The 57,671-nt window shown below is 41.1% G+C and carries 54 protein-coding genes and 1 pseudogene (2 of these 55 cut by a window edge); 19 read left to right on the top strand and 36 right to left on the bottom strand.

Features of this window, described 5'->3' with window-relative positions; genetic code table 11:
- Positions 1–712 carry the 5' portion of an electron transfer flavoprotein subunit beta/FixA family protein gene (locus HGO26_RS07760; protein WP_028761124.1) on the bottom strand. The gene continues 38 nt to the left of window position 1, outside the view, so only the first 712 of its 750 coding nucleotides appear in the window; the start codon lies at positions 710–712; its stop codon lies beyond the left edge, outside the window.
- Between the two features lie 310 nt (positions 713–1,022).
- Here HGO26_RS07760 and HGO26_RS07765 point away from each other — a divergent pair, with 310 nt between their 5' ends.
- The 8 genes from HGO26_RS07765 to HGO26_RS07800 all read left to right on the top strand — a co-directional run bounded on the left by HGO26_RS07765 (position 1,023) and on the right by HGO26_RS07800 (position 10,081).
- The gene (locus tag HGO26_RS07765; RefSeq protein ID WP_028761125.1) at positions 1,023–1,415 is read left to right on the top strand and encodes an H-NS histone family protein; all 393 of its coding nucleotides are present in this window, start codon (positions 1,023–1,025) and stop codon (positions 1,413–1,415) included.
- Between the two features lie 215 nt (positions 1,416–1,630).
- Positions 1,631–4,720 (top strand): amidohydrolase family protein, encoded by a 3,090-nt coding sequence (locus HGO26_RS07770; RefSeq protein ID WP_168824363.1) that lies wholly within the window; start codon positions 1,631–1,633, stop codon positions 4,718–4,720.
- Positions 4,720–6,066 carry an amidohydrolase family protein gene (locus HGO26_RS07775; protein ID WP_168824365.1) on the top strand — a complete coding sequence of 449 codons (1,347 nt, stop codon included), beginning with the start codon at positions 4,720–4,722 and terminating at the stop codon, positions 6,064–6,066. The genes HGO26_RS07770 and HGO26_RS07775 overlap by 1 nt, the downstream gene beginning before the upstream one ends.
- Before the next feature lie 78 nt (positions 6,067–6,144).
- Entirely contained in the window at positions 6,145–6,525 is a 381-nt protein-coding gene (gene rcsF / locus HGO26_RS07780) for an Rcs stress response system protein RcsF (protein ID WP_105252035.1), read from the top strand.
- Positions 6,526–6,717: 192 nt separating this feature from the next.
- Positions 6,718–7,452 carry a tRNA (N6-threonylcarbamoyladenosine(37)-N6)-methyltransferase TrmO gene (gene tsaA / locus HGO26_RS07785; protein WP_168824367.1) on the top strand — a complete coding sequence of 245 codons (735 nt, stop codon included), beginning with the start codon at positions 6,718–6,720 and terminating at the stop codon, positions 7,450–7,452.
- Positions 7,453–8,082, top strand: coding sequence for an acyltransferase (locus HGO26_RS07790; protein ID WP_105252033.1), 630 nt, complete (start codon positions 7,453–7,455; stop codon positions 8,080–8,082).
- Positions 8,083–8,109: 27 nt separating this feature from the next.
- On the top strand, positions 8,110–8,304 hold the full coding sequence (locus tag HGO26_RS07795) for a hypothetical protein (protein WP_168824369.1): 195 nt from the start codon (positions 8,110–8,112) through the stop codon (positions 8,302–8,304).
- Between the two features lie 61 nt (positions 8,305–8,365).
- The gene (locus HGO26_RS07800) at positions 8,366–10,081 is read left to right on the top strand and encodes a proline--tRNA ligase (protein ID WP_168824371.1); all 1,716 of its coding nucleotides are present in this window, start codon (positions 8,366–8,368) and stop codon (positions 10,079–10,081) included.
- 140 nt (positions 10,082–10,221) lie between these two features.
- On the opposite strand, the gene HGO26_RS07805 is transcribed toward HGO26_RS07800, so the two are convergent.
- Positions 10,222–11,103 carry a helix-turn-helix domain-containing protein gene (locus tag HGO26_RS07805; protein WP_168824373.1) on the bottom strand — a complete coding sequence of 294 codons (882 nt, stop codon included), beginning with the start codon at positions 11,101–11,103 and terminating at the stop codon, positions 10,222–10,224.
- A 188-nt stretch (positions 11,104–11,291) separates the two neighbouring features.
- Here HGO26_RS07805 and panB point away from each other — a divergent pair, with 188 nt between their 5' ends.
- From panB to HGO26_RS07835, 6 genes are all read left to right on the top strand, one after another.
- Positions 11,292–12,134, top strand: coding sequence for a 3-methyl-2-oxobutanoate hydroxymethyltransferase (gene panB, locus HGO26_RS07810; RefSeq protein WP_168824376.1), 843 nt, complete (start codon positions 11,292–11,294; stop codon positions 12,132–12,134).
- A gap of 136 nt (positions 12,135–12,270) precedes the next feature.
- The gene (locus HGO26_RS07815) at positions 12,271–13,395 is read left to right on the top strand and encodes a patatin-like phospholipase family protein (protein WP_028761134.1); all 1,125 of its coding nucleotides are present in this window, start codon (positions 12,271–12,273) and stop codon (positions 13,393–13,395) included.
- A gap of 194 nt (positions 13,396–13,589) precedes the next feature.
- Positions 13,590–13,829, top strand: coding sequence for a hypothetical protein (locus HGO26_RS07820; RefSeq protein ID WP_131523124.1), 240 nt, complete (start codon positions 13,590–13,592; stop codon positions 13,827–13,829).
- A 145-nt stretch (positions 13,830–13,974) separates the two neighbouring features.
- Positions 13,975–14,685, top strand: coding sequence for a YjbF family lipoprotein (locus tag HGO26_RS07825; protein WP_168824378.1), 711 nt, complete (start codon positions 13,975–13,977; stop codon positions 14,683–14,685).
- A gap of 10 nt (positions 14,686–14,695) precedes the next feature.
- Positions 14,696–15,481, top strand: coding sequence for a capsule biosynthesis GfcC family protein (locus HGO26_RS07830; protein WP_168824380.1), 786 nt, complete (start codon positions 14,696–14,698; stop codon positions 15,479–15,481).
- Positions 15,481–17,826, top strand: coding sequence for a YjbH domain-containing protein (locus tag HGO26_RS07835; RefSeq protein ID WP_168824382.1), 2,346 nt, complete (start codon positions 15,481–15,483; stop codon positions 17,824–17,826). Before HGO26_RS07830 ends, HGO26_RS07835 begins: the two co-directional genes overlap by 1 nt.
- Before the next feature lie 108 nt (positions 17,827–17,934).
- On the opposite strand, the gene HGO26_RS07840 is transcribed toward HGO26_RS07835, so the two are convergent.
- The 5 genes and pseudogenes from HGO26_RS07840 to HGO26_RS07860 form a co-directional block, all read right to left on the bottom strand.
- Positions 17,935–19,029 carry an NADH:flavin oxidoreductase/NADH oxidase gene (locus tag HGO26_RS07840; protein ID WP_168824384.1) on the bottom strand — a complete coding sequence of 365 codons (1,095 nt, stop codon included), beginning with the start codon at positions 19,027–19,029 and terminating at the stop codon, positions 17,935–17,937.
- Positions 19,030–19,062: 33 nt separating this feature from the next.
- Positions 19,063–19,602: a dTDP-4-dehydrorhamnose 3,5-epimerase gene (gene rfbC, locus HGO26_RS07845; protein ID WP_168824387.1), complete on the bottom strand. Its 540-nt coding sequence runs from the start codon at positions 19,600–19,602 to the stop codon at positions 19,063–19,065.
- Positions 19,603–19,646: 44 nt separating this feature from the next.
- Positions 19,647–19,814 (bottom strand): annotated as a pseudogene (locus HGO26_RS07850) (sugar phosphate nucleotidyltransferase); the annotation flags it as partial.
- Between the two features lie 216 nt (positions 19,815–20,030).
- On the bottom strand, positions 20,031–21,401 hold the full coding sequence (locus HGO26_RS07855; RefSeq protein WP_168824389.1) for a GAF domain-containing sensor histidine kinase: 1,371 nt from the start codon (positions 21,399–21,401) through the stop codon (positions 20,031–20,033).
- Positions 21,398–22,939, bottom strand: a complete 1,542-nt coding sequence (locus HGO26_RS07860; RefSeq protein WP_168824391.1) for a DUF3369 domain-containing protein — start codon at positions 22,937–22,939, stop codon at positions 21,398–21,400. The genes HGO26_RS07855 and HGO26_RS07860 overlap by 4 nt, the downstream gene beginning before the upstream one ends.
- A gap of 259 nt (positions 22,940–23,198) precedes the next feature.
- Here HGO26_RS07860 and HGO26_RS07865 point away from each other — a divergent pair, with 259 nt between their 5' ends.
- On the top strand, positions 23,199–23,651 hold the full coding sequence (locus HGO26_RS07865) for a copper resistance protein NlpE (RefSeq protein WP_113940966.1): 453 nt from the start codon (positions 23,199–23,201) through the stop codon (positions 23,649–23,651).
- Positions 23,652–23,860: 209 nt separating this feature from the next.
- Complete coding sequence (locus tag HGO26_RS07870) at positions 23,861–24,556, top strand: HutD/Ves family protein (RefSeq protein WP_168824614.1); 696 nt, start codon at positions 23,861–23,863, stop codon at positions 24,554–24,556.
- Between the two features lie 352 nt (positions 24,557–24,908).
- Here HGO26_RS07870 and HGO26_RS07880 read toward each other — a convergent pair whose 3' ends face one another.
- The 21 genes from HGO26_RS07880 to rfaH form a co-directional block, all read right to left on the bottom strand.
- Positions 24,909–25,919: an NAD-dependent epimerase gene (locus HGO26_RS07880; protein ID WP_168824393.1), complete on the bottom strand. Its 1,011-nt coding sequence runs from the start codon at positions 25,917–25,919 to the stop codon at positions 24,909–24,911.
- 36 nt (positions 25,920–25,955) lie between these two features.
- The gene (locus HGO26_RS07885; protein ID WP_168824395.1) at positions 25,956–27,122 is read right to left on the bottom strand and encodes a nucleotide sugar dehydrogenase; all 1,167 of its coding nucleotides are present in this window, start codon (positions 27,120–27,122) and stop codon (positions 25,956–25,958) included.
- Positions 27,123–27,141: 19 nt separating this feature from the next.
- Positions 27,142–27,897 carry a glycosyltransferase family 2 protein gene (locus HGO26_RS07890; RefSeq protein WP_168824397.1) on the bottom strand — a complete coding sequence of 252 codons (756 nt, stop codon included), beginning with the start codon at positions 27,895–27,897 and terminating at the stop codon, positions 27,142–27,144.
- Between the two features lie 15 nt (positions 27,898–27,912).
- The gene (locus tag HGO26_RS07895) at positions 27,913–28,695 is read right to left on the bottom strand and encodes a glycosyltransferase family 2 protein (protein ID WP_168824400.1); all 783 of its coding nucleotides are present in this window, start codon (positions 28,693–28,695) and stop codon (positions 27,913–27,915) included.
- Between the two features lies 1 nt (position 28,696).
- Positions 28,697–29,806 carry a glycosyltransferase family 4 protein gene (locus HGO26_RS07900; RefSeq protein WP_168824402.1) on the bottom strand — a complete coding sequence of 370 codons (1,110 nt, stop codon included), beginning with the start codon at positions 29,804–29,806 and terminating at the stop codon, positions 28,697–28,699.
- A 22-nt stretch (positions 29,807–29,828) separates the two neighbouring features.
- A complete protein-coding gene (locus HGO26_RS07905) occupies positions 29,829–31,118 on the bottom strand; it encodes a hypothetical protein (protein WP_168824404.1) in 1,290 nt (429 codons plus the stop codon).
- A complete protein-coding gene (locus HGO26_RS22355) occupies positions 31,119–31,676 on the bottom strand; it encodes an acyltransferase (protein WP_168824406.1) in 558 nt (185 codons plus the stop codon).
- Between the two features lie 208 nt (positions 31,677–31,884).
- Positions 31,885–33,315 carry a lipopolysaccharide biosynthesis protein gene (locus HGO26_RS07915; RefSeq protein WP_168824408.1) on the bottom strand — a complete coding sequence of 477 codons (1,431 nt, stop codon included), beginning with the start codon at positions 33,313–33,315 and terminating at the stop codon, positions 31,885–31,887.
- Between the two features lie 42 nt (positions 33,316–33,357).
- Complete coding sequence (locus HGO26_RS07920; protein WP_168824410.1) at positions 33,358–34,422, bottom strand: TDP-N-acetylfucosamine:lipid II N-acetylfucosaminyltransferase family protein; 1,065 nt, start codon at positions 34,420–34,422, stop codon at positions 33,358–33,360.
- Positions 34,415–35,548, bottom strand: a complete 1,134-nt coding sequence (gene rffA / locus HGO26_RS07925) for a dTDP-4-amino-4,6-dideoxygalactose transaminase (protein WP_168824412.1) — start codon at positions 35,546–35,548, stop codon at positions 34,415–34,417. Before rffA ends, HGO26_RS07920 begins: the two co-directional genes overlap by 8 nt.
- A gap of 9 nt (positions 35,549–35,557) precedes the next feature.
- The gene (locus HGO26_RS07930; protein ID WP_168824414.1) at positions 35,558–36,073 is read right to left on the bottom strand and encodes a GNAT family N-acetyltransferase; all 516 of its coding nucleotides are present in this window, start codon (positions 36,071–36,073) and stop codon (positions 35,558–35,560) included.
- A 12-nt stretch (positions 36,074–36,085) separates the two neighbouring features.
- Positions 36,086–37,102, bottom strand: a complete 1,017-nt coding sequence (locus tag HGO26_RS07935) for a 3-oxoacyl-ACP synthase III family protein (RefSeq protein WP_168824416.1) — start codon at positions 37,100–37,102, stop codon at positions 36,086–36,088.
- Between the two features lie 10 nt (positions 37,103–37,112).
- Positions 37,113–37,871, bottom strand: coding sequence for an SDR family NAD(P)-dependent oxidoreductase (locus HGO26_RS07940; protein WP_168824418.1), 759 nt, complete (start codon positions 37,869–37,871; stop codon positions 37,113–37,115).
- Positions 37,861–38,868: a ketoacyl-ACP synthase III gene (locus tag HGO26_RS07945; protein WP_168824420.1), complete on the bottom strand. Its 1,008-nt coding sequence runs from the start codon at positions 38,866–38,868 to the stop codon at positions 37,861–37,863. Before HGO26_RS07945 ends, HGO26_RS07940 begins: the two co-directional genes overlap by 11 nt.
- 20 nt (positions 38,869–38,888) lie before the next feature.
- A complete protein-coding gene (locus HGO26_RS07950) occupies positions 38,889–39,107 on the bottom strand; it encodes an acyl carrier protein (protein WP_168824422.1) in 219 nt (72 codons plus the stop codon).
- 31 nt (positions 39,108–39,138) lie between these two features.
- Positions 39,139–40,014 (bottom strand): glucose-1-phosphate thymidylyltransferase RfbA, encoded by an 876-nt coding sequence (gene rfbA / locus HGO26_RS07955; RefSeq protein WP_168824424.1) that lies wholly within the window; start codon positions 40,012–40,014, stop codon positions 39,139–39,141.
- 76 nt (positions 40,015–40,090) lie between these two features.
- Positions 40,091–41,185, bottom strand: coding sequence for a dTDP-glucose 4,6-dehydratase (gene rfbB / locus HGO26_RS07960; protein WP_168824426.1), 1,095 nt, complete (start codon positions 41,183–41,185; stop codon positions 40,091–40,093).
- A 37-nt stretch (positions 41,186–41,222) separates the two neighbouring features.
- Positions 41,223–42,212 (bottom strand): exopolysaccharide biosynthesis polyprenyl glycosylphosphotransferase, encoded by a 990-nt coding sequence (locus tag HGO26_RS07965; RefSeq protein ID WP_168824435.1) that lies wholly within the window; start codon positions 42,210–42,212, stop codon positions 41,223–41,225.
- Between the two features lie 83 nt (positions 42,213–42,295).
- Complete coding sequence (locus HGO26_RS07970; protein ID WP_168824437.1) at positions 42,296–43,261, bottom strand: Wzz/FepE/Etk N-terminal domain-containing protein; 966 nt, start codon at positions 43,259–43,261, stop codon at positions 42,296–42,298.
- A gap of 227 nt (positions 43,262–43,488) precedes the next feature.
- Entirely contained in the window at positions 43,489–46,227 is a 2,739-nt protein-coding gene (locus HGO26_RS07975; protein WP_168824439.1) for an SLBB domain-containing protein, read from the bottom strand.
- Positions 46,228–46,913: 686 nt separating this feature from the next.
- The gene (rfaH, locus tag HGO26_RS07980; protein WP_168824441.1) at positions 46,914–47,420 is read right to left on the bottom strand and encodes a transcription/translation regulatory transformer protein RfaH; all 507 of its coding nucleotides are present in this window, start codon (positions 47,418–47,420) and stop codon (positions 46,914–46,916) included.
- A 472-nt stretch (positions 47,421–47,892) separates the two neighbouring features.
- Here rfaH and HGO26_RS07985 point away from each other — a divergent pair, with 472 nt between their 5' ends.
- Positions 47,893–49,398: a peptide MFS transporter gene (locus HGO26_RS07985; RefSeq protein ID WP_168824443.1), complete on the top strand. Its 1,506-nt coding sequence runs from the start codon at positions 47,893–47,895 to the stop codon at positions 49,396–49,398.
- A 117-nt stretch (positions 49,399–49,515) separates the two neighbouring features.
- Here the strand turns inward: HGO26_RS07985 and HGO26_RS07990 are convergent, their stop codons facing one another.
- A complete protein-coding gene (locus HGO26_RS07990) occupies positions 49,516–50,619 on the bottom strand; it encodes a response regulator (protein ID WP_131523097.1) in 1,104 nt (367 codons plus the stop codon).
- A 121-nt stretch (positions 50,620–50,740) separates the two neighbouring features.
- On the bottom strand, positions 50,741–51,526 hold the full coding sequence (locus HGO26_RS07995) for an MlaA family lipoprotein (RefSeq protein ID WP_028761165.1): 786 nt from the start codon (positions 51,524–51,526) through the stop codon (positions 50,741–50,743).
- Between the two features lie 219 nt (positions 51,527–51,745).
- Here HGO26_RS07995 and HGO26_RS08000 point away from each other — a divergent pair, with 219 nt between their 5' ends.
- Together HGO26_RS08000 and HGO26_RS08005 are read left to right on the top strand one after the other, a co-directional pair.
- Positions 51,746–53,653 carry a hypothetical protein gene (locus HGO26_RS08000; RefSeq protein ID WP_168824445.1) on the top strand — a complete coding sequence of 636 codons (1,908 nt, stop codon included), beginning with the start codon at positions 51,746–51,748 and terminating at the stop codon, positions 53,651–53,653.
- Positions 53,654–53,714: 61 nt separating this feature from the next.
- A complete protein-coding gene (locus HGO26_RS08005) occupies positions 53,715–54,023 on the top strand; it encodes an EscU/YscU/HrcU family type III secretion system export apparatus switch protein (RefSeq protein ID WP_168824446.1) in 309 nt (102 codons plus the stop codon).
- Positions 54,024–54,076: 53 nt separating this feature from the next.
- Here the strand turns inward: HGO26_RS08005 and HGO26_RS08010 are convergent, their stop codons facing one another.
- The 6 genes from HGO26_RS08010 to HGO26_RS08035 form a co-directional block, all read right to left on the bottom strand.
- Positions 54,077–54,475, bottom strand: a complete 399-nt coding sequence (locus HGO26_RS08010; RefSeq protein ID WP_028761168.1) for a DUF2802 domain-containing protein — start codon at positions 54,473–54,475, stop codon at positions 54,077–54,079.
- A gap of 230 nt (positions 54,476–54,705) precedes the next feature.
- Positions 54,706–55,200 carry a chemotaxis protein CheW gene (locus tag HGO26_RS08015; RefSeq protein ID WP_006082380.1) on the bottom strand — a complete coding sequence of 165 codons (495 nt, stop codon included), beginning with the start codon at positions 55,198–55,200 and terminating at the stop codon, positions 54,706–54,708.
- A 7-nt stretch (positions 55,201–55,207) separates the two neighbouring features.
- On the bottom strand, positions 55,208–56,203 hold the full coding sequence (locus HGO26_RS08020) for a chemotaxis protein CheW (protein WP_168824448.1): 996 nt from the start codon (positions 56,201–56,203) through the stop codon (positions 55,208–55,210).
- Positions 56,187–56,978 carry a ParA family protein gene (locus HGO26_RS08025; RefSeq protein WP_028761170.1) on the bottom strand — a complete coding sequence of 264 codons (792 nt, stop codon included), beginning with the start codon at positions 56,976–56,978 and terminating at the stop codon, positions 56,187–56,189. Before HGO26_RS08025 ends, HGO26_RS08020 begins: the two co-directional genes overlap by 17 nt.
- A 70-nt stretch (positions 56,979–57,048) precedes the next feature.
- Positions 57,049–57,570, bottom strand: a complete 522-nt coding sequence (locus HGO26_RS08030; protein WP_105253086.1) for a membrane anchored protein in chemotaxis locus — start codon at positions 57,568–57,570, stop codon at positions 57,049–57,051.
- A gap of 13 nt (positions 57,571–57,583) precedes the next feature.
- Positions 57,584–57,671: the 3' end of a protein-glutamate methylesterase/protein-glutamine glutaminase gene (locus HGO26_RS08035; protein WP_168824450.1), read on the bottom strand. 1,040 nt of this gene lie beyond the right edge of the window; only the last 88 of its 1,128 coding nucleotides appear in the window; its start codon lies beyond the right edge, outside the window — the gene reads right to left on this strand; it ends in the stop codon at positions 57,584–57,586.

Consider the following 57,671-nt stretch of genomic DNA (forward strand, 5'->3'; position numbering starts at 1 on the left):
GCTCAGCTACCGACGCTACCATGATGCCCGCTTTACGTTCAGCTGGCGGAGTGACCTTCACAATCGTTTGGTGACTCTTTAACGTCACGCCTAAGTCTGCCACAGTAAATACTTCTAATGGCTTACGCTTGGCTTTCATTATGTTAGGCAATGAAGCGTAACGGGGTTCGTTCAAACGTAAATCGGCGGTCACAACAGCAGGTAAAGGCAGTTTAAGAGTTTGCATGCCGCCGTCAATTTCACGGGTGACTTGTAATGTATTCGCTTCTAATTTGATTTCTGAAGCAAAGGTCGCCTGTGGCATATCCATTAACGCGGCAAACATTTGGCCAGTTTGGTTATTATCACCATCGATGGATTGCTTACCAAAAATCACCAGCTCTGCTTGTTCTTTGTCTTGTACCGCTTTGAGCAATTTGGCGATAGACACTGGCACGAGCTCTTCTTCAGTATCGATATGAATTGCACGATCTGCGCCTAATGCAAGCGCGGTACGCAGTTGTTCTTGCACGGCTTTATTACCAATACTGACAACAACCACTTCAGTAGCGCTACCCGCTTCTTTTAAACGAACCGCTTCTTCTACTGCGATTTCACAAAAAGGGTTCAACGCCATTTTTAGGTTTGCAGTGTCAACACTTGTATTGTCAGCTTTGACCCTGACCTTCACATTGGCATCAACAACGCGCTTAACGGGCACCAATACTTTCATAGGGTTTCCTTCCTACACTTTCATGTACATGGACAAAACATTGGTTAATACCAATGCAGGATAGAGCAACTTTACGTCCTGTTAACGTTAACGTCAACCAAAGTCAAACGCCTGTTTGTATTTTTTAATCCGCTGCAACGGCCACTTTTTTGGACACTTATTTGAGGGAATAAGAAAAGTTCAAAAAATAAATAATATTTAATTTCCTTAAAACGCATAATTTTATTTGATTCGAGCTATATTAGTTTCTATCATTTAGGTGTTGTTCACCATTATCCTGTATTAAAAATAGAGTGGGACGAAAATAGATATGAGCGAATTTTTAGAGATATTAACTCACGGCCGTCGTTTTAAAGCTGCAGTAAAAGAACTTAGCGTTGAAGAGTTACGTGATTTAGCCGACAAATTAGATAAAATTTTAGTAGAACGCGAGTCTATGGCTGAGGAAGAAGAACAAGCCATGGCAGCTCGTAATGCTAAGATTGAAGAAATCCGTCAGCAAATGGAAGCCGTTGGTTTATCAATTGATGACTTAGGTGGCGTAGCTGTTAAAGCTGCTGCAAAGAAACGCGCTCCTCGTCCAGCCAAATACCAAATTGAAGTTGACGGTGAAATGGTTCAATGGACTGGCCAAGGCCGTATGCCTACCGTATTTAAGAACGAGATCAACAAAGGTCGTTCTATGGAAGATTTCTTAATCTAATCCAACCAAGTGTGATGGCACTAATTGCCAACACAAGTTTGCATAAAAGCTCGCATTAGTTGCGAGCTTTTTTATATCCATCAATCGTTTCAAACTTAAACAACAGCCGTTAATTCTGTACCTCACTCCCGCTCAAATTACGTTACAATTCAGCCTTAGTATTTACATCTGCTTTCAGTTACTCTTTGTTCACCCTCACTCGATTGAATAAAATAATGCAGATAAACAATAAGATAATGATAAGCTGCAGCATAATCGCTAGCTTAGTATCACAAACAACATTTGCCCAACTCAATACTGGAACAACATCCAGTAAACTCACTGCATTTACCCATGCTGAATTAATTATTGCACCGGGAAAGCGTTTAAGCGATGCCACTTTATTAATTGAAAATAATCGAATTAAAGCCATTATTGAGCACAACGACATTCCCGCTGGCGCATTTAGAATCGATTTGAGTGGTTATACAATTTATCCCGGATTTATCGATCCTTTTACTGATTATGGGATTGAGTTCGAATATCCCAAACTAAAGCTCACTCGCCCCGTCTATGATATAAAACGTATCGGTGGTAATGCGGAAAATGGTGCAATTCATTCTGAAAAAGAATGGTTTAATTACGTTTACCCCAATAAAGAACGCGCAAAAGAGTGGATTAATAATGGTTTCACCAGTGTGCAAAGTAGCAAACTCGACGGTATCTTCCGTGGGACGGGTGTCAGCCTTTCATTAGCAGACAAAACGGCTAATGAAGTGATTTATCGCGCCCGCAGTCAACCTTTTATGGCATTTGATAAAGGTTCGTCTGAACAAGATTATCCCTCATCATTAATGGGCAGCATTGCACTTATTAGGCAAACCTTTGCCGATGCAAATTGGTATAACCAAAATAAAAACAAACCTGCCAATGGCGCAATAAACAATCAAGTCGAATTTAATATTGCCTTTGAGCGTTTAGATAATTTAGCCGATAAGCAAATTATCTTTGAAACCAAAAATCTCAACGACCAATTACGTGCAGCCCATTTACTCAAAGAACATAAACTGCCAGCCAACCTACTTGGTAATGGTCAAGAATACTCACGCATCAATGAGTTAAAGGCGCTGAACTATCCGTTGATCTTGCCTTTAAACTATCCGCAGGCACCCGATGTCGGCACAGATGACGCTGATCGTGAAGTATCACTGGCGGATTTAAGACAGTGGGAACGTGCACCAACCAACCCTGCGGCGGTAGCTAACGCAGGTATCCCCTTTGCGTTAACGCAATTTGGGATTAAGACTGATGCCTTCTGGCCACGCCTACGCCAGGCTATTGCCCAAGGTTTAAGTGAAGAAAACGCTCTCGCGGCACTCACCACCCAAGCCGCAGAGATGACAGGTACCGCCGACTTTACCGGTAAACTCGCGCCCGGTTATATGGCTGACTTTGTTATCACTAAAGGCAATATTTTTAAAGATGGCCAGATCTACAGTGTTTGGTTGCAAGGTCAGGAGCAAAGTCTGCGCTCACTTCCCCAAGCACGATTACTGGGAGATTACCAATTAAGCCTCAATAACCTCACGCTAGATTTATCGCTACATGATGAAAGTAAAAGTGATAAACCCAACATCCAAGGCAATTTAAGCAGTGGCGAACAAAGTATCTCACTCACTCAACTTAAATTAGATGATAACGGAAGATTGAGCTTTACTGCCAATTTGAGCGCCGCAGGCATTAACGGCCTTAGCCGCTTTACGCTGTGGATAGCCGATGACGGCATTCAAGGTCGTATGGTCGATGCAAAAAGTCGCACTACAAATGTTGCTGGTGTCGCTTTAACTCAAACTGCAAAGCTCAAAAAAGCAGACCAAACAAGCAATCATGCTCCCAAGAATGAAGCCAACACGAGCCTACTGAGTCACCTCACCTTCCCTAACGTCGCTTACGGACTGAGCAAAGCCCCTAATGTTGAGAAGCTACACATCAAAAATGCCACCCTGTGGACATCGGATAAACAAGGCATTCTCGAACATGCTGATCTCTTGATGGCCAATGGCCGCATCGAAAAAATTGGCCAACAATTAAGTACGCCATCAGGTTATCAAGTCCTCGATGCAACGGGTAAACACCTCACCGCCGGCATAGTCGATGAACACTCGCATATCGCCATTAATGGCGGTACTAACGAAGGAACAGACGCAGTAACCTCTGAAGTACGCATTGGCGATATTATTAATCCCGACGATATTTCAATCTATCGTGCCTTAGCGGGCGGCGTCACCAGCGCGCAATTACTCCACGGTAGCGCCAACCCTATCGGTGGCCAATCACAACTGATCAAAATGAAATGGGGGGAGCCAGCTGAACAACTCAAATTTGTTAACGCGCCCGCCAGTATCAAATTTGCTTTAGGTGAAAACGTCAAACAGAGTAACTGGGGTGAGAAATTTGTTCAGCGCTTCCCCCAGACTCGCATGGGAGTCAAAGCCTTATTTGAAGAAACCTTCAACGCTGCTATCACCTATGAAAAGGCGTTAAAAACCTATGATAATCTGCGCTCCAGCGATAAAAAGAAAACCGTCGCCCCGCGTCCAAGTTATCGTCTGCAGGCGGTCGCCGAAGTATTAAACCAGCAACGCGACGTACATATTCATTCCTATGTGCAGTCAGAAATCCTGATGTTTATCCGCTTAGCCGAGGCCTATCACTTTAAAGTTCAAACCTTTACCCATGTGCTCGAAGGTTACAAAGTGGCGAGTGAACTAGCTACCCATGGTGCTGGCGCATCGACCTTTGCCGATTGGTGGGCCTATAAGTTTGAGGTGTATGATGCGATTCCGCAAAACGCGTGCCTGATGCGAAACAAGGGGGTGACCACCAGCATTAACTCAGACGATTATGAAATGCAGCGCAGACTCAACCAAGAAGCGGCTAAGTCTATGATGTATTGCAATATGTCGAAGGAAGACGCTTGGAACATGGTTACTATCAATCCAGCCAAACAATTAAGAGTCGATGAATTTGTGGGTTCACTCACCCCAGGCAAAATGGCCGATATCGTACTCTGGAACGCAGAGCCTCTGTCTATTTACGCCAAAGTGACGCAGGCATGGGTTGAAGGAAAACGCTATTTTGACCGCGACCAAGACCAAGTTGCCCAGCAAGCTGTGGTGAACGAGCGAGCCGCACTTATCCAAAAAATTCTCAGCAGTGATGACCAAACTAAAGCGGGTGAAAAAGTCACGCCACTCAACGAGCCACAGTGGCACTGCGATACCCACTATCAGGCATGGGGCCACGCTCATGAGGGAGCCAAATAATGCAACATTTATCTAAAACCGTTTTGTTTGTGGCGCTACTCGGCGCAATTTGCATCACGCAGGCCCCAGTTATGGCAAATGATATCGTACCTACGCCTAAACAAAGCCGCAGCGTACTGATTAAAAACGCCACTGTGCACACAGTCACTCAAGGCGTGCTCAGCAACACAGACGTCTTAATTGAAAATGGCAAGATCACGGCCGTTGGGCCTCAACTGACCAGCCAAATCAACAATGCAACCACAGAAAGCAGTGACACTCAAATCGTCGATGCCAGCGGTAAACATTTATATCCGGGCTTAATCGCCCTAGACACCAGTTTAGGCTTAGTCGAAATTGAAATGAGCCGCCCAACGGTTGATAACGCCGAGGTAGGTTATATCAATCCGCAGATCAGCACGGCCACAGCTTACAATGCGGATTCGGAGCTCATCCCTACCATACGTTACAACGGCATTACCCACGCACAAATCGTCCCGAGCGGTGATGGATTAGCTGGACAATCGGTACTGGTGGATCTCGATGCATGGACGATTGAAGATGCGCTGACGCCAAGTGCTGGACAGTTCCATGTCTATTGGCCGCAAATCAAACGCATGCCAGAAGATGAAAAAGAGAAAGCCAAGGCCATCGAGAAAAATCAGCAGGCGATCGACAAGCTCAATATCGCCTTTGAAGATGGCTATCGCTATTTCTTAAGTGATAAGGCCAACGGCAAAGACAAAAACCAGGATGAAGATCCACAGTCCGCGACCAACGACCTGCGCTGGCAGGCTATGCTGCCGCTATACCAAGGCAAAGCGACACTGTTTGCCCATGCCGACAGTGTTGGCCAAATTGAGCAAGTGATCGCCTTGACGAAAAAATACCAATTCAAACTGGTAATTGTCGGCGGATACGATGCATGGCGTTTGGACTCAAGCCTAAGGGAAGTTAAGGCTGGAGTCATTTACCCTCATACCTTGAGTCTGCCTAAACGTAAAGATGAGCCAGTCGATTTACCCTTTAAGATCCCATCTTTACTCGCCAATGCAGGTATTCCCTTCGCCCTTGGGTTCTCATCGGACTGGAATAGCCGTAACCTCCCCTACGCCGCAGGTTACAGCGCCGCCTATGGTTTAACGCCTGAACAAGCACTTAAGTCCATCACCTTAGATGCCGCAAAACTGTTAGGTGTGGAGGATTTAGGTGCGATAGCGGTGGGATACCAAGGCAGTGTCGTGCTGTCAGAGGGGGACATTCTCGACCCTATGACCAATAAAATTGAGGCAATCTGGATTGAAGGACGGCAGATAGATCTGAATAATCGCCATCAGCAGCTTTATCAAAAGTACCTTAAGCGGTAGAATTTACTCAGATAATAATATCGCATCGGCGCAGCCTACCAAGGCTGCGCAGTTTTCTCCTCAACCTCAGGTCAAACCATGAAAATTATCCTCTCAAGTGCATTAGTGCTCCTGCTCAGTGCCTGTGCAAGCGACTACAGTTTTAACAGTAATTTGGACAGTGAGGCGATTAATGACTATTTCAAGGCATCCGATGTCATCCTTTATGAAGGTGATACCTTGCCGAAAGGTCATTATGAATTAAAAGGATTGGTCGAAGGTGAGTCCTGTCAGGCCGATACCAACGGTGCGCCCGCATCACTTGCCGATGCCAGAACCGAAGCCCGTCGCAATGCCGCAGATAAAGGAGCTAACGGCATTATCATCAAGCAATGTGTCATATTTGAAGAAGCTGCCCAAGGTTGTATCAGCCGTGCATTATGCGTTGGTCAAGCAGTAAAAACGGCTACAACAGAGTAAGCCTCACGCATATTAAGCATACTGCTCGCGGCGTGATCCTATAGTTTTCTAAGATTGCCCCTATCAACCGCTTAATGGCTAACGCTTCATGACCAATGCTGCATTATTAGCACACAAAGATGGGCCTTAATGATTAGCTTAGAATAATGAGCTTAGGCGGTTGTTATACTTACCCTTTAGGTAATTTTTTGCATGACATTTACCAACCAAATTATCGCAGTGGCAACATGCCGCACGCCCTATAAACAAAAATTTGGCATTCCAAGACAACCCGGACTTGTTGAAGCGCGTGGTTATGTCGAACTCGAGCCCCATGTAAATCATATCGATGCGGTGCGTGGCATAGAGCAGTATTCCCATCTCTGGTTGCTATTTTGCTTCCATGAGAATCTTGCCCAAGGTTGGAAAACCACAGTGCGCCCGCCGCGTTTAGGCGGCAATGAAAAACTCGGCGTGTTCGCCACTCGCTCCACTTTTCGCCCCAATGGCATAGGCCAATCTGTAGTGAAATTGCACGGCGTAGTACAGCGCAAGGGCAAAGTGTGCCTCGAAATTTCCGGTATGGATCTGCTCGATGGCACACCGATAATTGATATTAAGCCATACATTCCTTTCTCAGATTCGATTACCGATGCTGTAGGCGGCATTGCCCAAGACGCGCCTAAACTGATTTCAGTGGTGTATTCTGACCATGCCAAGACGCAGATTGAGCGTTACACCCTGCAGGAAACCTACACAGATTTAGCTCTGCTTATCCGCGGTGTGCTGGGGCAAGATCCGCGCCCCGCCTACAAAAAAGCCAAGGACGATCCTAAGTTATATCAAGTCGCCCTCTATGATTTAGATGTGTTCTGGCAAATGGCGGTCGATGACAATGACCAAGAATACATCTTAGTATTGGAACTCAAACCGGGGAAATGTGGCTAAATGTCCGCGCCAACGCCTACATCAAAACCTGATTATCAAAGCCAGCATAAAAAGCGGCTCTCTTGGATGCCGTGGCTGTATTTTTCTTTAAAAGAGAAACATTTAATCTGGGCCAAACCTTGGCAAGACGATATTCAAGCAAAACTTTGTGCCCTCGAAACGGTAACTATCGGCGAGCACTGTTTTATCGCCCCCGAAGCTCAGTTATTTGCCGAACCCAATCGTGATATCCGCATAGGTAATCGCTGCATGATCGCCGCCGAGTGTTTTTTGCATGGGCCTATCACGCTAGGGGACGAAGTGGCGATTAATCATGGTTGCTCCTTCGATGGCGGCAGAGTCGGGATTCAGATAGGCAATCAAACCCGCATCGCCAATAATGTCACCCTTTACGCCTTTAACCATGGCATGGCGCCAGATACCCCCATATATCAACAAGCTGCCAACTCCAAAGGCATTGTTATTGGCAAAGATGTGTGGATTGGCGCTCAGGCAGGCATAGTCGATGGTGTGACCATTGGTGATCACGCTGTGGTGGGTATGGGCAGCATAGTAACGAAAGATGTGCCCGACTGGGCGATAGTGGCAGGCAACCCCGCCAAAGTGATTGGTGATAGACGGGATAAGTAAGCAGTAAGGATTATCTTGATACTAGCAGTGACGAAGTCACGCGCTAACAGCACAGCGCTCTTCCTTGTGTTATCCGTTATCCGTTATCTGTTATCCGTTATCCGTTATCCGTTATCCGTTATCCGTTATCCGTTATCCGTTATCCGTTATCCGTTATCCGTTATCCAGCATCAAAAAATGCTATTTATCTCCCAGCTAGTTGAATTTAACCTAAATCCCTAGGTGACATCACCAAAGCAGGTGATAAAATGGCGACCATTCAACTCAAATTTGGACATCGGTAATGCGCGTCAGCAAGTACCTGCTATCAACACAGAAAGAAACTCCTGCCAACGCAGAAGTCATTAGTCATCAATTAATGTTACGTGCGGGCATGATCCGTCGTAATGCGTCGGGCCTTTATAGCTACCTTCCCACGGGCTTACGTGTACTGCGTAAAGTCGAAGCCATTGTTCGTGAAGAAATGAACAAAGCCGGTGCAATTGAAATTCTAATGCCTATGGTGCAACCGGCAGACTTGTGGGTAGAAACGGGTCGTTGGGAAAAGTTTGGTCCCGAGCTGTTACGCTTTAAAGATCGTCACAATCGCGACTTCGTACTGGGGCCAACCCATGAAGAAGTGATCACCGATCTCATTCGTAAAGAAGTCAGCTCATACAAGCAATTACCGCTGAATCTTTACCAAATCCAAACCAAATTCCGTGACGAAGTTCGTCCACGTTTTGGCATGATGCGCTCACGCGAATTCTTGATGAAAGACGCTTACTCTTTCCACCTTGACGTCGATACCATGAATGAAACCTATGAGGCTATGTACACAGCCTATAGCAACATTCTATCGCGCATGGGCTTAGCTTTCCGCCCAGTTTTAGCTGATACGGGTTCAATCGGCGGCAGCATGTCACACGAGTTCCATGTTCTAGCACAAAGTGGTGAAGATTTAATTGCTTACTCAACAGGCAGCGATTATGCGGCTAACATTGAGAAAGCCGAATCACCTATGCCAACTGAGCCACGCGGCGCAGCCACTGAAGCATTGCGTTTAGTCGATACCCCAAATGCGAAGACCATTGCGGAATTAGTTGAGCAGTTTGGTTTGGATATCACTAAAACGGTCAAAACCTTGATCGTTAAAGGTGCGACCGAAGCCGCTCCGCTAGTGGCGTTAATCGTTCGTGGCGACCATGAACTAAACGAAGTCAAAGCTGACAAGTTAGACTTAGTCGCATCACCATTGGAAATGGCGCCAGAAGCGCTGATCCGTGACGCCATTGGCGCAGGTCCTGGCTCACTTGGCCCTATCGGTCTTAAAATCCCTATCGTTATCGATCACAGCGTTAGCGTCATGAGCGATTTTGCCGCCGGTGCTAACGTTGATGACCAACACTATTTTGGTATCAACTGGGAACGCGATCTGCCGACAGCGCAAGTTGCCGACATCCGTAACGTAGTCGAAGGCGAGCCAACACCTGATGGTTCAGGCACTTATGCTATGGCACGCGGTATCGAAGTGGGCCATATTTTCCAACTGGGCACTAACTATTCTAAATCGATGAACGCGACTGTACTTGACGAAAATGGCAAGTCACAGGTGCTACTGATGGGTTGTTACGGTGTCGGCGTGAGCCGTATTGTGGCAGCAGCCATCGAACAAAACTTCGATGACCGTGGCATCATTTGGCCAGAAGCGATTGCACCATTTAGCGTGGGTATTCTGCCAATGAACATGCACAAGTCGCACCGCGTAACCGATATCGCCGAGCAGTTATACAAAGACTTAAACGAAGCGGGTATCGAAGTGTTATTGGATGATCGTAAAGAGCGTCCAGGCGTGATGTTCGCCGATATGGAACTGATTGGTATCCCACACACTGTGGTGATTGGCGATCGCAATATCGATGCCGGCGTATTTGAATACAAAAACCGCCGCACCGGTGAAAAACAAGATATTCCATTCGATCAACTGCTCGACTTCCTGAAAAACGCAGTTAAAGGCTAAGCCTTAACGCGAAATGTAGACAAGCTGAAGATCAAAAACGAAACGCACTTGAGCCCAGCTTAAGTGCGTTTTTTATTGGACTTTTTATTGACCTTCATCGTTCACATTGGCTCGCAACATGACTTTTTATATGCGGCTGTTTACCGCTGTATTTTGGGCAAGGTATTTTGCGCTAACAGGTACTGACTCGGAGCGACACCCATCAACTGCCTAAACATATAACCAAAGGCTGAACCCGAGGCATAACCTAAGGATAACGCTGTAGTGAGCACAGATTCACCTCGGCTGAGCATTTGAATCGCCACCTGCAATCTAAGCCTTTGCAACCATTGGCTATAACTCAGCCCTGTTTGCAGTTTAAATAATCTCGCTAACGTGCGGGCAGAGGCACCGACCTCCCGCTGCCAATCAACCAAAGTACGTTGCTCACTTGGATCGGCAAGCAAAGCCTCGGTAATGCGCAGTAATTTTTTATCCCTAGGATAAGGTAAATCCAAGGCGACCTTAGGGGCGAGTACCATAAAGTCACGGATCACCAGCAAGAGCCGCATGACGCTATCCTTAAAATCGGGATCAATTAGCCCAGCCTCACTCTTCACTAAGGCATTAGCCTCTTGCAGTAATAACTGCAAAACAGGCTTCACACTCAAACAAGTACAGTCGGGTGGAAACCCGCCTATCCGGGTTTCATCCAAATACAGACTACTCAATTGCACCTGACCTAGCGCGATAACCTCATGATCGACAAAGGGAGGCACCCACACCGCTTGCTCAGGCGGCACAATGTAACGCCCCGCAGGCGTGATCACACTCAACACGCCTTGACTGGCATAAATGACCTGTCCCCAGGAATGACTATGGCGCTGCACATGTTCAAACGGCTTGAGTGTTCGCTTAAGCAACATGATGGAGGCACTTAGCCCTGCGGCGGCTAAACGTGAAGGTGCGACCTGCGTGTGCTGAGTAATATGCTGCTGGGATAAATGCGTGTCAGTGACTTGATTCAAAGTGTTATCGCCCAAAGTGATTTTTATATCGAAGCTTCTTTTCGTATTATCGAGCCTCTTCCGTATAGAAGCGCCTCTTCATATAAAAGTACTTTATATTTGTAGAAGTGTCTTTATATCTAGATATTAAGTCAATCTATCGAGCCCAAGCCAAAGCAGCAAACGCTAACATGTCATATCAGGCTGAATTAATTGGAGATGACATGAGTATCCACATGGATAAAAACCGCGTAACGCCCGTTACATTACAAAAAATGAAAGGTAAAACCCCCATAGTTGCTCTCACCGCCTATGAAAAACCGATGGCAGAAATTATCGATCCCCATGTGGATATGATTATCGTCGGCGACTCCGTCGGCATGGTGGTTTATGGGCAAGACTCTACACTCGGGGTCACCTTAGAAATGATGATTAATCATGGTCTTGCTGTTACTCGCGGCGCAGCACATGCCTGCGTTATTATCGATATGCCCTTTGGGAGTTATCAAGAATCGCCTCAGCAAGCCTTCAGACATGCCAGCCAAGTATTGATACGCACAGGCGCGCAGGCGGTAAAACTCGAAGGGGGCGCAGAGATGCTCGACACCACTCGTTTTTTAACCCAGCGAGGGATCCCTGTAATGCCACACATAGGATTAATGCCGCAACACGTGAATCAATTGGGTGGATTTAAAACCCAAGCAAGGGATGCTGCCGCCATCGAAGCCCTCGTTAGTTTAGCGAAAGACTTTGAGCAAGCTGGCGCTTTTAGCATACTGATTGAAGGCACATCCGAGCTCGCGGCGCGCACAGTTACGGCAGGAGTCTCAATCCCAGTCATAGGTATTGGCGCCTCACCCGCCTGCGATGGTCAAGTGCTCGTGACTGAGGATATCTTAGGCTTATTTTCTGACTACACGCCTAAATTTGCTAAACGCTATATCGACTTAGGACCATTGATCGCTAAGGCCTGCGCCCAATATGCCCAAGAAGTGAGAACGGGTGAGTTTCCAACATTGGAGCATTGCTTTGGCCTCAGCAAAACGACCAAAGTTACAGCGGATTAATTGTCTAAAGTTAAATGATCAAGCAATCGAATAAACTATAAATCGAAATTTGCAACTAATTGAGTCTACCGACTTGCTTTTTATAGGGGGGGGTTGCTTTAATAAAACTATTAAAACAATAAATTGAGTCTGAAGATTGCCTACATCAACTGCATTAGTCTTAGGCGGTGGCGGCGCTAGGGCCGCCTACCAAGTCGGCGTGTTAAAAGCACTGGTCCAGCTTTATCCACGCAATCATGGTATTCCCTTTAAAATTATTTGCGGAACCTCTGCGGGTGCCATCAATGGCACCGCTATCGCGACCCATGCCTCTTGCTTTCACCTTGGTGTCAGAAAACTCGAATGGGTTTGGCGTCACTTTGAAACTCGAAAAGTCTACCGAGCTTCGATCACAGGCGTTCTCAGCCATCTAACGAAAATGGCCCTCAAAGGCATGCAAGATGATAAGGTCAATACCGATGCAGGCAGTCTGCTCGATAATGATCCACTCAGAGGCTTACTCAATGAGCTTATCGACTTTAAACGTATCGATCGTAATATCCGTAATGGCTCACTGACAGCGCTAAGTGTGGATGCCTCTTGTTATAATAACTCTCGCTCAGTGACCTTTTTCCAAGCCGCGAAAGAAATCGAAAACTGGACCCGTGCCCGTCGCAGTGGCGAACGTATCATGCTCAATACCGAGCACCTACTCGCCAGTTCGGCAATCCCTATGGTATTTCCATCCATTAAACTCAACCAAGCCTATTATGGTGATGGTTCAGTCCATCAGCTAGCACCGCTCTCAAGCCCTATTCATTTAGGCGCCGAAAAACTCTTAGTCATTAACTTAGAGAGCCCACACAAGCACTTTCCTATGGAACTAGAATATCACCCAAAAACGGCGACCATAGCGGGTCATCTGCTCGATACCATCTTTTCAGATACCTTAAATAGCGACCTTGAGAGACTAGAAAGGATCAATAACACTTTAAGCCTAATTCCTGAGTCAAGCCGTAACAAACTCGCCTTGCATCCGATTAAGGCCCTAGTCATCAAACCTAGCGAAGATCTCAGCAAAATTGCTGCCCGCTTCTATGATGACATGCCATGGGCCGTCAAAACCTTACTCGGCTTCATCGGCATAGACAGGCAGTCAGACTCAAGTATTGTGTCCTACCTACTCTTCGAAAAAACGTATACCAGCGCTTTAATCGACTTAGGCTATAAAGATGCCATGGAAAAAATCGATGAACTTAAAGATTTCTTTTGCTTAAAATAAGCTAACGACTTAATCAGTTTCTTCACTAAAAATCATGCCAAATGGATAGATATAGCTTGAATATTAGTACCGAAATTCAAACTTTCGCATGAGCAAGAAGATGGATTTAACATTGATAATTTTGTTTGCATCGCTTACTATGCTGTACTAGATTATCAGAAAATCATGCACATTTTTTCAAAAAGGGAATCACGATGAAAAAAACTTCACTAGCACTTATCGTTGCAATCACAGCATTCAGCTCTATGGCTGCAAATGCAGTTGAAGGCAAAGCAGCAGGCACTAACGCTGCAGCTAACAGCACTGGTTTAATCGTTGCAGGTTCTGTTGCTGCTGGTGCTGCGATTGCCGGTGCTGTTGCAATCTCTAACAGCTCTGATGGCAACCCAATCACGAGTACAGGTACTAACACTACCACTGGTACTGGCAACTAATCAGTCTGATATAGCTATCAAACAACCGCCTACTGGCGGTTGTTTTTTTTGTTTCTCTAGAGAGTAGGAATTGCTCCATTTCTTGAAATAAGACTCACCTCTCTCTACATTTGATATTTATGACTATTGAGAATAAGCAACTCGGATGCGTATAAATAAAAAACTACTATCACTACTCACAGCCTCCATTGCATTAATGGGAATTTCTGGCTGTAGTCAACGAATTAGCGCCCTCAACGATACGATAAAATTGGCTTTCATTGGTGATAGCGATATTAAGCTCACAACCGAGCAAGTGAAAGCCAATCCCTATGCCAGCATTTATGTCAAGATTGATGACACACCCCAAGCATTTGTTGTTTTAGCCTTTGCGGAACCGAAACAAACTCTCACCTCAGTCAGACCCGTACCAGAAGTAATTGAGCTAAAATGGCTCTCCGCGGATAACGCTATGTTAGTGACAGTGAACGGACGTTTAGTAAAAACTCAAAGTCTACTTACTGGCAATTTAGCCGCAATAGAAAGCTCTGAACCCGATCCTATTCTCTTAGGTTTGCATTTAAGCAGTACCCCTAAAACTTGGACTCGAACTATTGATTGGCAGCCAGGATACCATTATGGATATAAGATTAACTCGCAGTTTGCTTTTATTGCCGAGGAAGAGATACTAATCAACGATACGCCAACTCAAGCACTGCATTACAGTGAGCGAGTATCAGTGGAAGGCCTGAATATCCAGTATCAAAATGAATTTTGGTTAAAACCAGATAATGGACACGTCATTAAAAGTCGCCAGAAGATAGCACCAAATCTACCTTTTATTGATATCACTTTACTTAAGCCATTTGCATCCTAGTGGAACCATTATGAGATATTACATAGCGCCATTGGCCCTTGTACTTAGTTCGGTATTAACGACAACTGTTCAGGCTGAAACTCAACTATTCATCAGCACATCAACAAATCAAGATGCTCAGGTTCAACTGAACTATCCTGCAGCAGTGCGTATTGAGCAAATAGTGCAAGATGGATTAGTCCAACTTCCAAAATATAATAAAACCAATCAAAATGAAGTCGTGCCTATTTATTGGTTAGGTGCAGCATTACTCGATATTGAGAATACCACCGTATTAGAGACTAAACGCCAGCAAGTCTTAACCCTGCTATCCAAAATGGGCGAAGCTAAAGACGACAGTGCTTACATCGCCAAGCTAGCTAAACTTGCACAATTCATTCGCAACTTAAAACTTGGACAACGCGTAACACAACCACTGGATGTTGATGTTATTCGAATTAATGATTCGTATAATGCGCTGATTAATGGTCGTTTTCTATTAATTTTACCGCCTCGTCCAACAACCGTCACCGTACTTGGTGCAGTGGCTCAAACGGGGAGTTTTACATGGCAGAATCAACTAAGTAGCAAAGATTACCTCAAGCAAGCAGGCATACTAGATAATGCTGAAACTAGTTTTATATGGATAATTCAACCCGATGGACAGGCAATAAAACAACCTATAGCCTATTGGAACCATCAGACTCAGGATATTGCACCTGGGGCAACACTTTACGTTGAGTTTTCAAGCGGCTTTGGTGACGACACGAGTTTGAATGAAAACATGATTGAATTACTCAGGAATCGGGCTCTGTAATGAAAAACTCTCTCCATTCTTTAGGTCGTCTATTCGCACTATCTTTGGCACTTTTGCCACTATTACATGCGACTGCCGATGAATTTAGCTATCCCACACTCTTAGCCTCGCAATCAGATTTTGGCGGTGTTGGTTTAATGCAGATGCCAACGGGGCGTATGGCACCTGAAGGCGAGTTTAATTTTGCCACTAGCTATAACGACGAATACCAACACTTTACGGCCTCTGTACAACTTTTCCCTTGGTTTGAAACCACAGTTCGTTATACCCAAGTACAAGACTTACTCTATAGTAGCGACCCCAGTTTTAGTGGAAACACAAAATACACGGATAAGGGCATAGACTTTAAAGTCCGTCTACTTGAAGAAAGCAACTGGCTACCAGAAACCTCGATTGGTGTCCGCGACTTTGGTGGCACCGGATTATTCGATGCTGAGTTTATTGCGGCGACTAAACGAGTTGGGCCGTTAGATTTCACCTTAGGTATTGGCTGGGGATATATCGGTAATAGCGGCAACCTGACATCGGATAAAAAAGATCTCAACTATAACTGCGATCGAGATACGTCCGTAGGTGGTACAGGCGGCACAGTTGATTATCAACGTTGGTTTAAAGGTTGCGCGGCCCTCTTCGGCGGTGTCGAATATCAAACGCCTTGGGACCCACTACGCGTCAAAGTCGAGTACGATGGTAACGACTACCAATCCGATTTTCCTGTTGTTCGCGGCGGTATTGCTATGCCACAGGACAGCAAATTTAACTATGGCCTATTATATCGGTTCGGAGATTGGGGAGATCTGCATTTAAGCTATGAGCGCGGAAACACTTGGACGCTTGGTTTTAGCCTACAAACGAATTTTAATGAGTTAACACAGATTAAACGCGATCCTGCAGCAGCGAAATATAAGCCAATTCCTGCGGCACCGTTAACACATGTGCAAACAACCAATACGCCATTAGATAGTGTTAATTCTTCAGAACAAACGCCTGCAATAGCCAGCGCCACCTTAGATACCGCAACAGAAATCGCTGACGTTCATTTAATGCAGCCACAAGAGGGCATGTTAGAAACAGCAATTAACTGGTCGAAAGTAGCACAGGATCTACAATCCATTGCGGGCTATAATAATCCTAAAATTTACCTCGACTCTGACAGCATCACTGTCGTTGGTGAGCAAACTAAGTTTCGAGATAGAAATGAAGCCCATCAAAGGGCGGCAACCATACTCGCCAACAATAGCGATCTAACTCGAATCAAAGAGTATCGCTTGATTGAAACTCACTATAGCCAACCAATTACCGAAACTCGTATTGATGCGGAAAAATTTGCGCAAGTAGTAAGTTTTGGCTATCTGAATGCGAAGATAACAGACGCAAGTCAAGTCAGTGTCCCTTCATTACCTCAAGGCCAACTAGTCACAAACTCAGACAAAAATTGGTTAGACAAGCTTGGCTTTGATATTTCACCAACTATGGTGCAATCCTTCGGTGGTTCGGAAGGCTTCTACATGTTTAATATCGGTGTTACAGGTAGTGCCAACTATCGATTTACCGATAACTTCGAATTTGGCGGTTCTCTCTACCTTAATTTATACGATAACTACGATAAGTTTTTATATGACGTGCCACCAGACGGCACCGACTTAAAACGCGTAAGAACCTTAATCCGTCAATATGTTCACGATAACCCAGTGAGAGTTAATAACCTGCAACTCACTTGGATGGACAATCTTAGCGATAATATTTCCTATCAAGCCTATGGTGGCTATTTAGAGATGATGTATGGCGGTGTTGGTACTGAGTTTCTATATCGCCCACTTAATAGTCAATGGGCCTTTGGGTTCGATGTTAACTATGCTAAGCAGCGAGATCCCGATAGCATGTTTGGGTTCTTTAAGGATGAAAATCAATTTGACCCGCTGACCAATCGTGCCTATCGAGTTCAGACTGGCGTAGTGACTGGACATGCAACGGCTTATTACCAACCGGAGTGGTTTCCTAACACCTTACTCAGAGTCAGTGCTGGACAATATCTCACCGAGGATAAAGGCGTGACGGTTGATTTCTCTAAACAGTTTGATAGTGGTGTTATCGTCGGCGCATTTGCGACTAAAACTAATCTATCGGCAGATGAATACGGTGAGGGAAGCTTTACCAAGGGATTCTATATTTCAATCCCATTCGATCTAATGACGGTTAAGTCTACCCATAGTCGTGCTTTCCTATCATGGATGCCGTTGACCCGCGACGGCGGTCAAATGCTTGGCCGTAAGTACAACTTGTTCGATGTAACTGATGCACGTGCGCCTTGGTATACCAGACCCAGTGTTGACCCCATTAAATAATTAGTACGCAGTAAAACCTCAAAACGGGCAAGATAATTCTTGCCCGTTTTGTTTTCTGCTATTAGGACTAACTTACAATAGTAAAATCTGCACTGCCAAATTAGCTCACTACTTTATTGGCGATTTAATCCCATGTGGCGATGAACGTAAGTACTGTGGCGGCGCTTTCACAGTTGCACCTAATATTGCTGCCGCATGCCAAGGCCAATGTGGGTCATAGAGCATAGTGCGAGCAAGTGCAATAGCATCAGCCTGCCCGTGTGCCAGAATCGTTTCTGCTTTATTGGCATCCGTAATTAATCCCACGGCAATCACAGGTGTGTTTACCTCAGCTTTTATGGCTTCGGCAAAAGGCACTTGAAAGTGTTCTGCAACTGGAATTTGTTGTAATGGACTTAATCCACCTGTACTCACATGGATAAAATCACAGCCTCGGGCCTCTAATGCTTTTGCCAATACTAGGCTTTGGGCTAAATCCCAACCGCCATAGACCCAATCAGTCGCTGATATCCGCACACCGAGTGCCATCTTAGGCGATATCACTGCTTTAATTGCATCGAACACGGCCAATAATAAACTCAAACGATTTTCTAAACTGCCACCATATTGGTCAATGCGTTGATTCGATAATGGGGATAAAAATTGATGAAGTAAATAACCATGAGCAGCATGGAGTTCAATCGCATCAAGCCCTAATCGTTCGGCACGTTGCGCCGAGCTGACAAATGCCAATATAAGCTCATCAATTTCATCCAATGTCATCGCACTCGGTAATGCTGTACCTTCGTTAAAAGCCTGCGCGGAAGGCGCTATCGTCTGCCAACCATTATGTTCATCGGGTGCAATAGTGCCGCCACCTTCCCAAGGTTTTCGAGTTGATGCTTTACGCCCCGCATGGGCGAGTTGTATCGCCATTGGCATACTTGAATACTTGCGAATAGATTTGAGGGTTTTATCTAAAGCAGCCTCCGTTTTGTCATCCCATAGGCCTAAATCTGCATAGGAAATTCGGCCATTGGGCAGAACAGCGGTAGCCTCTAAAATGAGCATTCCCGCACCCGATAACGCCATGCTCCCTAAATGAATCGTATGCCAATCGGTTGCTTGGCCGTTTTCTGCAGAATACTGACACATAGGCGCGATGATAATACGGTTCGCTAACTCGAGTTGACCTAAGGTTAAAGGCGAAAATAATAAACTCATTGTCGTTCCTTTTAATACAAGCAGTGATTGGCTTTATGAGGGTGTACTGGCGATGCTATCTCTGGTGGATAAAATCGGTGCGGCAATTAATGGCCAATCAATGGCAAACTCAGCACTGTTCCAAGCTAAAACGCTTTCATCTTCAGGATCATAATATTGGGTACATTGATAAATAACATCAGCATAATCACTGAGGACATAAAAACCGTGCGCAAAGCCCGGTGGGATCCACATTTGCAGGTGATTCTCTGCCGATAACATTCGCCCAACCCATCTACCATAGGTTGCTGAATTAAATCGAATATCGACAGCAACATCAAAGATGCTCCCTGCACAGACTCGCACCAATTTACCTTGTGGCTTACGCTGTTGAAAATGCAATCCACGTAGTACATTGTATTGCGAACGACTCTGGTTTTCCTGCACAAATACGGGAGACTGAAGTCCTATTGCTGTAAAACAAGCATCGAAATAAGATTGCCTGAACGTTTCCTTAAAAAAACCACGCTCATCACCAAATACTTGGGGTTCAAACACCAATACTTCGGCTAATTCTGTTTCGCTATATTTCATCCAATACCTGCTTATAGAGTTATGCGCGAAACAGCGAAATAGTAGGGTATAAAAAGGATCAATATATCCCTAATCTCAGCTTGCATAAGTGTGACCAAAGGGTAATAAATCATTGGTTTATCATAAATGGGCAGTAATTGCTTACAGACAACCTGCGTCATAGGATAAAGACGCGAGCCAGTACCGCCCGCCAGTAAAATGCCTTTTCTCATTGAAATATTTAGGATTGATAAGCCATGTTGAAGTGCCAAGATTGTAGCATACAAAATGTCGCGAGCAGGAAGAACAGATAACAGGGCTGTTGGCTGTTAATGCAGGAAAAACAACGCAACAGAATAGTAAACCGCAAAAGGTAAATACCATGTTGGCTCAGTAAGATTTCAATTCGTCTTTTACTTAATAAACATATAAGAAGACGCTAACCTATCTCAACCCTTACTACTTTCAGGGATCAGCATCTCAATACGTAACCCCTGATTAGGCGCAGAGAAGAGTGACACATTACCATTCAGTTTTTGTGTGATCAGATTATAAATAATCGACATCCCCAAACCTGTTCCACCACTCTGCCTTGCTGTGGTAAAAAAGGGCTCGAATGCTTTGGCTTTCACTTCATCGGACATACCTACACCATTATCTTCATAAATCATCTTGATCTGCGAAGCCATTTTTTCAACTACTATCACAATTTGCTTATCACCGACAAAATCATCGGGAAAAGCATGGCGAAAACTGTTCGCGACTAAGTTAGTGAAAATTTGTGCGATCGCACCAGGATAAGAATCAATAAAAATATTATCGTCAAGTTCAACTTTTAAAGTGATATTTTTCTTACGCATCAAGGGTTTTAATGAACTAAATATCTGAAAAATATAATTCTTCAGATTAAAGCGCTCGCGTTCCAGTATCGATTGGTCTGCAGCAGTGCGCTTGAAGTTATGCACCAGTTCTGCAGCACGGGAAAGATTACGTTCAATTAAGCATAAACCATCCTGCATTGTATTGATAAAGCTGACAAATTTATCCTCATCAAGCTCGTTTTTCTCAAAGAGTCCTTTCAATAGGGATAACTCATCCAAACAATGGGTCACGGATGTGACAGCTATGCCAAGGGGGGTGTTCACTTCATGGGCAACACCGGCGACTAAGCTGCCTAAGGCCGCCATTTTTTCATTTTCAATTAAGTGCTTTTGGGTTGATTTTAAAGTCGATAATGCCGTTTCAAGCTCTGCGGTGCGCAGCTCAACTTTATGCTCAAGATCGGTATTAATGAGCTTGAGCTGTTGCTGATATTCAATGATCTCTTTAGCACTCATGGCTCGACCAAAAAGGTCGGCGAGTGCCGAGGCAAAGGCCTTCTCATCCCGAGTCCATTCCCTCGCCTCACCCTGATGTTCAGAACAAATAATCCCCACCATTTTTCCGTGGTGACGAATAGGACTATCCAACAAAGAGCTGATCTGATTCGGTTTCAGATAGGTTTCGACAAATTCTTTAGTGGCGGGATCCGTTTGCGCCTTATTGGCGACAATTGTGCGCTCATTGTCGAGCAGGCTAAAGTAATGGGGAAACTGCGCGCGAGTGAGCACTAACGCTTCTTGTGGCTGCTGATTGTCGAGTGAATAATAACAAGCGATGCTCTGATTATCCGGACTCAACAACCAAATGCCCGCCCGAGAGATCAGTAATCCCTTACAAATTGAGCTCACGATAAGTTGTGATGCTTGAATGAGATCACCCTCATCAATAACCTGAGACTTACTGACATCAAATAAAATTCGATCAAGCATTCGGGTCATAGCGGCTCGTCCGGAATATGAATATGTAGGGAGGCAAACACATCTAACAAATCAAGGCTGGCTTCACATAACATGGGATCAAACTGTTTACCCGATTGCGCTAAGATGTACTCGCGCACCGCCTCAACTGACCAAGCCTCTTTGTAACTTCGCTTGGAAAGCAAAGCATCAATGACATCAACAATCGCCATCAGGCGGCCTTCAATAGGAATGTTTTCTTGCGATAGCCCACGGGGATAACCTTGCCCATCCCAACGTTCATGGTGAGTATAAGCAATTCTAGCACCCATTTTGGCAATAATACGATTTGAGCCAACCAACAGGTTATAACCCTTCTCTGCGTGGGTTTGCATAATCGCCCATTCCTCGGCATCGAGTTTACCGGGCTTATGCAAAATACTCTCAGGGATACCAATTTTGCCTACATCATGAAGAGGCGCCGCATAACGAATGGTTTCGATAAAGTCTGCCTTCATACCAATGGCAATCGCGAGCATTTCTGTCATGCGCGCTACGCGGCGCACATGGGCTCCCGTCTCCTTACTGCGCTGCTCAATGGCATCTCCAATGATTAAAATTAGCTCCCTTTGTGTCTGCTGCACATTTTCGCGACCCGATAAGTTCTCAAAGGTTAAGCTCACATTTGCCGCAAATAGCTCAAGAATGCTGACTTGAAAATCCGTTAACTTAGTGTTGTGTTGTAAATAGAGAATACTGGTGACATGGCCACTAAGCTCATAAAATCCAACATAAATATTGTCACGGATCAGCGAGGTTTTTAGCGCTATCGCTTCAATAATATGTTCCCGCACATCCCCTGGCAGAGTCTCAACGCTGCCACCTTCAAAGTAACTGATCATATCTCCCGTGGCGGCCAGCAGATTCATTTGAGTATCGAGGTAAAGGTCTTGATGATAACTCGTGAGATAAAGAGCCGAGCTTTCAAGATTGAGCAGCTGCAAGGTCTGTTCGAGCACTGCACTACCAAAGTTATGCAATGTATGGCTCTTAAGTACAGAGGTGGAAGCAGCAATCACTTTTTCCATCCCCTTTTGGCTTTGCTCGATAATTTTTATATCGCGATAGGAGCGCAATGACGTGTACACACAAGACTTAAGCCGAGCGGCGGTGAGCTCTGTTTTAGCTTTATAATCGTTAATGTCAAAATCCCGAATAACTTGCTCTTCAGGTGCTTGCCCCGGCTGACCCGTACGCAAAATAATGCGGGTACTGTGGTTATTTAATTCAGTGCGAATTTTTTGGACTAGCTCTAAGCCTGCATGATCGGTTTCCATGACGACATCAATAAAGGCCAAGGCGATATCTGATTCCGTTTGAAATAATGTTAAACCTTCAGCAGCGCTGTAACAGGAGTAGAACTGCAAGACTCGATTATCTAAGGTCAGATTTTTTAACGCAAATCGAGTGACATCATGGATCCCAGGTTCATCATCAATAATGGCCACCTTCCAAATGCCTTGTTTAGGCTTATGGGATGTATCTTCGATAACATCAGCACTTTTCTTAAATAACGCCACAAAACCACCGTTTACGATGAATAGTTACGTTTTAGTATAGATTCAATCTTGAAAGTGACTAGTTTCAAAGGATAAATTATCATCCCGTTGATTACCGCTTAGGACTAACAACTAACATACTGGCCACTTAAAATCCACACAAAAACAACTTAAGTTATTGTTATAAAAATAGAAATAGCAAAAGTTAGCCTAACCTAGTCTTGGCGGGTATGATGAGTGCACTTAATGCATAATTCCCAAAATTTCTATTGGAGCTACTATGAAAAAATCACTATGTTACATCGCACTGCTGGCTTTATTCACCACGGCTTGCTCAGAAGCCCCAAAAGAAGAAACGGCAGTCAATACAGCCCAAGCTCAAACAGAAGCGGCAAAATCCGTCCCAGTAGGTGATACCAGCCAGAACTCGCTCGATTGGGCAGGTAGTTATGAAGGCGTATTGCCTTGCGCCAGTTGTGAAGGAATGCAAACCCTAATCACTTTGCAAGCTGATAATAGCTTTGTTCAAGAAACAGTTTATTTAGGTAAAGATGAAAAGATTTTAAAACTGATGGGCAAAGTGACATGGGACGAACTGGGCCAGAAAATCACCCTAGAAGATGGTACACAATATTTGGTCGGTGAAAATCAGTTGATCATGTTAGACACTGAAGGCAAACGGATCACCGGCGAACTTGCTGCAAATTATGTGTTGAAAAAGAAAGGTCTATAAAAGCAGATCTGGCAGCTAGCACTCAGCTGCAGTATTAGATTATGGATAACGGAACGCTGCACTGACCAAAAGAGCAAAGCACCCGTACCGTTATCCGTAAGTCACGCAGAGATGTTCTGCAATCGCAAAGCCATGCTTTAGAAGTTGTGAAGCTAAGAAAGGCGAAACAAACCTTCTTAAATAATAAAGAGGTTATTTTGAATAACACCATGCAACTGATCCGCTATCAAGATTGCCCATCAACGCCATGGAAAAATGGTGGTGGAAGCACAAAACAGCTACTCATTTCCCCCATCAATGCCGAACTTACTGAATTTGACTATCGGATCAGCATTGCAAGTATTAGCAGCAACGGACCCTTTTCCTCATTTATTGGTATAGACAGGCAACTGGTCATTCTGGAAGGCGAAGGTGTTGAACTCAGCATCAAGAGTTATGAAGGGACAAAACAGATAAATGGCCTTGGAGCTGGAGAAAAGATATCAGGAAATACAGATACAACTGAGTATAAGCGACTCACACCCACAGATAGCCCATTCAGCTTTGCTGGTGAAACCTCAATAACAAGTCAATTATTAGGCTGTGATGTTATTGATTTCAATGTCATGACCAAACGCGGTGCATTTAAAGCGCATACACAAAAACTTAGCTTTGATGACACATTTATCGAAGAACAGATTACAACCTCAAACAGCCCCCAAAATGAACTGCAAAAAACTGAATCTTACGTCCCTATCATCCAAATACTTTGCTGTTTAGATACCATGACATGGGAGCACAATGGCAAGGTTATCAAGATCATGCCCTATGATGTTCTCGTTTTCCAACAAGGCGATGGCATAAGGTTAAAAGCAACAAGACCAAGTCGACTACTTAAAGTGTCTATTACTGCCCGTCCCCTATAACAGTATTTACAGGTTAATCTCCAATATTACTCAATTGGCGCGTTAAAATACCAAGCCACTATCCACTCGACAGTTTTTCTGAGCCCAGAATCGAAGGACTCTAATGGTTGCCAACCAAGTTCTCGCTGGATCTTGCTCGCAACAATAGCATAACGCACATCATGCACAGGTCTGTAACGTCGTTTGACCAATCAGCATAAAGACCAAGGCAGAACCGATAAAGCAGGCTCCACTGGTAATGCGTATTCGCATATCGCTAACCCAAAAAGTAAAAGGTTAGCAAAACAAAAAGCCGAATCTAAAAAATTCGGCCATCATAAAAGCGTGTACATCTATATTAGCTCTAACAAAGTTAACTCACTTTGTAGTAAGTACGATACCAATGAACGACACTCTGAACGCCTTCTCGAACGCTAACTTTAGCTTTATAGCCAGTTGCAATGAACAGGTCCGCCGTATCGGCATAGGTTTTATAAACATCACCGGCCTGCATTTCCCTGTAATTTTTAATGGCCTCCCTACCTAACGCCCTTTCAATCTCTTGGATAAAATCCATCAAATTAATCGGGCTTCCATGGCCGATATTATACACTTTATAAGGGGCAGAGCTGCCAGCGGGCGTGCCAGTTTCAACCTTCCAATGTTCATTACGCCTAGGTATCACATCTGCAATACGCACAACCCCTTCAACAATATCGTCAACATGGGTAAAATCACGCCACATATCACCGTTATTATTAATATCAATTGGTTGACCTTCTAGTATTTTCTTAGTGAAAATAAAGGGCGCCATATCAGGTCGCCCCCAAGGGCCATACACAGTAAAAAATCGCAAGCCAGTAGTAGGCATATTGTATAAGTGCGAATAACTATGTGCCATCAACTCATTAGACTTTTTGGTCGCCGCATATAAGGATACAGGATGATCAACAGAATCAGAGGTTGAAAATGGTGTTTTTTCATTTAGGCCGTAAACAGAGCTAGATGAAGCATAAATCAAATGCTGTACTTTTGTATGTCGACACCCTTCTAAAATATTAAGATGGCCCACTAAGTTACTATCAGCATAGGCCATTGGATTTTCAATTGAATAACGAACACCAGCCTGCGCCGCTAAATGTATAACCCGATCAAAACGTTCATTAATAAATAAACGCGAAACAAGGTCACGGTCCGCTATATCCAACTTAATGAATGTAAATGAAGTATCACTCACGATAAGTGCTAACCGAGCTAATTTCAGAGAAACATCATAATAGTCATTTAAGTTATCAATACCAGTAACAGAGTGGCCGCAACTCAGCAACCTTTCACAAACCTTCGCTCCAATAAAACCTGCCGCACCTGTCACTAAATATTTCATTTTTACATCCTAAATTCAGCACTTAACTCAACAAAATTAATCGCTACCGAATAAATCACGGGTGTAAACTTTGCCAACAACATCCGCAAGCTCTTTAGCCATGCGATTCGACACAATAACATCAGCCATAACTTTAAATTCAGCGAGATCTGTCACCACACGGGAGTGGTAAAATTCAGCCTCTTTTAATACAGGTTCATAAACAATGACTTCTATGCCCTTAGCCTTTAAGCGCTTCATAATCCCTTGAATACTCGAAGCACGAAAATTATCAGAACCCGACTTCATGATAAGACGATAAATACCCACTACTTTAGGATCGCGACTTAAAATGGACTCAGCGATAAAGTCTTTACGCGTCGTATTAGAATCCACAATCGCACCAATAATGCTGTTAGGTACATCGGCATAATTAGCCCGTAATTGTTTTGTATCTTTAGGTAAACAATAGCCACCATAACCAAAAGAGGGGTTATTGTAATGGTCACCGATACGCGGATCCAAACACACTCCCTCAATAATTTGCTTTGAATTTAAGCCATGAGTCTCTGCATAAGTATCAAGTTCATTAAAATAGGCAACTCGCATAGCAAGGTAGGTATTTGAGAATAATTTTACCGCTTCAGCTTCAGTCGAATCGGTAAATAATACCTGAATATCTTTTTTTATCGCTCCTTGCACTAATAAATTAGCAAAGACTTCTGCACGTTCGCTACGCTCCCCCACAATAATCCGTGATGGATGCAAATTATCATGGAGCGCTTTCCCCTCTCTCAAAAACTCTGGCGAAAAAAAGATATTATCGCAATGATACTTTTGTTTAATCTTCACGGTAAAACCCACTGGCACAGTTGATTTTATCACCATTACAGCATTGGGGTTTATCGTCAATACATCCTGAATCACTGATTCAACAGAAGATGTATTAAAGTAATTGGTTTTAGGATCGTAATCGGTTGGAGTAGCAATGATTACAAACTCAGCATCTTGATAAGCTAAGACTTTATCCAATGTAGCAGTAAAATTTAGTAATTTATTGGCTAAAAAACTACTTATCTCAGTATCTACAATGGGTGATACACCTTTATTAAGTAAAGCTACTTTCTCTTCAATAATATCAACAGCAATAATTTCATTATGCTGCGCTAACAGCATTGCATTTGATAAACCAACATACCCTGTTCCCGCTATAGCTATTTTCATTTAACTTATAACCCTGAAATCAAAACCGTTTTGCAACAGCATAAAAAAGGTAAAAAACATAAAAAAAGGAAGCTTTAAAAAATGACAACCCAGCTTCATTCCTAAGAATTTCGTAGTGCCACATACTAGCCTTAAACTTATTGGATGAAATACTAGATTCAGAAACTTGATATTTTGCAATAGGAGTCATAACACCGATGGAGTTAGTTTTAGATAAAATTGAAAGCCACATAGCAAAATCTTCATGCCCAATATTCTTTTGATAAAACTTACCTAAAACATGACAATTATATATACCTGTTAAATTACCTATTCTATTAGATTTCAACATCATATTATAAGTAACTAACGAAGGGGATTCAACAACACCAATAATAGTACTATTACGTACTCTATAGTAATAACCATGTGAGGCTAAAACATTGCTTGTAGTCATTGCATGTAATTGTAAATCCAGCTTATTGGGCTCCCAGGTATCATCAGCATCAAGGAAAGCAATATATTTACCTTTTGCTTCTGCAATAGCAAAATTTCTAGGTTCGGTAGGAGATCCTGAATTATACCCTAGACTAAATACTTTGATCCTCTTATCATTAAAAGATTTAACAAATTCTAAAGTACCGTCTGTAGAACCATCATCAACAAATAGTAACTCCCAATTCAAATAACTTTGATTCAAAACAGATCTAATCGAGTCTTCAATAAAGGATGAACTATTATAACCAGGCATTATGATGGAAACTAAGGGCTCATCTGAAGGTCTGTCAAACAACATAAAACCTCGCTTGCACTATTGAGGGTTAAATATAAAGATTGAAAACAAGGAGAAAAATAATAACCTAGGGGATAACTTATGGAAGTTTTTTAAGCAGAATGCATAAAAAACTAATGTACCAAACAGGTAACCATAAATATATCTAAATGCTATTAACCTAGAGAATAGAGCAGGATAGCTATTCAAGCCAAGACCACTAGAGACATCGGGATGTAGACCAATAGTTAAAGGAAAATAGATGATTTTGGAACCAAATTTAATCAATTTACTTAAAAACACTGGTTCATCACAACAAAAAAACTTAGTTCCAGCACCGAGATCCTCTGGAAAAGTTGCTCCAGCACTCCTAACACTAGAAAGTCTCACAGAAACCTCAATAGTCCCGATACTTAATATAGTGCTTAAAGTATGAATAAAAGATACTTTTTTAAATTTAGGCAAGACACCAAATGCAGGAGTTGAATAACTCAGAGTTACACCACTAATAGATGGATTAACTTCATAGATTTGGATTAACTGCTCAACAAAATTTGTGTATACAACATCATCATCACAAAATAAAACAATGTCACCAATTGCATGTGTTAGAGCAAAATTTCTACTTTTAGTAACGCCCTTTTCAAACATTGAAAAATATCGAACATCATCTCTTTCACTAAAAAAATGTTCAACACTCTCATTTTGAGAGTTAATTTGATGAACAATTAAAATTTTCAATCGAGGATTAGGTTCCGGAATATTGTCTAACAGTTCAAAAATACGTTCACCACAAGTGGCATAAAGCATCTCTAAAATCATATTATTTATTGCCAAGTAAAATTAAATTATCTCTCAGAGTTGCCCAAGAATAATCAGATTTGAATTTATCAACAATATCAGCATCTGGTAATTTTTTAGAGGCTTCAATTATCTGCAAAGCATAAGAACAAGGGTCATTCTCAGCGAAAAAAACAAGATCATTATACGCACTAAACACCTCTTTTGTTGCAGTATTGATACCTGAAAGATCTGAGTCAATGGCGATAATGGGAAGAGACGAAAAAGCCGCCTCTAATAGAACTTGCCCAAACGGCTCATAAGTTGAAGGAAGACAAAAAATATTGACAGAACCGTATAGTTGTTCAGGTTGACTTGCTTTACCATAAAAATTAATTCGTTCAGATAAACCTAATGCTGAAGCATGTGCCTCTAACAAAACTTTATCGGGTCCTTCACCAGCGAGTAAAAGTTTAAAATGATTAGGTAGATGCACAAGCGACTCTATAACCAATTTAAAGTTTTTAACATCAACAAGTCTACCAATACCAAAGATAACAATATCAGAATCATTATAGCCACATTCCTGCCTAATCTTTTGTCGCTTTGTATCAGCTAATCTATAAAAACGCTGCTCATCTGCACCAGGTTTAAACTTTAGTAAAGGGCATATTTTATTAAAACTTCTAACTTGATCATGCATTTCCGAACTAAAAACAACATTATTCTTACAATTTTTGATAACGTGACGTTGGATCCATACATGAATCCAAAATTTTAATCTTGAAATAATACCTTTATTTTCTTGTATATTTTGAAACTCATAAATACCAGGAATCACATAAATATAGTCTTTATAAAGAAATGCAATCAGAAATGCTAACAAATGATGCCTAACAATAACCACATCGAACTTATATAAATCAAAAATTCGCAACAAAACCCGAAAAACACCTCTATTGGATATCACGTTATTATTATTATAATAACTTATTTTTACGTTACTCTTCGTATACTTAGAGTCCAATTCTTTTGTGATTAGATGGCATTCCCAACCAGCTTCAGAAAAAACTTTAATTAAACTTCGGATTGAATTTTCAACACCGCCAATAGCAGGTAAAAAGGAAGTGTTCGCAAATAAAACTTTATTCATAACAGCCTTATAATTTCAATAATCAATTTTCAGGTGACTTTTTATCATTTATTTTAAAAGTGACAATGAGCAAAGATAGGAGCCAAGCATGATGAGTTGTTACATATTCAGAACGATAAACAGATGTAATTAAAAGACTAAAAAAAAGTAATACATTAACCTGTTTAGATAGAGAGTCAAATCTGGAACGATATGAGTAAGAAAAGGCTATCCCCCAAAATAGTAATAAAATTACTAATCCAATAGCACCAGCATCCCAAAGGTAATCTAAATACAAATTATTTGTGATAGAGAAATCTAACCCTGTATTTAAACCTGTGATTTCATCAAAAAAAGATAATGATGCGATTCCATTTCCGATTAACAAAACCTTTAGATCGGAAGAAGTCCAGCTATCGATAATAATTTGAATTATTTGACTTCTGTAGGAAGCCCCTGATGATTCAGTAGTTGACTTTGCATAAATAAATTGAGATAAATTATCAAAAAACTCAGGGAATAAATTAATTGCTATTGTGTAGCTCAAAATTAAAATCAAAAAAAACTTAAAAAACGTTTTCACTAAAGATATATTAAACTTTAGCGATTGTAAGAAAATAAAAATGACCAATAATATAAAATGGGCGTAGGCACCACCTGAAAAAGTTAACAACAGTACAACTAATGTTAATACATAAAAGGTATAGGCTTTTAACCCTGAAAAAACTAACCTTGTTAAAATTAATGATTCCACTAATATCGGGGCATAAAAGTTAGGTTCTCTCGCAATTGAAGTAATACGGTTTGGAAATAAATTTCTAATTGATTGCGGCACACCATGCATATCAGAACGACTATCAACCATGAATGGCAAATTAAAAACAAAACAAATCTGTTGAATAATTGCAAAAATAAGAAATAGGCAGGTAGAAGCAAATGCTACTTTAATAAAAATTATATGCTCTTTACTTGAGACCCTTTCAGACCATATTGCAATGCACGTAACGAATAAAATAGTAGAGATAACAGTAAAAAATCGACTTGTAATCACGTACTTTTGATATTCAGTTCCAACGATATCAAAATTTAAAAAACCGGATATATAACCTATAATCACAACGATTACTATAGGAGTAACAATTAAAATTGAATAACCTGAGAACTTGGCGCCACGACTCGAAATTAAAGAAAATAAAAAATATAAAAAAATAATGAAAAAACAGACAACCAAATTAATTTTATCTAAAAAAGTTGTAGAAAATGGTCCTAAAAATGCCAATAAAAAAATAAGAAAATTTCCATTCAGATTCTTAGGGTTAGCCATTAATTGCACTTAAAACGCCTCTGGTTCGACTGCCAATAATTTTTTGTATTTCCCAATAAATTCATCAATGTTTTTAATGAATTTTGCAGGATTTCCACCATAAACGCTATTATCTGGAATGTTTGATATAACAACACTTCCTGCTGCAACAATAACATTGTTACCAATAATTACACCTGGCAAAATTATGCTACCGTATCCTATAAAAACGTTATCTCCAATATAAATTGGTTTTCGATAGCTGCTCCTAGCACCAGGCATCCATGGTTGTGGTTTATTAATTAACTCCGAAATAAATACTGTAGGAGAAGCATCGTGACCTAACAATGTACTTCCAGTAATTGTACAATTTTTACCTATAAAAAATTTATCTCCTTTAGCACTGCTTGAAAATACAGTATTATAAACTACCGAGTTATAACCAAGTGTCACACCTTTTTTTGACAACTTATATCGTTGATACTTATAATTAACATTTGAAGAATGATTTTTTAAAAAGTCAAACTTGACTAATCGACTAAAAATTGCTAATAAGAAGCAGTATAATTTTAAAAAAACCAATTTCATTTATCACCTCAAATAATCAAAGTTGTTAATACTTAAATTTTAAAACTTACACTAATAATCGCAGCATATAAGATGTAATTAATATAGCCATATAGGAAACAAGTTTTATTCAATTTTTTACACAGAGAGAAATGCAGTAAATACTAACTAAAACCACTCACTTTCTAAAAACCAATTAATGCTGGACCTAAAATTAATAAGTAAAACTTCAAAGCGCATTTTTTTTAATATCAATAATTCTCTGAAAAGCTTTAGAAGAAATTATAATAAGCTCGTTCCTAAAAAAGCAACTACAACAGAATAATAATAGCCCCCAATACAAATATATTAAATTTCCGATATTATTTTGTTGAAGAGCTCCAATTACAGCACCTGCTACAGCTAAAAAAGTAAAACTGTATAATGCTACTCTCGGTAAAGGTTTCCAAACTCTGATAGAAAACTCAGTTCTAAGAATCAGAAATACCCAAAACGTGAGTGCAGTGCTACTAGCAGCCCCTGCAGCACCAAACCGAGGGATCAAAAAGAAGTTACAAATAAGATTCACTATTAAAGCAAGAATACAAGCTAGCATCGAATAAATAGATTTTCGAGCAATGCCTATTCCAACAACAGTGGTTTCAGAGAGTGTATAAAGAAGTGGATAAGCTAGACAAGCGACTAAAATCCATTGCACTGCCTTATATTCACTTGGCAAAATAAAAGGTACAATCCAAGAAAATAAACCAGCAAAGCAAAATAGCAAAACAACCAGTAGTAACACATAGCGATTTACCATAATGACTTTATCGTAGCCTTCATCATTAGTAGCCCATTTATATACAGTCGGTGCCCACACTGTAGAAAATACTGATTGAAAAATAGTCGCGGCAGCCGCGAAGCTTACTGATATAGAATATATGCCTAGTTCACTAAATGTGCTCCAACGGCTTAACAGAATCCTATCGACTGAAGTTACCCCCCAAAATGCAACACCTCCAATAATCAACGGTAAACCAAATTTCAGCATTTGCAGTAACTGTCGTGAATTTATTGTTTCAGATAAACTTAAACGCCATTCGTCACGAGTATTCCAAGCAAAAATAAAACAGGCTAATACTATAGCTAAAGTATTAGCTAACAATAAATTACTAAAAGATTTAGTAATATCAAGTAGCAAGTAGATAAGTATGATAATGAGAACAAATGCTTTAGGTAATAATTGACTCATTGAAAAAGCAAGACCGCGCTCATTCATCCGTAGTACAAGCGATAAAAAACGCGACAGAAAACTACATAGCAAAGCAATGCAAAGTAACCAACTGATATAATTTGATTTTATCGAGAAAACTAATTCAGCTAAAAATGGTCCAAATAATAAACATACTGTCAGACTAATCAACAACCATATCAAACCAGGCAGTACAGCAGTTTTCAATAGCAATGGCTTATTCGCTGAATCATGGAATTCACGAACATAGCCTTGATCAAGTCCAAGGGAAAAAAATAACGTCGCAAAGCTTAATACTACCTGTAGCAAAGCCATTTTACCTACATCTTCTTGGCTAAATACCCAAGCAATAATAGGTAACGAAATAATCCCCAATAATGCGGCACCAACAGGCCCTATGGCAAACTGAAGTATTTTTTTAGGTGTCATAATGAACACAACTCTTTCTACCTTTCTTTTTGTAATAAGGTATCATGAAAAAACTTTTTTAAGTTGTTGTACCAGATTTGTCTCACTAAAATATTCACGTACTAATTTATTATTACCGATAGCAACCTCGACAGACTGGGGAGTAAGACTTAAATCATCTAGCGTAAATACCTTAATTCCTAATTTAGTAAATAATGCAAATGAGCTAGTATCTGAACGCATAAAAACAGTTTTACCACGCCCCACTAAATTAATAATATTACCCATTGCCTGTTGGCGATTATGTGCAAAAAAGGCAATAGCTACTGTATCTAATATTTTGTTATAATCCGTTAATGGCATAAAATCCATTAATGGATAGAATTTGTCACCGAACATCAAATGACCTAAAAGCTTAATTTTTTCAGCATACTCTGAGTTGCCATAGGATAATGGACAATAGATTCTATCGATATTATCAAGTTCTAGTTTGACGAGTTCTTCAAAGACATGCTGATGATTATTAGCTGGGTCCGCAGAGTTCCCTACTAACAAATTAATTTTGCCGTGTTCATTTATCTTAGAAATGATATTATCTGAAGAAAGCAATTCCTCACCACTGTAAACATTACTTTTGTAGGTTATAGCCTCGTACAATACCCCCTTAGCGCCATACCACTGCTGAGCTTTTTGATAATCACCATCCACATAAGTGATAAAACCGCCCAATCGACTAATTAACATTCTTCGAAAAAACTCAAATATTCGAAAACGTTTATCTTTAACAGCGAATTGATGGTAATAAAGATCCCACCCCCAAATAGCCCATACACATTTTTTATGCAACCAAGGCATTAAACATAATAATATTATGAGTTGTTGCATATATAATCCATGCAATATAATTTTATCATGAGAGTGTAAGGTTAATATGAGTTTATATAATACATTAAACTTTTTAAAAGTTACAAAGTGAAATGTATTATTGGCTTGCGTGTAAGGGTATTTTTCAATATCCCCAAATGTTAATATTGTATGCGGTTGTTCTGAGAAGTGCTGTCGTACAATACCAATAAAGTCAGGGATAAACTTATCCAAACTGGCTATGTGTAAGATTTTTTTATTCATTACTGTTTGAGAATTCACTTATTATTTTACAAATATAATCTACTTGTTCATCGGTTAATTCATAATACAGTGGCAATCTGACTAATGTATCTGTAAAAAAATCCGAATTAGGTAAAGCATATCCAATGTACTTTGATTGATAATATTCACTTGTATGTAGTGATAGATAGTGAAACACAGCATGCACACCGTTCTCTTTCAGGTGTTGAATCAAAGCGGTACGTTGTTCCAGGTTTTTACATACCAGATAAAACATATGAGCATTATTAGTGGAATATTCTGCTAATTTGGGTAATTGGATATCTTTGTTGGCTAATTCAACATTCAACATTTCATAATAACGTTGCCAAATAGCTTTGCGTCTAGCTTGAATGGTATCAATATTCTCAAGCTGAGCATAAAGATAAGCAGCAATAATATCTGACGGTAAAAAGGATGAGCCAATATCTACCCAACCATATTTAGCCACTTCACCGCGAAAAAATGAAGATCGATTAGTGCCTTTTTCACGGATAATTTCAGCACGATGAATATATTGCTCATCATTGATAACTAGTAAACCACCTTCACCTGCAATAATATTTTTAGTTTCATGAAAGGAGAAAGTCCCAAACGTGCCGATACTACCAAGCGGTTTACCCTTGTAATAGCTGTCAATAGCTTGGGCTGCATCTTCTACCACAGGGATGTTATGTTGCTTGGAAATCGCCATGATGGCATCCATATCACATGCAAGGCCTGCATAATGCACCACTACGATTGCTTTGGTATTTTTGGTAATGAGTTGCGCGATTTGCTCTGGATCAATATTGGGGTTATCTTTGTAACTATCGGCAAAAATAATCTTAGCACCACGTAAAGCGAAAGCATTAACAGTAGAAACAAAAGTATAGGAAGGTGCAATTACCTCATCACCTGGTTGAATATCAAGCAGAAGCGCGGCCATTTCCAATGCATCAGTACATGAAGTTGTCATTAGCACTTTTTTAAAACCATAGCGTTGTTCAAAAAACTCATGACATTTTTTGGTAAATAAACCGTCACCAGAGATTTTTCCTGACGCAACAGCTTGGGCTATATAAACTAATTCCTTTCCATGGAGATATGGCTTATTAAAGTTAATCATATATAATTCTTATTGGTTGAGTGTTTTATAAAATCGGTTGTATTGGTTATAAAATGCATTTTCAGTTAAAAAACCTTTAACTATAGATTCATTAACATCTATTGAAAAACCTAGCATTTTATTAAATCTAATAGCTCGCTTATTATCTAGAAGAATTTCAGATTTTGCTGAACGTATGAGTTTATTTTTAAAAGCCCAGTCATACATAAGAAAAACAGCCTTCGAAGCGAGCATACCATTCAGAAATTCTGCTGCGCATAAAAAAACGCCACCTTCACCCACACCATCTTCATCTATGTTTTTTATGTTACAACAACCAACTAACACTCCATTACTTTCAATAATAAAATAGTGATTTTTTTCTTTATCAAGAGTTTTAAACCATTCTTGCTGACTTTCGGGTGTAATTGTAACTCTTTGCTGCATGAATGCTTGAACAAAATCACTATTCCGCCAATCCCTTAAAATATCTAAATGATCATGGGACAAAACGTGCAATTTAATACCAAAACCTTGTATCAACATAAATACCACGCATTAACACCATTCAACAATACAACCAGCCCAAGAATATCCCACCCCAAATCCACAGATAAGTAACCTATCATTCGGCTTCAGTTTATTTTCATCGAGCGCTCTTTCAATTCCTAATGGAATAGTTGACGAAACAGTGTTTCCATATTCTTCATAGGAAACTAAAAACTGCTCATCAGTAAAGCCTGTCTTGAGACGTAATTTATCAAGCATAAACTTATTCGCTTGATGAAAAACAACTCGTTCTATTTGTGATTGGACTAAGTCAGCAGCTCGTAGAATATCCTGTATTGCTTTAGGCACAGTTTTCAGAGTGAATGTGAGGATCTCTGCACCATTCATATATAAATTACATGGTGCACGTTTATTTCCACTTGAATCTTCAACTTCCGTGAATGATGCATTACATATTGGATCTCTTGACCCGCCATGCGGGACGATAAGATTAGCGGCGCCCTTTCCATCAGTACCGAATTTTACACTGTGAATAAAATTGCTAGTTCCCAATTTACCTTGCACCAAAGTTGCGGTAGCAGCATCACCAAATAATGTTCTAACACTCTTATCATTTGCATTGATATAGCGAGAATATAGCTCTGAGGTTATCAATAAGACATTACTGGCTTGATGCGATTCGATTAAAGCCTTGGCCATGCTTAAACCATACACATAACCAGAGCAGCCTAAATTAAAATCCAATGCACCAGCCGTGGTAGGTATTCCAAGCTCATGTTGCACAATACAAGCCGTCGTAGGTAACACATAATCTGGGCTTTGCGTACATAACAGCACATAATCAATCTGTGATGCTTCAACATTATATTTCGTTAACAGACTGTTAGCTGCATTTATTGCCATACTAGAGCAGCTTTCATTTTTTGACGCGATATACCGAGTGCGTATGCCAGTTTTTTCATATATTTTTTCGACACTCCATTCTGGATACTCCTCCGCCAACTGTTCATTACTGAGACAGTTTTTTGGCAAATAAGATGCTACCCCAGAAATAAATGCTCTCATACTTAGCCTTTTACTGGGCACTGTAACCTCCATCCACAAATAAAGTTGTGCCCGTTATCCATCTTGATAAGTCACTGCTCAGAAAACTGGCAGCGTAAGCAACATCTTCGGGTTTACCAAGTCCTAATGGGTGTTTATTAACTATTTTAGCCAACTGGCTGTCTGTTAGTTGCTTAGAAAAATCCATCATCATTTCCGTTTCAACCAAGCCAGGTGCGAGACAATTTACTCTTATATTTAATTTCGCCAATTCCATAGCTAACGATTTTGACATTCCCTCAAGCGCAGCCTTACTTGCTGCATAAGTTGTATTTGCAGGCTCACCACAAGTTGCGGCAACTGAACTTAAAAAAATGACACTTGAACTTATTGCGTTAAATTTTCCACGCCTTCTAAAGTTTTTCACAAGGAACTGTGCACTTTTAACGTTTATATTAAAACATTCATCAAAATCCTTTTCTTTTAATGCTTGGAGAGGTAATGTTTTCATAATACCAGCGCAATGAACTAGTCCATCCAATGGTCCTGCAACACTAACGACCTGGTCCATAAAATTTTTAATATCATTTTCAGTACATAAGTCTGCAATAATTGCGTAATGACTATCACCTGTTAGTGAATCTAATGTCTGACTCAGTCTGACTTGATTTCTTCCAGAAATAACTAATTTTGCACCCTGAGTACTAAAATATTTAGCTATTTCTCGACCAATACCAGAGGAAGCACCTGTTATTAAAATAGTTTTATCACTAAGCATATTATTTATCATTAGCTAACACCTCGACTGGTAATAATAATGTATTACTTAAGTCACACATAACTGCTCCCCAAGAAAGACCAACACCAAAACCAACCAATAATGTTTTCTTATATCTAGCTTGTTTTCTGGCACAGAGTGTCACTGGAATAGATGCACAACTTGTATTACCATATTCATTGATACTTATTGCAACCTGCTCAGGTTTAAAATTAGATTTTTTTAATAAATGTTTTATCATAAAATGATTAGCCTGATGATAAATACAGACATCAATATCGTCGGAATCGATTTTTAAATCATGCAGGAAATTATTAATTAAAGCAGGCACAGTCTTTAAAGTAAATGTAAATACCTCTCCTCCATTCATTTCAAGATAGGCATTATTAGCGCCACGAGTTGCATCACTACTAATTTGCTCACGGGCAACTATACTTTGCCAACCTGCGCCATCACTGCCTAACTCAAAATTAATTATACTATCAGCTTCATATTCTAACGCCGTTGCACTGCCTGCATCTCCAAACAATAATTCTGTACTTCTATCACCTGGTTTTATAATTTTACTGATAGTATCGCCAGCCAAGAGTAATATTTTTTTTATACCAGCATTCACTAGACTAGCAGCGACTTGTAGTCCATAAACATAACCAGAACAACCAAGATTAATATCAAATGCTAAGGCCGTTGACGGTAACCCAAGTTTACTTTGCAATATACAAGCTGTAGCAGGTAATTGATAATCTGGTGTCTGTGATACAAATATTAATGCTCCAATCTCTTGCACATCCCAATTTAATTCTTCTATTAACCGCTTTGCTGAATGCAGGCAAAGATCCGATGCAGTTGTTTGAGCATCAACAATATAGCGCGTTTCCACACCAATACTTGCAATAAGCTTGAGGGTTTCTTTATCGCCGTACACCTGAGAAAAATCAATATTATTGACTTTTCTATTTGGCACGGTACATGATATCCCTTTAATCGAAATATTTTTTATAGCGAGCATCAGAAACCCTCAACAATCTATTATTTGACCAAACTAATCAAGTCAGCAACTGTTTTAACAGAGCTTAATTCAGCAGGAGATATAATCTGGTCAAAATTAGAGTCAATCTCTGAAATAAATGTCACAACAGCTAACGAATCCCATACAGTTTCATCAAGCTCTGTTTCTATGGTAAGTTCTGCAGCATCCGTTTCTAGGATATCTGCGATAATCTCGATTATTTTTTGTACGTTACTCATTTTATTCTCCATTGATATATAAACATAGTACTTAAGACAAATTAGATTTAACAAGTGTTGTTAAATAATGTCCATAGCTATTTTTTTCCATTTGTTTCGCAGATTTTATCACTTCTTCATCCGCCAACCAGCAATTTCGCCAAGCTATCTCTTCCAAACAAGCAATTTTATAACCTTGCCTCTTTTCAATAGTTTCAACAAATGAAGCGGCCTCTAATAGGCTTTCATAAGTGCCTGTATCTAACCAAGCAAAACCACGTCCTAAAAGCTCTACGTTTAATTCGCCCATATCCAGATAAGCTTGATTAATACTAGTAATTTCTAATTCACCACGCGATGATGGCTTAACATTCCTTGCAATATTCACAACTCGATTATCGTAAAAATATAAGCCTGTCACTGCAAAATTAGATTTGGGTTTTATGGGTTTTTCTTCAATACTGATGGCCTTTTGATTTTGATCGAATTCAACCACACCAAAACGCTCAGGATCTTTCACTTGATAGCCAAATACTGTTGCTCCCGTTGGTCTAGCAGTAGCTTTTTTAAGTATGGGTGAAAAACCTTGTCCCCAAAAAATATTATCCCCAAGGGCTAAACATACACTATCGCTGCCAATAAACTCTTCACCAATAATAAATGCTTGCGCTAAACCATCAGGGCTTTGCTGTACGGCATATTGCAGATTTATGCCAAAGTCACTGCCATCGCCAAGTAGACGTTGAAATGAAGATTGGTCCTCAGGCGTGGTGATAATTAAAATATCCCGTATCCCTGCCAGCATTAGTACAGAAATAGGATAATAAATCATGGGTTTATCGTATACAGGTAATAACTGTTTCGAAACCCCTTTAGTAATCGGGTACAAACGAGTACCAGAACCGCCAGCGAGAATAATTCCTTTCATAGTAAAATCAGTTCCTAGATAAATAGATCCTAGGTTTAAAGAAAAACTAGGACATAAAACAAAATAATAAAAGAGATTAAATGCCTAAACGCTCCCGCTGATAGCTACCATCTTGGACATGCTGACACCACTCTTGATTCGCTAAATACCATTCAATGGTTTTACGAAGGCCGGTTTCGAAGGTCTCTTCTGGTTGCCAGTTAAGCTCATTACTCATTTTCGTAGCATCTATGGCATAGCGTCGATCATGGCCTGGTCTGTCTGTGACATAAGTTATTTGCTCAGCGTAAGGAGTATCTTTAGGCATTAAAACATCTAAAATACTGCAGATGGCCTGTACCACTTCAAAATTCTGCTTTTCGTTATGACCGCCAATATTATAGGTTTCACCGACTTTGCCACTTGTAACTACTTTATAAAGTGCACGAGCATGGTCTTCTACATATAGCCAATCACGGATCTGATCACCTTTGCCATAAATAGGTAATGGCTTTCCTTCTAGTGCATTAAGGATCACTAGCGGGATCAGCTTTTCAGGGAAGTGATAAGGACCATAGTTGTTGGAGCAATTAGTCACTATGGTAGGTAAGCCATAGGTACGTAACCATGCACGAACTAAGTGATCGCTTGATGCTTTAGAAGCTGAATACGGACTGCTAGGAGCATAAGGTGTTGTTTCAATGAATAATGGTAACTCTTTATTCGCTGAAGGCTTCGTACCATCTTCTATATCTATATCATCAGGATGCGGTAAATCGCCATAAACCTCATCAGTGGAAATATGATGGAAGCGAAAGGCATTTTTTGCTTGGTCAGATAAACTACTCCAATAAGCACGTGTAGCTTCAAGCAGAGTATAAGTACCAACGATGTTGGTTTGAATAAAATCTGATGGACCTGTAATTGAACGGTCTACATGAGACTCTGCCGCTAAATGCATAACTACATCAGGTTGATGCTGTGCAAATACTCTATCTAGTTCTGCTCTGTCACAAATATCAACTTGCTCGAACGCGTATCTTTCATTTTTATCTACGCTTACAAGTGACTCAAGATTGCCTGCATACGTCAGTTTATCTACGTTAATCACATAATCTTGGGTGTTGCCAATAATATGGCGAACTACTGCAGAGCCAATAAAACCTGCACCACCAGTAACTAAAATATTCATTAAATCTGACCTACATAATTATAAATAAGAGCTAGAGCTATCTACCCATACCAAATAACACAACTTTCACCGTTTTTAGTAAAATTTTAATATCCAACAGTGAGCTATGATGCTTAATATAATAAATATCATATTTATGTTTCCAAACAGCATCCTCAACTGATGCACCATAAGGATAACTGACTTGTGCTAGACCTGTAACTCCTGGCTTAACCGCATGGCGAAAACGATAATAAGGTATTTCCTTTTCAAGCTCATCAATAAATACTTCCCGCTCTGGTCTTGGCCCTACTATTGACATTTCCCCTCTAAGAATATTGATTATCTGAGGTAATTCATCGATACGGGTTTTGCGAATAAAATTACCTACTTTAGTTACTCGAACATCATTTTGCATTGCCCATTGTGCTCCAGCTTTTTCAGCATCACTGCGCATAGAGCGGAATTTTATCACCTCAAACTCATCATTATATTGCCCAGTACGCCGTTGCTTATAAAACACAGGCCCTGGACTTTCTAATTTAATTGCTAAAGCAGTAATCAAGCCAATAGGTATAGCGATGGAGCAGAGCAAAAAGGCTGCAAATAAGTCTATTACACGTTTAGCTAATTGAGTACGTTTAGTCGATAGAATTGAAAAAGCTTTTTGATGCAAAAAATAACCACTATGGAGTAAACGTACTTCAGTATAACCTAATCGTTCATCCAGATAACTGACCAAAGGTTCTACCCATGCGCCAAGTTCAGTCGCTTTAACTAAAAACTGTCTTTGTTCATTCGTTAAACTGGAGCTCTCAAAATGACAAATAACTTTGCAGCTTAAATCAGTAATGGTGTAATCATTAACGACCATATCGAAAGAATAATCATCAATAATCTCTCCAATTTCAAACTCTCTATCTTTAGGACAATAGACATAAATAAGTTGCTGAGTTAGTACCTGCTGCTTTGATTTGAATCGCTTAGTAACTATTTTAATAGTTTGAAACTCTTCAGTATCAGCTGTTTCATTAATTCGTAAGTTCATACAAAAACCAAAATTATTAATGACAAGGGAGTATCCAAGATAAACAACTTAACCTTTAACACTAAAGGTAAATTGTTCCACTATTATACTTGTTGTTTACGAAAAAAATGCCTAATCAGCACTAACATCACGCCTAAAATACCACCCAGCATAGTGCCTAATACACAAATTAATGCACGTTTTGGTTTTGCTTTTTCTTCAGGCACTAATGCTGGGTCTATGGTTTTAAAGACATATTCATCCCGTACTTCAGCGAACATAATGGTTTTAGCTTGTTCTTCCACCAACTTGTAAAGAATCGCTTTAATATCAGCAACATTAGTTAGGGCAATTTGCCTATTTAAAAACTCACTGCTACGATTAGCCTCGGCAACATCACGCTCTTTCATAACCTTATTGATATCTTCGACTAACCAAGTAACCCATTGTTTTGCGACGCTTGGAGATACATGATCTATGGATAGCGTCACCATTCCAGTTTCTTTATCCGTATTAATAGCTAATATTTTGCTGAAAACTTTATAGGCTTCTTGCATTGAAGGTTCAGGTTTAAGTGGAGGGTCAACTTTGCGAACCCAATGATTTGATTTAACATCATAAATATCCGCATCGTATACGATTATATCTAAATCTCGATCCCACTTTCTTGCAGCCATTAAATCAGCAAGAATATTATGTTTTTGAATGAAATCACTGGTAAATTGACGGGATTTTAATACTTCAATTGAAAGCTGAGTTTTATCTGTACCGCCTTTGCTGCCTAAATTCACTCCAGCTAAGCTGGCTAAACCGCCAAATTGAGAGGCTAATGCACTTAACCCACCACCTTGCTCTTCTGCTGCTGGGGCCAGTAATGCTTCAGATTTATAGACATTGGGTTGCATTATCGCAAACACCACAGAACCAATGGCGAATACAGCCGTAATGACAATAATTAACCATTTACCATGCCATATAACCGAAAAAAGCTCGCGAAGATCGATTTCGTCGTCTTGCACAGCCGGCGGAAACTTTGCATCTTGTATATATTTGTTTATTTCATTAGACATTTAAAACTTATCTCGTTATGTAAGTTCTCGTAGACGGTTGACGGAACGTTCGCAGTCTCACTCACGGAACGCTGCGCTTACGGATAACAGACAATGCTTTTAGCGTAAGGGCGAAGCCCGTTCCGTTATCCGTGAGTCACGTAGTGACGTTCCGTTATCCTAGTAACATCCGCAAGTCACGTAGTGACGTTCTGTAGTCGCAACGCGGCTTTCCTAGCCCCTTAGTTCTACAGCCCTGCGATAACTGATACAGCGACGGCGGTGTTATAGATAATACCCGTGATCTGTGTCCAGAGGCTTAGGTTATCTTTATATTCCGTATCTAATGGCACAATAATGGTATCACCCGGTTGTAACTGATCTTCACTACTAAACCAACTCGAACGACCAGGCATGAGTACTGAGCCATTTGCTTGAATAACGTAAGTGCGGTCTTCATCTGCACGTTTACGCGCACCACCTGACATAGCTAAATATTGGTCTAAAGTTAAGCCATCTTTATATCTGTGAGTTGCGGGGTGCTGGACCTCTCCCATCACTGCAATGGTTTGTTTAGTCGATGGAACATAGAGGATATCGGCATCTTCAAGCTGTATATTAGCTTGTTCAATCCCTAATGAAATTGCTGGTAAGTCGACAACGAGGCGCCCTACCGCTTTTATATTTTCTAAATCGGCTAACATTAATTGCGCATCAGCATAATTAACAACCGCACCGTCTTTAGATACTCCACGCGTCGCGATATCACGACGTAATTGATCGGCTAACTTCTTAATCTCAATCTGTTCTTGTTGACGCACCGAATCCCGAACAAATACTGCAGAAGGTAAATAAGCATATTCAGTAAACCCACCGACACGAGCGATTAAATCATTTAGTGTTTCACCGCGGCGGATATTGTAGCGCCCAGGGAATTTTACTTCGCCTCGAATTTCAACAACTTTAGATTCTTGCCAATCAGGAGTCGTCATCACTGTTAGCATGTCACGCCCAGTTAAACGGATATTCGCGCTTTCAACTCCTTGTAAGGCTTGAGTCAAGTCAAGATTATTATGCTCAACTCTTGAGCCATTGATATCGGTTGAGGTGGTGGTTAATTCAGCTCTTGCGGTATAAGCACCTTCTTTTAAGCCACCTGCAGCGATCACTAAATCATTAACACGAGCACCCACAGTCAGCGGATATACTCCTGGCTCTCTGACCTGTCCATCAATAGCAACAATTTGAATACCCGAGCCAGCTCGCCCTTGGCTATTTAATTTAACCATAACTGGGTAGAGTAACTCTTGACGGCCCATCTGATTACTGAGTTTAAGTAATTCTGTATCGTCAAATAAATTAGCCAACATTTTATTGACGACGCCTTTAACAACCTCAGCTTCTTCAGACTCTGTCTTATCTGTTAGCACTACACCAGCAAGGTCAGAACGTTGCGATAACCTAGTTTTATCGAGTTGAACAAACCCAGCTTTAAATAAATCTGAACCTAAAAGATTACTCGTATTTAAAGAAGTGACTTTTGCAACACGCTCTTTTACTAATTTATTTAGCTCATAGCGATTTTGTATATCATCTGAAAAATTAAACAAGATGATTTTATCACGCGCATTTAAGCTAAGATCTTGGTGACTTTCTTTGGCACTAATCGCTTTCCCTGGTGAGAATTGATGCACTTCAATATCACCGTACTGATTCACTTCACGGATCACAATTGCATAATCGAGATCAGCAGAAGCCGCTAAGTCCCCCCACAGAGAAGGTAATACGTCACTCACTTTTTGACCAGCAAACCATTGATATTTACCCGGACGAACAACAGCCCCGGCTATGGTGATGGCACTCTCGTATTGCTCCGACGCACTTTTTACGCGAACAATATCACCTGCTTTGGCTGGTGTATTTCGACCTTGCTCAGAAGTTAAGTCTACGTTCACTATGGTTTTCAGAGATTTACTATTATAACGCTCTATTGAACTGCTTTTAGGATATGCCCCTGTATTTAACCCAGCAGCCATTGCGATAACGTCAGCCATGCTCTCATTGTGCTTTAACTCATAAATGGCAGGACGTCTCACTTCGCCAGTTACGCTTACAAGGCCGCCGATAGAAGGAATAAACACCACATCACCAGAATGGAGTCTTAAATCCCCCGACGCATCACCTCGCATTAGCAAGTCATAAAGATCTAAAGTACCAACTAGTTTGCCATTACGTTTCAGCTGTACATTACGTAATGAACCGATCTCGTTAACACCACCAGCAACAAACAAAGCCTGAGTAATAGTTGATAAACTTGAAACCGTATACGAACCGGGTTTATAGGCATCGCCAGCCACAAAAATGCGTATCGAGCGCAACTCACCCATAGTGATGTTGGACTCAATGCCTATCATTTGCTGACTAATACGCTTGGATAAAGAGTCTCTGAGCTCAGAGAAACTAAGCCCCATAACAGGTATTGGACCCAGCTCAGGGAACTGAATAACCCCCTCACGGTTAATGACGAGGTCATACTCTTTATTTTCTTTACCATAAAGCTGAACTTTAATGTTATCGCCTGGACCAACGAGGTACTCTCCCGGAACAGGTACATCTGACACAGGTGCAAATGTGCTAGGTTCACCAGCAAACATCTCATAACCGAAACGACGCAATTTTATTTTGCTGGTATCTTCAGAAAAATCTAACTCAGCTTTAGCCGCTTTTTTATCGGCATCAGACACACGAGTATTGATGTCTCTTACCCCTACGACTTCAGGATTTGTAACCTGAGTTTGGGCCTGAGAGCCTGAAAGCATATTAGGATCAATACCGTATTGCTTAGCAAGCCTTGCCTGTTCAGATTTCGGTAATTGCTTGAACTGCTCAATCATTTGTGGAGATGGCGTAATGGCATGAACCTGAGCGCCCATCAATATTGTGGCGCCAAGGCCTACTATGATGAATTTTTTGATTTGTTGTAACACCAGATATCTCCGATTGGATTGAAAATGATAAAAAGCAGAGTTGCTAGAAAAAACAGAGCGTCACTGCACGATAGCTAGGTGCTAGAGTCTAGAGCGAAGCGACCTAGAGCCACGAAGTAGCGGGCCGTCCTTCTTTGCTTTCAGACAAGCTACCGATCCGCGTAGCGGTCAGAGGCCTTCGGCGTCCGCTTAACGAATGAAACTATTTCATTCGATGTCTTTCAGACACGCTACCGCCCATAGATTGCGGCTTCTATATTGCCCTTCGCAATGCGAAAATTCATATTTTTCATTTACATAAACTACTTTATAAGAATAGTTAAGCTCTACACTCATCCAGTTACAGGGCGAAACTAAATCTAGTTACGCTAGCAAAATACCTTAACCATAGGATGCAAACACATAAGATAAGAGCTTATATTCTAACTTTATGATTATAGAATCTTACTTCAAAGATTCACTAACGATAGAACACTTAATGTTCAAACAGCCGTTTTTAAGATCACACCTTAACAGGTTACATTTTAAAAATGTAACAACAAACCTTAAACAAAACCAACCAATTGATTTTTAATTAAATATTAAGCACCTTGCCACTTTGGTAAATACTTTATCAACTTCAAGGATAGCTAATATCTTACAGAATACTGAGCATTATTCTTACAAATAGGTTTGTACTTACGCACTTAAACACAAATTCGTTCTACACTTTGCTGTGGTACAGTAACCGTCTTTATCTGCCCCATAATGTTAAAAAGAACATGGCAACGTTTATTTGGGCATTTTTCTTGAAAAATGCCTTCGAGATCAACAAAGGGCCCATCTGTAAAACGAATTTTTTCCCCCGTTTTTAGCTCTAGTGCTTCGGCCAATACTGTTTGGGAAGGCGTTAATTCTTTCATGCGAATGGCATGGATAATTCTGTCGTCAATGGGCGTCATTTTCTCTTGACAATTAACGATTCGATTCACACCACGAGTAGAATGGACCTGCCTGACACTTGTCTGGCTTGGGTCAAAATTGATGAATAAATAATTTGGAAATAGTGGTACACGAAAAACTTGTTTGCGCCCGCGCTGAGATTTCTCTTCAGAGACCATAGGCAAATATGTCTCTAAATTTTGAAGTGCTAAGTTCTGTTGTGCTCTCGCTTCACTACGAGGTTTACAATACAAAAGGTACCATGCCTTCATAAGCTAATCTCACTACCCTATAAATAAGTGACGTCCATTCACGGGTCGCAATCATAGCAAAGATGCTCAAGTCGGTGGAAGTAATTTTTCGACTATTCCAGTCTCTCGCTCGGTATGCATACAATGACGATCACATTAACTAATTCATAATTAAAATCACAACACTATACTGCTGATAATGTCACCACTTAGCTTACCAAAATTGACTTTGGTTGCTTTTAAGGGGTATATAAGGTGGGATTTTAGCGAAAATACTCATTTTACTGCTAAACACATTACTTTTATTATAAGAACGTAACAATAACCCATACGTAACTAGCGGTTATTCAACAATTAATGAATCCTATAGCGGGAATTAATGGTTGAATAAATCTGCAGGCGATATTGGGACGAGCAACAACCATTTTTCTGTGGTGACATCATCCTGTTTCAGGGGCCCACAGGCAATCACGAGCTTAAGGTGGAAGACTTCATGAGCGTAGCAAAACCACAAGGAACGATGCTTGGGCATCCCAAGGGATTGTTCCTGCTGTTTACAACAGAACTTTGGGAACGATTTAGTTATTATGCAATGCGTGCCATTTTGGTACTGTATTTAGTTGATCAGGTGGGTAAACAAGGCGGTGGCGGCTTAGGATTTAGCCAAGCTGACGCTTTATCCTTGTATGGTACTTTTACTGCGTTAGTGTATTTAACGCCGCTGATTGGTGGTTGGTTAGCTGATAATTTTCTGGGTCAGCGCAAAGCCATTTATTTTGGTGGTGCGTTAATGGCGGCTGGCCAATTTATGCTAGCTGCGCCTCATGCTTGGTTTCCTGGTATTGAAACGACCATTTTTTATATCGGTTTAGGTACCCTCATTCTGGGTAATGGTTTGTTTAAGCCGAACATTTCCACTATGGTGGGCGATCTCTACGAGGAAGGTGATCACCGTCGCGATGGTGCATTTACTATTTTCTATATGGGAATCAATTTAGGTGCGGCATTATCCGGCTTTATTGTTGCTTGGGCTTATACTAGCTTTGGCCACACTGAAATGGTTAATGGCCAAGAGGTTTTTGTTAATAACTGGCAGGCAGGTTTCTTCTGTGCTGGTATTGGTATGCTGCTATCGCTGGTGATTCAATTTTTATTTGCTCAAAAACTGTTAGGTAACATTGGTACCGTGCCAGCGGCCAAGCTGGAACGTGAACGCCAGGCTGAGCTAGGCAATACCCGTAAAGAACCACTTACTAAAATTGAGCGTGATCGTCTCAAGGTGATTATGGTGCTGGGTTTGTTCACTATTATTTTCTGGGCGGGCTTTGAACAAGCGGGCGGGTTAATGAACTTATTTACCAATGAGTTTACTGACCGTTACATAGGTACTTGGGAAGTGCCCACGACTTATTTCCAATCGCTAAACGCTATTTTTATTGTGTTATTTGCCCCTGTAATTGCTTCTATCTGGATCCGTTTAGGTAAAAATGAACCTAACTCACCAGTGAAATTTGCCTTAGGTTTGTTCTTATTGGCGATTGGCTTCTTGTTCATGATTGGCGCTGTGGTTGAGATGGGTAGCGATCCTACAGCTAAATCAAGCATGTGGTGGTTAGTGGGTGCTTATTTCTTCCATACTATGGGTGAATTATGTTTGTCACCTATTGGCTTATCTATGGTGACTAAACTTGCTCCACTGCGTATTGCCTCTTTGATGATGGGCGCTTGGTTCCTGTTTATTGCGATGGCGAACAAGGTTGCTGGGGTCGTAGGCTCTTTGATTGGTCACGGTGGTGGCAAAGAGGAACAACTTGCTAATGCTATGTCAATTTTTGCTGGTATCGCGATTACAGCGGCCCTGTCTGGCGTGATCCTGTATTTTATGGCTGACAAATTAGTCGATTGGATGCATGGCGCAGAAACCAAGCATCACACTGAAGCTGAAGCCTTAGAAAGCGAAATTGCAGTGACGGCTGAACATGAAGCGATAAAACGTTAATAATCCTGTTCGACTGTTTTTGATTGTTAAAACAAAACGCCTTACTCGCAAGAGTAAGGCGTTTTTGTTAAGTCAGCTATTCGGTTATATACTCAATTTCGTCAAAGCGTCTAAAAACTAAAGGCTTAACTGTAGAAAACCACCAGCAGGTAGCGTTGCATCATAGACTAAGCCCTTAAACTTGTTATCAAGTAAAGCTTGTTTATGCCCAGGCTCACTTGTCGCAATACATAACTGTTCTTGCGGTAAAATACTGCGGAACTGAATACTCGGTTTACCCCAGTCTAACACGCCAAGCTGCAGACTCTCAGACAGTGCTAACGGGCTTAATCCCTCGTCATTACGCAGATAACAACGCAGCCCCTTACCCGCCTGTGCAATAGCCGCTCGGTACTTAGTTAGCTCAATGGCAACATAAATCATATCGGCTTTAATATCGAGACCAGATTTCACTAAACGCTCGTTCAAATAGCTCATCATGTTAAAGGGTTCAATAATGCTTTGACTCTGACCATTTCGAAAATCTTTAAGTTTCTGATTAACAAAACTTCTGAGCAGAACGCAGGCAAACGCAGCTCGATTATCCTCAGGATACAAATGGGCCATGTACATAATCAGGTGATCACTACCAACCATAGTTGAATCAATGAAATAACTGCTTATATCGCTATTTTTATAAAGGCTATAGTCAACCTTGGCTGCCGGATAACTAATATTTGAAGCGGGAAAGAGTTGTTGCTGAACTTGTTTTGCTGCAGCAACACTTTGCTCAAGCAATGCTAGATTATCACTTAATTCTTGGTGGGATAGCGCGTCAAAATCTGCGGCTTGAGTATCATCAATGTAGGAACTATGAAGGCTTTGTTTAATGGCTTGTTCAATAATAAATAAATCAGATACTGGCTTAACGAGATAATCACTTGCGCCAATGCGTAAGGCTTCTACGACGTCAGCCATGACATTATTACCCGAGATCACGATAGAAGGTACTAAAGGTGCTAACCTTGTCATTTCCTTAAGCATATCGAGCCCACCGAGCTTAGGCATACTCAAGTCTGCGAGAACAATATCGAAGCGCTGCGATTTAAAAACTGACAATCCTTGTTCACCATCACAGGCTTGTGTGACTTGCGCACCTCTGCTATCGAGAAAGCTTGCAACAATCTGCCTAAACACGGGGTCATCTTCAACTAAAAGAACCGCAACACCATTTAACGCCATAAAGGTTCCCGAATAAAGTTCATCGCATAGCCATTACTCAAGTGAATATGCCAATAACAAAATTTAACAAGGCTAGCATTTGATGACTAAAGACAAATGCTGCCAAGTACGGCCAATAGGGTTACTCAAGCTCCTGCATATACTGATCGAGCAACTCATCATCATCTTGCTTTTGAGGGACATTACCATCATAGACTTTATAGTCCATGTGCTGTAAATATGCATCTTTGACAAAGGCATAGGGATCGAGTGCATTATCAACAAGTCGCTCTTGATCGATTGCTGATGCTCTAGAATGAAGGTTTTTAAGTCCCCATTTAACAATGGATTGCCACATTGTTAACTCAGACAATGGGAAGTATAGACCATCAACCCAATCAGACGCGAGTTCTCGCACAACATAAGGACCCGCAAATGGCGCCATGAAGTAAGGTCCATTAGGCACCCCATAATAACCGAGCACTTCATTAAACTCATCTTGCTTGCGGCTCATACCCATCATGTCAGCAACATCAATGACACCTAATAAGCCGACAGTAGAATTGATTGTAAAGCGTCCACCAGCATTAGCCGCCCAGCCCCACTTGCCCTGCAGCACATTGTTTACTAAGCTGCTAGGTTCCTCTAAATTCTGCACAAAGTTATTGATACCTGTTTTAGCAGGTGTAGGAATATAATCGTTATAACCATGGGCTACAGGACGATATAAATATCTATCTAGGTAGAGATAGTTGAAGTCCCACATAGCTCGGTTAAAGCCTTCGAACGGATCGCGGGGATCATCATAGGTAATTTGTACCTTAGCAGGTGTTTCCTGCTGAATGGTATCTGATAGGGATACTTCAGCCGATTGCACTTTAGGCAACAGCATTAACCCCAAAGATAATCCCATCCATTTTAACTTCATATCGCTCTCTTAATATAAATGTACAGTTTAGACATCAAATTTTCGCTAAAGTGACAATACAAAAATGACGATATAAAGATAATTCGTCTTAGTGGCATACTATCCAGTATGACAGTTCCTTTGTCACAAGGCGCATAAGCATACTTGGCAAAAAAAATTGGTCAATTGTTAATTTTACTAAACGAATGTATCGCAGGATAAACTATATAAGGTCATTAAATGGAGTCGATTCCACTTGTCAGCAGTCAAAATTCGCAGTTACACACTGCGATGGCTAACACTGATGCCCTCAATGCTACTCCACGCCCCATTCCAGTTCAGGTGCAAACATCACCTGAGGGAGATAGTATTATTCTAAACGGTACAGAATATAATTTAAAGCTAGTTAATGCTCAACAGCGGCAAATATTGTTGACTGCTAATAGCTTTTTAGTCACGCCCAATGCGCAGAACAGTTCAACTCCAACTAAGATAGTGCAAAACTCCACTAGCCAACTACTTGCGTTAGCTATACCTCTCGTACTGAAAATTCCTGAGGCAGTGATCAATCTGGCACAACAAAATGGCATCTCTCAGACGCAGCTTTCTGCACTCGCGGCTCGCACACAGGGCTATCCATTACCCAACGTCACTATAGTTAACAAGGAGCTTCAATTTGCTAATGGTACCGTTGTAGCACAAGATCCTGGACCCCAGCTGAATCAAGGTGAATTCATTGCGAAAATAGCCTTTCAACAAGGGCGCCCTATTTTATTACTCACCCCAATACAGAGCAAACTCGAAATCATAATTGGGGCGCCAGTAAATGAAACTCAGGTTCCCACAAATAAACCATCTTCTGATCTTGTGATCGCGAAAATTGAACCAGCCCAGATCATTGCGTCCTTTCTAAAAAAACTCGAAAATATCAACTTTTTACCTGAGCCCACAAAACAAATTATCACGGCTAAAGTCGATATTATGCAGCTTCAAAATAAAGGTGATGTTCCATCAGCGCCTACTGCGACTGGCTCACAGAATATCTCTAACGCGCAAGTCATAACGCCAACAACTAAAGACTTAGGTCAGATCAGCACTCAAAACTCAGCCCTTGAAAATCGGCTTGTGGGTCAATCACCAGCATCACAAATGGGTGAAAACGTAAATAGCAAAAACGGGTTGTCTCAAAGCTCAAAAACATCACAAGAAATCCTAAGTGTGAGTCCTACAGACATAAACAAACTTAATAATATTTTAGGATCCAGTAGCCAAAAGAGTGAACAACAAGACAATGATGCTAAGACTGACACTTCGATAAAAGTGGCTGATGTCTTACAAAAAGCGTTCAATAAAGCGGGGGCACTTCCTATTGAGTTATCTCGTTCTAATAGCAGCTCGAATTTAGCATCTGAGTTATTGAAACACCTACCGCATTTAGGGCTGCCACCACTGAGCCAATTAAATGATATCGATGAACTCAAAGCCAATATTCTCGGTCTAGCGAGTCTAAATCTTGCTACGCCTCAATCAAATCAAGCCTCAATGCTCATGAATGGGAGTGCAATAACCTCACTTTTTCAGCTGCTACTTGGCTTTAAAGCCAATAACAATTCGAATTCCGTGAGCAAAAAGCTTGCCGACTACCTTGAACAGTTACAAGCTAAAGTGGGCTTCTCCACTAAACTTCTTGGGCAACTGAGCAAAGCAGGAGGCCTTGATAGCATGGGACTATTAGCCTCTAACCTGCATTTATACCAACAGGCAAGTAATGAGAGCGCTGGCAATTTGGTGTGGTTCTTCGCCCTGCCCTATGGCATTAACCAACGACAGGAGCAACTGGAAGGGAAATTTGAGCAAGAAGCCGATCCTGATGACCCAGATAAAAAAATGGGATGGCGTTTACAACTGAAGTTTAATCTAGCACAAGGACCTCTGCTGATTTCAGCCCAAAACCACAATCAACAATTAGATATCCAGTTTAAAGGCAATAGTCAGATACTACTTAATAAGGTTAATAACTTTTTAACGCCCTTAAGCCAAAAACTATCACAACTGGGTTTTACGCCTGGAGAACTATCAACTCAAATAGCGCAAGTACCAGCAACCTTATTACCTGGTGATCATTTCCTCGTAAAGACAAAAGCTTAATGAGTGACAATGTTCCAACACTAATATTGAGTTCATTATACAAAACATTGGAAATAACGATATGAGTGAAGAGAGTGAACCTAAACAAGCTGTCGCACTGAGCTACGATGGCCGTAACGCTCCTAAAATAGTTGCGACTGGTGAAGGGCTTATCGCAGAAGAAATTATTGCCTTAGCTAAGGCTAACGGCATTTATATTCATCAAGATCCCCATCTGAGCCATTTTTTGCAATTGCTAGAATTAGGAGAAGAAATTCCCAAAGAGCTTTACCTGCTTATCGCCGAACTGATTGCATTTGTGTATATGCTCGACGGTAAATTTCCTGAGCAATGGAATAATATGCATAAAAAAATTGTCGAGAAAGCATAAAATAAAAAAGCTAATTCAGAAAAATTAGCTTTTAGTGTTCAATTGGCTACCGATTACTTACGATGCAGACGGATCAACAGCTCGGCTTCAGCTTTAGGTAATTCGCATTCCTTAATCAACTCGTCAACGCCAGCACCAAGCGCGACCATCTTCATGGCTCGAGTATAAAGTTTTGCCTGTGGATCCTGTTGAGTCGTCTCTTCAATCCGTTCAGACTGTTGCAATATGCGTTTCTCTAATTCAATAACACGACGGCCTACACCGATTGTGCCACTGCGTAATTCTTGCAATTCGCGTTTAAAAGACTCTCGCTGCCGATCGCCCTCTTTAACTAACACAGTCAATGCCTCAACTTTGCTTCTTAATTTACTCAATTGCTTTTGTAAAAAGAGTACTAACCCTAAGCATGCGATGACATAGACTAACGCTGCGATCAAAAATTCATCGCCCATCAAAAATCCTTATACTCACTCAAAGCCATAGATTAGGAGCTGGCTTACAATTGAGTTATCTATTCCAAAGTGCTCACTTAACGTCACCAATATAATTGGCCATTGTTCAAGCTATAATAAAAAGACTTCGTCTATCCATAAATCGTAAATACTCAACATCATCGATTTATTCGCAAATAAACAAAATAGCTGAATGAATTCTAATCATTCAGCCTTATCACACTCATTGATTAGATCTGAGTCAACTCAGCCCATTCTTCATCGGACAATAATTTGTCGAGGTCAACTAAGATAAGTAATTCATTGTCGCGATTGCTCACGCCTTGAATAAACTTAGCACTCTCTTCCGTTCCAACATTAGGCGCATTGTCAATTTCAGAGCGGCGCAAATAAACCACTTCTGCAACACTATCAACTAAGATACCAATGACCTGCTTTTCAGCTTCGATGATAACGATTCGGGTTGAATCATCAACTTCAGCAGACTGCAATCCAAAACGTGAGCGGGTATCAATTACAGTGACAACATTACCACGCAAGTTAATGATGCCTAGAACATAATAGGGGGCACCAGGTACGGGGGCAATTTCAGTATAACGCAGCACTTCCTGCACTTGCATTACGTTTATACCGTAAGTTTCATGGTCCAACTTAAAGGTAACCCATTGTAATACTGCATCATCTTTACTTGCAGCGACTGCTGCTACATTTCTTGTATCTTTCATGTTTACCTCAACCAATTGAGTCCTGACAACCTAAACCCGCATTAAGCATTTCAACTAAGGCTTGTACGTGCAAAATGCCACACATCTGTTCTTTCACTACACCCGCTAACCAAGGGCGTTTACCCGCTTGACTACGCCAGTTGACTTGCGATTTATTAATTTTTACCGCATTGACCAAGGACTCACAAGTCAATCCCCAGTTACTGCCTTCTAATAATACAAGATATTGATAATTTACCGATTGCGCCAGTTTATCTGTGTATTTTTCTGGCATAACCCACGCACAAGTGTCGACAATGTTCAATTGTTCCTCCCTATGCGTCTGTACACCAAGAAACCATGCGGGTCGACCAAAGATGTGGTTTATCCGCTCAACTTTTACTATTCCACCTAAACTCACCAAAGGCACAGCCAATGTCAGCCCTGCTACTTTAAAGAATAGTACCTGAAACTCATCATCGAGCACTTCTTGCAAATCTTTTGTCACACTAGGAGGCGTAATGCCGACTTGTGTTTCTGGCACAACCACTGGCTCAACGATTTCATCAACAACGGTTTCATTAACAACAGGCTGAGCTTGTGGTACTTCCACCACAACAGGTTGAACATCAATAGGTGGCGCTATCTCTACTGAAGGTGGTATCGGTTCTAACCTTGCAGTCTTTAGTACTGGCGCTAGTAATTTCTCTAACGCTTGCTTATTCACTTGAGCTACAACCTGGCTTACCGGAGCAACAAACTCATGTTGTCTTGGCGCCGCTTTTGGCTGCAACTGCGCAGTAGGCGTTATGGCCTTCTCTACATTCTGCGGTGCGGCAGTGCGACCATTTTCAGCCAAAATAGCCGCATCGAGCAATGCTGCCTCCGTTTGATTAACGGCAACATTTTGATTTGAGTCTGCTTTTACAATGCTTTGAGGGGAAACAATCTGGTTTGGACTGTCGTCTTCCTGTAGCAATAATGCGAAAAAATCAAAAACAGTTTCATCAACCGATTTTGACATGGCCAAACTCCCCAACTAATAAGAAATCTAATAATCTTTCATAGGCTTTAACGCCGCGGCAACCACTCGCATAATGCGATGCTGGCAAATGTGCCAAACTGGCATCTCTAAACTTAGTGTCTACTGGAATAACGTCTTTCCACAAAGTATCACTGTATTCGGCACCAAGAACTTGCAAAGCCGCAGGTGATGCTTTGGTGCGTTTATCGTACATGGTTGGCACAACAGTGTAACTGTAGCGCGTCTTCTTAGATCGCCCCATTAACTCCATTGTTTTAATCATCCGCTCTAGCCCTTTAATGGCAAGAAACTCCGTCTGCACAGGAATAATGATATGCTGACTTGCCGCAAGCGCATTGACCATTAATACCCCGAGTACGGGTGGGCAATCAACGATAGCAACATCATAATCATCAGCAACCAGTGCTAATAAATTACGTAGTACTAATCCCATTCCTTCTTGATGACCTAAGGCTCTGTCTAAGGTAGCCAATGCCATAGTTGCAGGTAATAAATCTAAACCATCGACTAAGGTTGGCACAACATGGGATAAAACGAGTTCCTTAGAAAGGTTTTTATGGGCAAGAAAAACATCAAACAACGAGCCTGGAACCTCTTCAGAATCAATACCTAAGTAATAACCTAACGAAGCATGTGGATCGGTATCTATCATAAGAACACGCTTGCCACGCTTAGCTAATGTTCCCGCTAAACTCGCTACCGTCGTGGTTTTACCTACGCCACCTTTTTGATTCGCTATGGTCCAGACTTTCAAGAAGTGACCCTACCTATACTGGTTAATATGCTAATGAACTAGAAAATTGTGAGTTCACAAATTCTAAAAATTACTGCTCTTTTCTGGTCGTGACTCGAATGCCGCCATTAGGCAAACTAATCACTTTGACACCATCGGCATTCTCAGATATCACCACGGGCAGCATCTCTGCATTTTGGGGGGCAATTGTCTGAGAAACAGCTTTAACCTCTTTTTCTGGCGCTTGAAGCTGTTTAGGAATAGAGGATTCCAGATTAGTTTTTTCCTTCGCCGTATCTATTTCAGTATCTGGTTTGCCCAGCAAAGGCGGAATGCTATTTTGTACCGGCTCAGGACCAATCGCTACAGCCTTCTGCTCACCCGGAGCCGCTAATTGCAACATTGCTTTAGTCTGATCTGGATGAGACGCTAACCAAGTTGCAATAGCCTCAGCCTGTTCGTCAGGTACCATTAACAACACCTGAGTCGATTCCAAACGTTTTACATCCGCCTGCAGCAAACTATTCTTACGCTTGTAATCAAGGCTTAAGGCCCCAAGAACCAAAATGGCTATGCCCATCAACAAGATGATGAGCACACTATTTGTGCTCATCGGATATTGATTTTTAGACACGAACAGACTCTTTTAAAATACATTCGGCCATGCTGTCTAAGGCTATCGACTGGGTGGCAATCCCTGCACTCGCAACGGCT

The sequence above is a fragment of the Shewanella oncorhynchi genome, assembly GCF_012584455.1.
GTDB classification, from domain to species: Bacteria; Pseudomonadota; Gammaproteobacteria; order Enterobacterales; family Shewanellaceae; genus Shewanella; species Shewanella oncorhynchi.

What these genes read in the sequence shown, in the direction of transcription:
- HGO26_RS08015 (WP_006082380.1), bottom strand. Translation starts at nt 55,200, where the DNA reads ATGAAAGATACAAGAAATGTAGCAGCAGTCGCTGCAAGTAAAGATGAT.
- HGO26_RS07890 (WP_168824397.1), bottom strand. Translation starts at nt 27,897, where the DNA reads ATGTTGTTTGACAGACCTTCAGATGAGCCCTTAGTTTCCATCATAATG.
- HGO26_RS08010 (WP_028761168.1), bottom strand. Translation starts at nt 54,475, where the DNA reads ATGGGCGATGAATTTTTGATCGCAGCGTTAGTCTATGTCATCGCATGC.
- HGO26_RS07800 (WP_168824371.1), top strand. Translation starts at nt 8,366, where the DNA reads ATGCGCGTCAGCAAGTACCTGCTATCAACACAGAAAGAAACTCCTGCC.
- rffA (WP_168824412.1), bottom strand. Translation starts at nt 35,548, where the DNA reads ATGATTAACTTTAATAAGCCATATCTCCATGGAAAGGAATTAGTTTAT.
- HGO26_RS07965 (WP_168824435.1), bottom strand. Translation starts at nt 42,212, where the DNA reads ATGAACTTACGAATTAATGAAACAGCTGATACTGAAGAGTTTCAAACT.
- HGO26_RS08000 (WP_168824445.1), top strand. Translation starts at nt 51,746, where the DNA reads ATGGAGTCGATTCCACTTGTCAGCAGTCAAAATTCGCAGTTACACACT.
- tsaA (WP_168824367.1), top strand. Translation starts at nt 6,718, where the DNA reads ATGACATTTACCAACCAAATTATCGCAGTGGCAACATGCCGCACGCCC.
- rfbA (WP_168824424.1), bottom strand. Translation starts at nt 40,014, where the DNA reads ATGAAAGGAATTATTCTCGCTGGCGGTTCTGGTACTCGTTTGTACCCG.
- HGO26_RS07985 (WP_168824443.1), top strand. Translation starts at nt 47,893, where the DNA reads ATGAGCGTAGCAAAACCACAAGGAACGATGCTTGGGCATCCCAAGGGA.
- HGO26_RS07820 (WP_131523124.1), top strand. Translation starts at nt 13,590, where the DNA reads ATGAAAAAAACTTCACTAGCACTTATCGTTGCAATCACAGCATTCAGC.
- HGO26_RS07880 (WP_168824393.1), bottom strand. Translation starts at nt 25,919, where the DNA reads ATGAAATATTTAGTGACAGGTGCGGCAGGTTTTATTGGAGCGAAGGTT.
- HGO26_RS07920 (WP_168824410.1), bottom strand. Translation starts at nt 34,422, where the DNA reads ATGAATAAAAAAATCTTACACATAGCCAGTTTGGATAAGTTTATCCCT.
- HGO26_RS07840 (WP_168824384.1), bottom strand. Translation starts at nt 19,029, where the DNA reads ATGAGTTTATTATTTTCGCCTTTAACCTTAGGTCAACTCGAGTTAGCG.
- HGO26_RS07825 (WP_168824378.1), top strand. Translation starts at nt 13,975, where the DNA reads ATGCGTATAAATAAAAAACTACTATCACTACTCACAGCCTCCATTGCA.
- panB (WP_168824376.1), top strand. Translation starts at nt 11,292, where the DNA reads ATGAGTATCCACATGGATAAAAACCGCGTAACGCCCGTTACATTACAA.
- HGO26_RS07950 (WP_168824422.1), bottom strand. Translation starts at nt 39,107, where the DNA reads ATGAGTAACGTACAAAAAATAATCGAGATTATCGCAGATATCCTAGAA.
- HGO26_RS08030 (WP_105253086.1), bottom strand. Translation starts at nt 57,570, where the DNA reads ATGAGCACAAATAGTGTGCTCATCATCTTGTTGATGGGCATAGCCATT.
- HGO26_RS22355 (WP_168824406.1), bottom strand. Translation starts at nt 31,676, where the DNA reads ATGAAATTGGTTTTTTTAAAATTATACTGCTTCTTATTAGCAATTTTT.
- rfbC (WP_168824387.1), bottom strand. Translation starts at nt 19,602, where the DNA reads ATGAAATATAGCGAAACAGAATTAGCCGAAGTATTGGTGTTTGAACCC.
- HGO26_RS07930 (WP_168824414.1), bottom strand. Translation starts at nt 36,073, where the DNA reads ATGTTGATACAAGGTTTTGGTATTAAATTGCACGTTTTGTCCCATGAT.
- HGO26_RS08020 (WP_168824448.1), bottom strand. Translation starts at nt 56,203, where the DNA reads ATGTCAAAATCGGTTGATGAAACTGTTTTTGATTTTTTCGCATTATTG.
- HGO26_RS07945 (WP_168824420.1), bottom strand. Translation starts at nt 38,868, where the DNA reads ATGCTCGCTATAAAAAATATTTCGATTAAAGGGATATCATGTACCGTG.
- HGO26_RS07830 (WP_168824380.1), top strand. Translation starts at nt 14,696, where the DNA reads ATGAGATATTACATAGCGCCATTGGCCCTTGTACTTAGTTCGGTATTA.
- HGO26_RS07870 (WP_168824614.1), top strand. Translation starts at nt 23,861, where the DNA reads ATGCAACTGATCCGCTATCAAGATTGCCCATCAACGCCATGGAAAAAT.
- HGO26_RS07900 (WP_168824402.1), bottom strand. Translation starts at nt 29,806, where the DNA reads ATGAATAAAGTTTTATTTGCGAACACTTCCTTTTTACCTGCTATTGGC.
- HGO26_RS07885 (WP_168824395.1), bottom strand. Translation starts at nt 27,122, where the DNA reads ATGAAAATAGCTATAGCGGGAACAGGGTATGTTGGTTTATCAAATGCA.
- HGO26_RS07765 (WP_028761125.1), top strand. Translation starts at nt 1,023, where the DNA reads ATGAGCGAATTTTTAGAGATATTAACTCACGGCCGTCGTTTTAAAGCT.
- rfaH (WP_168824441.1), bottom strand. Translation starts at nt 47,420, where the DNA reads ATGAAGGCATGGTACCTTTTGTATTGTAAACCTCGTAGTGAAGCGAGA.
- HGO26_RS07915 (WP_168824408.1), bottom strand. Translation starts at nt 33,315, where the DNA reads ATGACACCTAAAAAAATACTTCAGTTTGCCATAGGGCCTGTTGGTGCC.
- HGO26_RS08005 (WP_168824446.1), top strand. Translation starts at nt 53,715, where the DNA reads ATGAGTGAAGAGAGTGAACCTAAACAAGCTGTCGCACTGAGCTACGAT.
- HGO26_RS07855 (WP_168824389.1), bottom strand. Translation starts at nt 21,401, where the DNA reads ATGACCCGAATGCTTGATCGAATTTTATTTGATGTCAGTAAGTCTCAG.
- HGO26_RS07990 (WP_131523097.1), bottom strand. Translation starts at nt 50,619, where the DNA reads ATGGCGTTAAATGGTGTTGCGGTTCTTTTAGTTGAAGATGACCCCGTG.
- HGO26_RS07770 (WP_168824363.1), top strand. Translation starts at nt 1,631, where the DNA reads ATGCAGATAAACAATAAGATAATGATAAGCTGCAGCATAATCGCTAGC.
- HGO26_RS07790 (WP_105252033.1), top strand. Translation starts at nt 7,453, where the DNA reads ATGTCCGCGCCAACGCCTACATCAAAACCTGATTATCAAAGCCAGCAT.
- HGO26_RS07995 (WP_028761165.1), bottom strand. Translation starts at nt 51,526, where the DNA reads ATGAAGTTAAAATGGATGGGATTATCTTTGGGGTTAATGCTGTTGCCT.
- HGO26_RS07935 (WP_168824416.1), bottom strand. Translation starts at nt 37,102, where the DNA reads ATGAGAGCATTTATTTCTGGGGTAGCATCTTATTTGCCAAAAAACTGT.
- rcsF (WP_105252035.1), top strand. Translation starts at nt 6,145, where the DNA reads ATGAAAATTATCCTCTCAAGTGCATTAGTGCTCCTGCTCAGTGCCTGT.
- HGO26_RS07895 (WP_168824400.1), bottom strand. Translation starts at nt 28,695, where the DNA reads ATGATTTTAGAGATGCTTTATGCCACTTGTGGTGAACGTATTTTTGAA.
- HGO26_RS07775 (WP_168824365.1), top strand. Translation starts at nt 4,720, where the DNA reads ATGCAACATTTATCTAAAACCGTTTTGTTTGTGGCGCTACTCGGCGCA.
- HGO26_RS07940 (WP_168824418.1), bottom strand. Translation starts at nt 37,871, where the DNA reads ATGATAAATAATATGCTTAGTGATAAAACTATTTTAATAACAGGTGCT.
- HGO26_RS07835 (WP_168824382.1), top strand. Translation starts at nt 15,481, where the DNA reads ATGAAAAACTCTCTCCATTCTTTAGGTCGTCTATTCGCACTATCTTTG.
- rfbB (WP_168824426.1), bottom strand. Translation starts at nt 41,185, where the DNA reads ATGAATATTTTAGTTACTGGTGGTGCAGGTTTTATTGGCTCTGCAGTA.
- HGO26_RS07970 (WP_168824437.1), bottom strand. Translation starts at nt 43,261, where the DNA reads ATGTCTAATGAAATAAACAAATATATACAAGATGCAAAGTTTCCGCCG.
- HGO26_RS07865 (WP_113940966.1), top strand. Translation starts at nt 23,199, where the DNA reads ATGAAAAAATCACTATGTTACATCGCACTGCTGGCTTTATTCACCACG.